The sequence below is a fragment of the Streptomyces sp. NPDC059740 genome, assembly GCF_042733155.1.
Lineage (GTDB): Bacteria > Actinomycetota > Actinomycetes > Streptomycetales > Streptomycetaceae > Streptomyces.
In genome coordinates, this window is record NZ_JBHWGP010000013.1 from 98,517 (window position 1) to 139,893 (window position 41,377).

The following is a 41,377-nucleotide window of genomic DNA, read 5'->3' on the forward strand; positions in this document are numbered from 1 at the left end:
GGCTGGAGGAGCTGCCGGGCATCGTGCGGGACCTCGTGGAACGCTGGGGACTGCGGCTGGAACCCCCGCTGCGCGGCGGTAGCTGTGCGTGGGTGGCGCCGGCCACCACGCCGGACGGGTCGCGGGTGGTGGTCAAGGTCGGCTGGCCGCATCGCGAGGCCGCCGGCGAGGGGATCGCGCTGCGGCAGTGGGGCGGCAGGCGCGCCGTGCGCCTGCTGGCCGAGGTGCCCGAGCACGCTGCGCTGCTCCTGGAACGGTGCGAGCCCGGCGTCCCCCTCCGCGAGGCCGCGCTGCCGCCCCGCCGGGCGCTGGCTGCGGGCGCCGCCGTGCTGACCGAGCTGTGGTCCGCGGCTGCGGTGGCCCAGGGCGCGCTGGAGCGGGTCGAGGACGTCTGCGGCGAGTGGGCAGACGGGGTGGAGGAACGTGCGGAACGCCTCCGGCCGCCCTACGACCGTGCTCTCGTGGCCCGCGGTGCGGCGCTGCTGCGGGAGTTGCCGCGCACGGCGGCACGCCGGGTGACGGTGCACGGCGACTTCAACCCCGGCAACCTGCTGGCGGCCCGGCGTGCGCCGTGGCTGGCCATCGACCCCAAGCCGATGGTGGGCGACCCGGGGTACGACCCGTGGCCGCTGCTGGCGCAGACCGACGATCCGTTCCGGGGGCCCGACCCTGCGGCGGAGTTGCGCGAGCGCCTCGCCGTGCTCGCGGACCTCTCGGGGGAGCCGGCCGAGCGCTTGGCGGCCTGGGCGTCGGCACGCGCCGTGGAGAGCGCCCTGTGGCACGCGGCCCACGGACGGGTGGCCGCGGGCGCACAGGACATGGCCAGGGCACACGTCATGTCCTCGCTCACCGACGCCTGACGGGCCCGGCCGCCTCGCCCGTCACAGCTGCTCCTTGTTGCCGGCCCCCGTGGCGTCCCGGTCGCGGGCGGCGACCCGTGCCGCGTGGGTGGGCGCCTCGGCGACGCCGGGGGCCCGCCGGGCCGCGAACTCGCGGCGCAGCACGGGGACGACCTCCTCGCCCAGGATGTCGAGCTGCTCCAGGACGGTCTTCAGCGGCAGGCCGGCGTGGTCCATCAGGAAGAGCTGGCGCTGGTAGTCGCCGAAGGACTCCCGGAAGGTCAGGGTCCGCTCGATGACCTCCTGGGGGCTGCCGACGGTCAGCGGCGTCTGCTCGGTGAACTCCTCCAGCGAGGGGCCGTGGCCGTACACCGGGGCGTTGTCGAAGTAGGGCCGGAACTCCCGCACCGCGTCCTGGGAGTTGCGTCGCATGAAGACCTGCCCGCCGAGGCCGACGACGGCCTGCTCGGGCGTGCCGTGGCCGTAGTGGGCGAAGCGGGTGCGGTACAGCTCGATCAGGCGCCGGAAGTGGTCCCGGGGCCAGAAGATGTTGTTGGCGAAGAAGCCGTCGCCGTAGTAGGCGGCCTGCTCGGCGATCTCCGGGCTGCGGATGGAGCCGTGCCAGACGAAGGGCGGTACGCCGTCCAGCGGCCGGGGCGTGGCGGTGAAGCCCTGGAGCGGCGTGCGGAACCTGCCCTCGAAGTCGACGACGTCCTGCCGCCACAGCCGGTGCAGGAGCGCGTAGTTCTCCACGGCCAGCGGGATGCCCTCGCGGATGTCCTTGCCGAACCAGGGGTAGACCGGGCCGGTGTTGCCGCGCCCCATCATGAGGTCCACCCGGCCGTCGGCCAGGTGCTGGAGCATGGCGAAGTCCTCGGCGATCTTCACCGGGTCGTTGGTGGTGATCAGCGTGGTGGAGGTGGAGAGGATCAGACGTTCGGTCCGGGCGGCGACGTAGCCGAGCATGGTCGTCGGTGAGGACGGGACGAACGGCGGGTTGTGGTGCTCACCGGTCGCGAAGACGTCGAGCCCCACCTCCTCGGCCTTGAGCGCGATGGCCACCATCGCCTTGATCCGCTCGTGCTCGGTGGGGACCGTTCCGTCGGTGGGGTCCGGCGTCACGTCACCCACGGTGAAGATTCCGAACTGCATGGCGCCCCTCCGAGAGGTAGTTGAATGACGAACGACCTCTGTAACCGTACAGGTCACTCGCGCATTCCGGCGAACGCGAGCGCCCACCGGCCCCGCCCTGCCTCTCCCCGGCCGCCCCCGATGGCGGGCACGGTCGCCGCCGGCCACCGGGTACCCCCGGTCCCCTTCTCACCCCGGACCGGCGGAGGACCTCCTCGCGGTCTCCGCCGTCCGGAGCGGGCTGGGCCTACCGGGCGAGCGCCGCGATCTGCGCACCGGCCATCAGGAAGGCGCCCACACCGAAGTCGGCGGTGGTGGTCCAGCCGACCGGCTGACTGGACTCCGGGCGGTCGCCGACCCCCTGGACGTAGCCGAGGAAGCCGTCGGGGTGGACGGCCGTGGCGACCATGCCGTTCCACGCCCGGGCGGCGACGGGCCGGTAGGTGCCGGCGGGCACCAGCCCACTGCGCACCGCCCAGGCGCTCGCATAGGCGAAGAAGGCGGTGCCGCTGGTCTCTGGCCCCGGCAGATGGGCCGGGTCGGCGAGGTTGACGTTCCAGAAGCCGTCCGCACGCTGGACCGACCGCAGCGCCCCCAGCTGCTGCACCAGCGTCGCCCGGTACTCGGCCAGCCCCGGGGCCCCGGGCGGCAGCACCGCGAGCACCTTGGCGTGGGCGCCCGCCACCCAGCCGTTCCCCCGCGACCACACCACCGGCAGGCCGTTCGGCGAGGTGATGCCGCCGGGCAGGAAGTTCTTGTCGCGGTACCACAGGCCGCTGCCGGGGATCCAGAGCCCGGGCCCGCCCTCGACGGATCGGGTGTGGGTGTAGAGGGCGTGCATCTTCTCCAGGTAGGAGGGGTCGCCCCGCAGGACGCCGAGCCGGGCGAACGGCGGCATCGCCATGTGGAGGGCGTCGTCCCACCACCAGTCGTCGTTCTTGTCGGGCTGGTCGGTGACCATGGTGTGCAGGCACTCCTCGATGGCCGTCAGGGCCGCCGGGTCCCCGTCGACCTCGTGGAGGTCGAGATAGGCCTGGCCCGCGCACTGGTTGTCGGCGTGCCGCGTGGTCACCCCGCCCAGCAGCCCGTAGTCGTGGCTCTCGGCCCAGTCCCTCGTGTAGTCGAGGTAGCGCCGTTCGCCGGTGAGGCGGTGGGCGGCCATCATGCCGCTGAAGAGGGTGGCGCGCGCCCAGCCGTTATCCCCCGGGTCACTGTGCGCGCCGATCCACTGGTCGGCGACGCGTCGTACGACCTCCAGCACCTCCGCGCGCGCCGGTATCCCGGGCGAGGGGGCGGCCGGCCGATCTCCCGCCGCGCCGGCCGCGCCCCGGGCGTACGCCGCGGCGGGGGCGAGGGCGGGGAGGACGGCGGCGAGCGCGGCGGCGGTGACGAACTGGCGACGTTCCACGGCAGGTACCCACTTCCGGTGCGGTCCCGGGCGGCCGGCCGGCGCGCTCCTCGTCCTCGGGGCGCAGCGGACCGCGCCACCGGGATTCATGGATGTGAACATCGTTCGGTGACGTGACGCGCGCCCATCGTGGCAGCCAACCGCCCGCACGGGAAGGGAGGTTCACGCATCCGTGCGACCGGCCCGCCGACGCCCCGGGCCCGGACACGGCCCCCGGGGCCCCGGCAGCACAGGACCCCACCCCGCGAGCGCCGACGGGGTGTCAGGCGGGCACGGGGTGAGGTCGGGTGAGGCGTCGGTCGCCCTCGCGGGCGGGGGGTTCAGTCGATGCCGCGGACGATGTGGGGTTCGGCGGGATCGTCCTCGTAGCCCGCCAGCCGCACCGGGGTGCAGCTCTCCCACACCTCGATGGTGCGCAGTTCGCGGACCCTGCCCTTGCGCTCGCTCTGCTGCCACCCGGTCTTCGGCCGCTGCGCGTCTTCCAGTGCCACCACGCACTCCTCACGAGGAAAAGGGACGACGTGCGGCGCGTCTCGGCGCCGCCCTCTCAGATCGGGACCTGGGCCAGGTGTACGGCTTCTCCCGCGACGGGCCGGGGTGTTGGCATCTCCCAGAACGGTCGTCCGTCGTCCCTCAGCCTAGCCACACCACGGCCTCCGCGCTCGCCGACGGCTCTCGCACATCCGTACCCGGGGGGCAGGGAGACGCGGGACGGGCGTCACTTCAGCAGCCGGGACATCCGCCGGTCGGCCAGCGGCCTGCCGCCGGTCTGGCAGGTGGGGCAGTACTGGAGCGAGGAGTCGCGGTAGGAGACCTCCCGGATGGTGTCGCCGCACACCGGGCAGGGCTCCCCCGTTCGGCCGTGCACCCGCAGCCCGCTCCGCTTCTGCGCCTTGAGGCCGGAGGCCAGCACGCCCTGCGAGCGCTCCACCGCCTCCCGCAGCGTGCTGTGCAGTGCCTGGTCCAGACGGTCGAACTCCTCGTCGGTGAGGTCCGCCGCCAGGCGGAACGGGGAGAGGCGGGCGGCGTGCAGGATCTCGTCGGAGTAGGCGTTCCCGATCCCCGCGACGACGCTCTGGTCACGCAGCACCCCCTTGATCCGGTTGCGCCGGCCCCGCAGCAGGGCGGCCAGCTCCTCCCGGCCGAAGTCCGCGGCGAGCGGGTCGGGGCCGAGCCGGGCGATGCCGGGGACCTCCCCGGCGTCACGCACGCAGTACACCGCCAGGCGCTTCTGGGTACCCGCCTCGGTGAGGTCGAACCCGCGCCTCTCCCCTCCGTCCAGCAGGACGCGCAGGGCCAGCGGGCCCTTGCTGGGGCGCGGCGCGGTGGTGGGCGGGTCGTCGTACCAGCGGATCCAGCCGGCCCGGGCGAGGTGGACGACCAGGTGCAGTTCCTCGTCCCCCGCCACCTGGAGGTCCAGGAACTTGCCGTGGCGTTCCACGGCGGTGATCCGGCCGCCCGTCAGGGCGCCCAGCGGCGGATCGTAGGTCTTGGTCACGTTCACGGCGACCGGCCACACGGCCGTCACCGTGTGGCCGACGGCGCGTGCGGCGAGGAAGTCGCGCAGCGCCTCCACCTCGGGCAGTTCGGGCATGCCTCCAGGGTGCCTCGCCCGGCGTCGTCCGCACCCGGTGGCGGGGGCCGTTCGGACGCGGGCGGTCCGCCGCCGGCGGCGCCTGCGCCCGGTGCCCCGCGACGGGTCGGCGTCCGCCGCCCGGTCGTGCTAGGCAGGGGGGATGGAATGGTTCTCGGCGTCGGGTTACTGGTGGGGACGGCTGGTGTTCCAGCGCGGGCTGGCGGTGATCTACCTGCTGGCCTTCCTGGGCACGGCGGCGCAGTTCCGGGCGCTGCTCGGGGAGCGGGGGATGCTGCCGATCCCCCGCTTCGTGGAACGGGTCCCGTTCCGGCGGGCCCCGTCCGTCTTCCACCTGCGGTACTCGGACCGCTTCTTCGCGCTGTGGGCCTGGGGCGGCGCGGCGCTCTCGGCCGCCGCGGCGGCGGGAGCGGCCGACGCGGTGCCGCTGTGGGCGGGCATGCTCTGGTGGGCCGTGCTGTGGGCGATGTACCTCTGCGTGGTCAACGTGGGGCAGACCTGGTACGGCTTCGGTTGGGAGTCACTGCTGCTGGAGGCCGGTGCGCTGGCCGTCTTCCTCGGCAACGACGAGGTGGCCCCGCCGGTGCTGACGCTGTGGCTGCTGCGCTGGCTGGTCTTCCGGCTGGAGTTCGGGGCGGGCCTGATCAAGATGCGGGGCGACGAGTGCTGGCGGAAGCTGACCTGCCTCTCCTACCACCACGAGACGCAGCCGATGCCGGGGCCGCTGAGCTGGTACTTCCACCGGCTTCCCGGCAGGCTGCACAAGGTGGAGACGGCCGCCAACCACGTGGCGCAGCTCCTCGTCCCCTTCCTGCTCCTCACCCCGCAGCCGGTGGCCACCTGGGCGGCGCTGGTCATCGTCGTCACCCAGCTCTGGCTGATCGCCTCGGGCAACTTCGCCTGGCTGAACTGGCTCACCGTCCTCCTGGCCGTCCCCGCCGTCGACGTCTCGGGGTGGGCCTCGGCCCCCCACCGCCTAGCCGCGCCCCTGTGGTTCGAGGTGCTCGTGATTGCCTACACGGTCGGGGTGCTCGCTCTCAGCTACCGCCCGGTGCGCAACCTGCTCTCCAGGCGGCAGGTGATGAACACCTCCTACGACACCCTGCACCTGGTCAACTCCTACGGTGCGTTCGGCAGCGTGACGCGGGTGCGGCGGGAGATCGTCGTGGAGGGGACGGACGAGGAGCGGGTGGGGCCGGACACGGTCTGGCGGGAGTACGGCTTCCGGGGCAAGCCGGGCGACGTCCACCGCATGCCCCGCCAGTTCGCCCCCTACCACCTGCGGCTGGACTGGCTGATGTGGTTCGCCGCCCTCTCCCCCGCCTACGCCCGCTCCTGGTTCACCGCGCTGCTGGAGCGGCTGCTGGAGGGGGACGCGGACACCCTGCGGCTGCTGCGCCACAACCCGTTCCCCGCCGCGCCGCCCACCCACGTCCGCGCCCGTCTCTACGTCTACCGCTTCACCACCTGGCCGGAGCGCCGGGAGACGGGCGCCTGGTGGCACCGGAGCGGGGTGCGGGAGTTCGTCGGCCCGGTGGCCCTGCGCGGCGGGGCCCGCAGCCCGGGCGGGTGAGCAGCCGGGGCGGGCCCCTTGTCATCGCGGGCCGCGGCACCCACCCTGAGATCCGGCGCCCGCCGCGCCCTTCACATCCGCACCCCACGTCTCAGAGGTGAACTGGTGAATCCGGAACCCGCACGGAACCCGCTCAGTCGTCGCCGGTTCGCCGGCTCCCTGGTGGCCGGCGCGGTGCTGACGGCGACCGCGGGCTCCTCCCCCGCGCAGGCGCACGGCAGGGCGCACCACCACCACGCGGAGCAGACCCGTCCGCTGTTCCTGGGGACCTACACCGACCAGGACGGCGGCGGCAAGGGCATCGGCCTGGGCTCCTACGACCCGGTCTCGGGCCGGATCACGGCCACCGGTGTGATCGAGGGCGTCCACAACCCCTCCTACCTCGCCTTCGGGCCCTCGGGGTCGGTGCTCTACGCGGTCAACGAGACGGTGACGGCCGGCGAGGACGGCGGGGTCACCGCGGTGGCGCTGCGGCCCGACGGCGGCCACGAGGTGCTCGGGCGGCGCTCCACCGGCGGCGCCGGCCCCTGCCACCTCTCCGTCCACCCCGGCGGCGCCTGGCTGCTGAGCGCCAACTACCTCTCGGGCAGCGTGGCCGTCCACCCCATCGGCGCGGACGGCGCCCTCGGCGAGCGCACCGACCTGAAGGTCCACTCCTCCCCCGCCCCCGGCCCCGGCCAGGACGGCCCGCACGCCCACCAGGTCCTCACCAGCCCCGACGGCGGACACGTCCTGGCGGTGGACCTCGGCACCGACACGGTGTACACCTACCGCCTGGACACCGGCTCGGGCACGCTGACCCAGGTCTCGACCGCCGCCCTGCGGCCGGGAGCCGGCCCCCGGCACCTGACCTTCCACCCCGGCGGCCGCATCGCCTATCTCGCCAACGAGGTCGACAACACGGTGGTGGTGTGCGCATACGACGTGGAGAGCGGCCGGCTGACGCCCGGTGAGCCGCTCTCCACCGGCACCCGGCCCGGCGTGACCAGCTACCCCGCGCAGTTCGCGGTCACCGCGGACGGGGCGTGGGCCTTCCTCGCCAACCGGGGCGACAACACGATCACCCGGTACGCGATCGAGGACGAGGGGCGGGAGCTGCGCCTGCTGGACACCGTGCCGGTCGGCGGCGACTTCCCGCGCCACCTCGCCCTCTCCCCCGACGACCGCCTGCTCTTCACCGCCAACCAGAAGTCCGGCGACGTCAGCGTGTTCACCGTCGGCCCCGGTGACGGCAGCCTGACCTCCGCGGGCCCGGCGTTCGACTCGCCCGTGGCGGTCTGCGTCCGGCCCCGGTGACGTGCGCGCGGCGCGCCGCGGCCACGCCGGTGGTGCGGCCCGCCGCGCTCACCCCGACACGCGGCGCCGCACCCCTTCAACCACGGCCCACCGGTCGGTACCGTCCAGTAACATGACGGACACACACGACGTGGTGAACCAGCCCCCGCCGCTCACCGACTTCCACACCGCCGACGAACCCGCCCTGCTGGCCGCGGTGCGGCGGGGCGGTGCGGGGTGGGGCGAGGCCCAGCTCCTGGAACTGGGGGCGCTCGCCGGCACCGAGGAGGTGCAGGAGCAGGCCCGCATGGTGGAGGAGCAGCCGCCGCGCCTGCGCACCCACGACCGCTTCGGCCACCGCGTCGACGAGGTCGAGTTCCACCCCGCCTGGCACCAGCTGATGGCCAGGGCCGTCGAGCACGGGCTGCACGCCGCGCCGTGGGCGGAGGACCGTCCCGGCGCCCACCTGCTGCGCGCCGCCAAGTTCTACGTGTGGTCGCAGGCGGAGGCGGGGCACGGCTGCCCGATCTCCATGACGTACGCCGCCGTCCCCGCCCTGCGCGCCGCGCCGGGGCTGGCCGTCGCCTACGAACCGCTGCTGACCTCCGGCACCTACGACTTCGGGCTCCGGCCGCCGCTGGAGAAGGCGGGCCTCATCGCCGGCATGTCGATGACGGAGAAGCAGGGCGGCTCCGACGTGCGCGCGGGCACCACCCGGGCCGTGCCCGCCGCCGACGGCTCGTACCGCCTGACGGGGCACAAGTGGTTCACCTCCGCGCCCATGAGCGACCTCTTCCTCGCCCTGGCGCAGACTCCCGAGGGACTGAGCTGCTTCCTGGTGCCGCGGGTGCTGCCCGACGGAACCCGCAACCGCATGCACCTGATGCGGCTGAAGGACAAGCTCGGCAACCACTCCAACGCCTCCTCGGAGATCGAGTACGACGGCGCGGTGGCCCACCTGGTGGGTGAGGCCGGGCGGGGCGTGCGCACCATCGTGGAGATGGTCAACATGACGCGGCTGGACTGCGTGCTGGGGTCGGCGGCGAACATGCGGGCGGGATTGCGCCAGGCCCTCCACCACACCGCCCACCGCGCGGCGTTCGGCCGGCAGCTGGCCGAACAGCCGCTGATGCGCTCGGTCCTGGCCGACCTGGCCCTGGAGTCGGAGGCCGCCACCGTGCTGGCGATGCGGCTGGCCACCGCCGTGGACCGCAGCAGGCAGGGTGACGCCCAGGAGGCGGCGCTGCGCCGGCTGGCGCTCGCGGCCGGCAAGTACTGGGTGTGCAAGCGCGGGGCGACGCACGCGGCGGAGGCCCTGGAGTGCCTGGGCGGCAACGGCTACGTCGAGGAGTCGGGCATGCCGCGGCTCTACCGGGAGGCGCCGCTGCTGTCGATCTGGGAGGGCTCCGGCAACGTCGCCGCGCTGGACGTGCTGCGCGCGCTGGGGAAGGAACCGGACTCTCTCGACGCCTACTTCGCCGAGGTCGAGGCCGCCTCCGGCGCCGACCGGCGGCTGGACGCCGCGGCGGCCGGGGTGCGCACGCTGCTCGGCGAGCTCGGCGACCCGGAGCGGGCGCAGCTCCTGGCGCGCACGCTGACCGAGCGGATGGCGCTGGTCCTCCAGGGCTCGCTGCTGGTGCGGTACTCCTCCCCCGCGGTGGCCGACGCGTTCTGCGCCTCGCGGCTGGACGGCGAGTGGGGCGGCGCGTTCGGCACCCTCCCGCCGCGCGCCGACCTGGCGGGCATCCTGGCCGGGGTCCGCGCCGACCCGGCACCGGCCCCCGCCTCGGCGGTGGCCGCCGGAGCGCTGGGGTGAGCGTCCGCGTCGAGCGGGCCGGGCCGGTCACCACCGTGGTCCTCTCCCGGCCCGAGGTGCGCAACGCCGTGGACGGCCCGACCGCGCGGCAGCTCGCCGACGCCTTCCGGGAGTTCGAGGCGGACGAGGACGCCTGCGTGGCCGTGCTGTGGGGGGAGGGCGGGACGTTCTGCGCGGGCGCCGACCTCAAGGCGGTGGGGACGCCGCGCGCCAACCGGGTGGCCCCCGACGGGGACGGGCCGATGGGCCCCACCCGCATGCGGCTGGGCAAACCGGTCATCGCGGCGGTGAGCGGGCACGCCGTCGCCGGCGGTCTGGAACTGGCGCTCTGGTGCGACCTGCGGGTCGCCGAGGCGGACGCCGTCTTCGGCGTGTACTGCCGGCGCTGGGGCGTGCCACTGGTCGACGGCGGGACGGTGCGGCTGCCACGGCTGGTCGGCGAGGGGCGGGCGCTGGACATGATCCTCACCGGCCGGGCTGTCCCCGCCGAGGAGGCCCACCGCATCGGTCTGGCCGACCGGCTGGTGGAGCGGGGGCGGGCCCGCGTCGCGGCCGAGGAACTGGCCGCCGCCCTCGCCCGGTTCCCCCAGGCGTGCCTGCGCGGCGACCGCGCCTCCGTCCTGGAGCAGGCGGGCCGGCCGCTCACCGAGGCCATGGCCGGTGAACTGCGGCACGGGACGGCCTCGTTGGCAGCGGAGGGGGTGGCCGGGGCCGCGCGGTTCGCGGCGGGGGCCGGACGGCACGGAACGTTCGAGGCCTGAGCGACCGCGACCGTTTGCCCGGGAGGTCCACACGGAACGATCAATTCGATCGTTTGGCGTGGACCTCTTGAGCGTTCGTGCGCGGCGGTGTTTCATCGGCACCGCCCCGCCCCGCGCCTCCCGCCCCGCAGACCGGCCCGTCCCGGGGCGGACGCCTCCCTGCCCGGCAGCCGGCCGCCCCACCCCGTGGGGTGCGCCGCCCACACCCCTGGAGTCCTCCATGCCGCGTTCCTGGTCGCGCAGGTCCCTGATCACCACGGCCTCGGGGGCGGTGCTCGCCACCGGGATCACGGCCGGCCCGGCGGCCGCCGCCCACCCCGCCGAGACGCCCGCCTCCCCCGCGCCGGCGGCGGGCGCCGCCGACTACGCGGCCCTGCGCACGCGTTGGCGGGAGCTGATGCTGGGCTCGGGCTTCACCCCCACGGGCGCGCCCTTCCGCGACCGGCTGGCGCAGCTCGGCTCCCAGGCCTCACAGCTGCGCGCGGCGATGGCGCCCGCGACGGGTTCGCTGTGGCCGGACGCGGTCTTCGGCGACCCCGACCCGGACACCGACACCGAGTCCTACGGCTACTCCGGGCAGATCCAGACCAGCTACCAGCGGCTGCACACCATGGCGGAGGCGTACGCGCAGCCCGGCACCGGCCTCACCGGCGACAAGGCCCTGGCCGACGCCGTCCTGGCGGGCCTGGCCCACCTGGAGCAGCAGGTCTACCGGGCCGGCGCGAAGCCCTACGGCAACTGGTACAGCTGGCAGATCGGCGCTCCGCAGGCACTGCTGGACGTCCTGGTCCTGCTGCACGACCTGGTGCCGGCCGAGGACCGCGCCCGTTACCTCGCGGCGGTCGACACCTTCGTGCCGGACTCGGCGGTGGCCGCGTACACCGGGACGTCCACCGGCGCCAACCGGGTGGACCTGTGCCGGGTGCTGGCGCTGCGCGGCGCCGTCGGTGAGGACGCGGCCAAGCTGGCGCTGGCCCGCGACGCCCTCTCGCCCGTCCTCCCCTACGTCACCAGCGGCGACGGCCTGTACGCCGACGGCTCGGTGGTGCAGCACACCTGGGTGCCCTACACCGGTTCCTACGGTGCGGTGCTCATCGACGGCCTCAGCCGGCTCTTCGCGCTGCTGGCCGGCTCGGCCTGGGAGGTCACCGACCCCCACCGGCAGGTCGTCCTGGACGCGGTGGAGCACGCCTACGCGCCCTTCCTCCTCGACGGGCTGGTGATGGACGGCGTCTCGGGCCGCGCGGTCAGCCGCGGTCTGTCGCCGGGCGCCGCCGGCCGGACGCAGCAGAGCGACCACACCCGCGGCCACCAGATCATCGCCTCGGTGCTGCTGCTGGCGGAGGGGGCGAGTGCCGGCGAGCGGGCCCGCTGGCGGGCCCTGGCCAAGGGGTGGCTGCGCCGGGAGGAGTTCCTGCCGGTGGAGCGGGACACCACGCTCGCCGTCGGCCCGCTGGCCCGCCTGACGGACGTCCTGGCCGACGAGGAGGTGCAGGCGCTTCCGGAGCCGCGCGAGCACCGCCAGTTCCCCGCCATGGACCGCCTCACCCACCGCACCGCCGGCTGGGCCGCCTTGCTGTCCATGTCCTCCCGCCGCATCACCTACTACGAGACCGGCAACGGCGAGAACGGCAGGGGCTGGAACTCCGGTTCGGGAATGCTCTACTGGTGGGGCGGCACCGGTGGCGACGGCCAGTACAGCGACGCCTTCTGGCCGACGGTGGACCCGATGCGGCTGCCCGGCACCACCGTCTCCCACAAGCCGCTGGCGGTGGCCGAGGGCGGCGACTGGGGCGCGGCCCGGCCCGACGTGGACTACGCCGGCGGCGCCACCGACGGCACCTGGGCCTCCGCCGGCCAGCACCTGAAGGGTTTGGACTCCACGCTGACCGCCCGGAAGTCCTTCTTCTTCCTGGACGACGCGGTGGTCTGTCTGGGCGCCGGGATCACTGCCTCGGACGGCCACCCGGTGGAGACCGTCATCGACAACCGGAACCTGGGTGCCGCGGGCAGCGCCCTGCTGACCCTCGACGGCGTGCCCCAGCCGATGCGCACCCCCTGGACGACCAGGCGCCGCGACGTGCGCTGGGCCCACCTGGCCGGACACGCGGGGTACGTCCTGCTGACGCAGACCGACCTGACCGTGGTGCGCGAGGAGCGCACCGGCGCCTGGCAGGACGTCAACACCGGTGGTTCTCCCGATCCGCTGACCCGCCGGTACGTGACGCTGCTGGCCGGCCACGGCCAGGACCCCTCGAACGCCGGTTACGCCTACCTGCTCATGCCGGGCGCCGACGCGGCGCGGACCGCGGCCCGGGCGGCGGACCGGCACTGGGTGCGCGTCCTGGCCAACACCGCCGGCGTCCAGGCGGTGCGGGTGCCCTCCCTCGGCTTCACGGGGGCGAACCTGTACGCGGCGGGCTCCGCCGGCGAGCTGGTCACCGACGGCCCGGCGAGCGTGACCGTCCGGGAGGCCCGGGGGCGCCGCGGCGAGCGGACCGCGGTGCTCTGCGTGAGTGACCCCACCCGCACCGCGGACCGGCTGCGGGTGACCTGGCGGCGGCCGGTGAGCGCCGTCCTCTCCCGGCCAGGCACGGTGACGTCCGTCACCACCGGCGCCGCGGTCACCCTCACCTTCGACGGGCTGGCCGCCACCGCCGGCGTCACCCAGCGGACCGTGGTGCGCCTGGCCTGACCTGCGGCGCAGCCTGCCTTCGCGGGCCCGTGCGGGGGCGGCCGACGGCTCTTGGGCGACCGCCCCCCGCCCGGCCGGGCCGCCGCTGCGGCGCGTTAGGGTTTCCGGCGGAGGGTCCGCCCTCCGGGTGCTTCGACCAGCAGGCACCGGCGCGGGAGCGCCGTGGAGCCCGATGCTGCCCTGACGCCCGTCGGCACCGCCCGTCTCCCGTCGCCTGGAGTGATCCGACCCATTCGCCTCGTGACGCCCGAGCGGCCGAGCGACGCGGGAGGTGAGAGAGGTGCCCGGCGCTGCCCCGGCGGAGACAACGCCCCCCACGGCCAGGCAGGAGGCCGCACGCCTGCGGTCCCTGCGCCGCTACGAGATACTCGACACGCCCTCGGACGGGACCTTCGACCGGGTGGCGAGCCTGGCGGCACGCCTGTTCGAGGTACCGGTCGCCACCGTGTCCTTCGTCGACTCCGACCGCGTGTGGTTCAAGGCCGTCCACGGCCTGGCGGGCCTGCGGCAGGTCCCCCGCGGCCCGGGACTGTGCGCCTCGGTCGTCCGCGAGGGCCGCCCGGTCGTCGTCCACGACACGCTGGCGGACCCGGAGACGGCCGCCCACCCGCTGGTCGCCGGCCCGCCGGGGGTGCGGTTCTACGCGGGCGCGCCCCTGACCACCCCCGACGGTCACCACCTGGGCACGGTCGCGCTGCTGGACACCCGGCCCCGGTCGTTCTCCGAGGAGGACGTGGCCACCCTCCGCGACCTCGCGCAGATCGTGGAGGACTCGCTGGAGCTGCGCCTGGCCGCGGCCCGGCAGGTCCGCTGGGAGCAGGCGCGCCGACGGGCGGAGCAGCAGGCGCGGCAGCGGGCCGAGCACGACAAGCAGAGCCTCGCGGTGATGGCGCGCGCCCTGCAGAGCACGCTGTCCCCTCCGTCGCTGCCCACCGTCCCCGGGCTGGAACTGGCCTGCCACTACCGGACCGCCTCACCCCAGGAGGTGGGCGGCGACTTCTACGACGTGTTCGGGCTCGGGGACGGCAGGTGGGCGTTCTTCCTGGGTGACGTGTGCGGCAAGGGCGCCGAGGCCGCCGCGGTGACCTCGCTCGCCCGCTACGCCCTGCGCGCGGCGGCCCAGGTCGACCCCGACCCGCAGACGGTGCTCGGCGCGCTCAACACCTCCCTGCTGCTGGACGCCCGGGCGGGCAGCAGGTTCTGCACGGCCGTCTACGGCACGCTCACGCCGCAGGCCGACGGCAGCGTGCGCGTCTCACTGGGTACCGGCGGGCACCCGCCGGCCTACCACCTGGTCCCCGGGGACGGCGGCACGGCGCGGGTGCACGCGGTGCGTCCGCCGGGCGGCATGCTGATCGGGGCGCTGCCGGAGGCGACGTTCGCCGCCACGGAGCTGCGGTTGGCGCCCGGCGAGAGCCTGCTGTTCTACACCGACGGGCTCACCGAGGCGCGCACCTGCGAGGGCGGGATGCTCGGGGACCGCGGCCTGGTGGACTTCCTCTCCCGCCGTACCGGTGCGCCGACCGCCGCCGCGGTGGTGGAGGACACCGTGGCGCTGCTGGAAGGCCTCCCCGACGACTGCGCCGACGACGTTGCCCTACTGGCCGTGAGCGTCCCGGTTGCCGCACCGGAGGCCAGGACCACGACGACTGCCCGCACCTGCGCCGGCGAGGAGACCGGCGCCCCTCTGGAGCGAGACGAGTGAGCGAGACACTTCACTGCACCGTCCGGGACGTCCACGGCACCGTCGCGGTGGCCGAGGTCGCCGGCGACATGGACATGGACACCGCGCCACGGTTGCGCAGCGCGGCCCTCGCCCTGCTGGAGGAGGGCCGCCACCACCTGGTGCTGGACCTCTCCGGGGTCGAGTTCTGCGACTCCTCCGGGCTGAACGTGATCATCGGGGTGTGGCGGTGCACCCGGCAGGCGGCGGGTTCCCTCTCGCTGGTAGCGGTCCCGGACCGGCTGCACCGCCTGCTGGACATCACCGGCATGGCCCCGCTGCTGCCCACGTACGCCACCGAGGAGGAGGCGCTCAGGGCCGCAGGCCAGGCGCGGCAGGGGCAGGACACCGGCTGACGCACGCCCAGGGCGGCCGCGCACCCGCTGCGCCGGACTTTGCCCGGGGGCTCCGCCCCCTCGCCGAAGCAGCCCCGGATCCGTCCGGGGGCCGTGCGGCGGGCTGACGGCGCTGCGCCGAACGCCGGGCACAACGCGCATCCGGGCGGAGCCGGCGGCACTATCGAAGGGGCCGTGACCGGCGCCACCGCGGTGTGCGGGCCGGGACCACGGGCCGTCGGAGGCCGTGCGCTGCCGCACGGCGTGGTCGGCACCGATCGGAGCGGGCGTGAGCGGAACGGAGGGTGCGGGGGCCGCTCGCGCCGGGGCGCGCGGCAGGTTCACCGCCGCGCGCGGACGCGTCCCCATCAACCTGCCGGAGCTGCTCTCCCTCAACCGGACCGGCACCTTCGACTACGACCTGGACGCGGGCACCATGGCGCTGGACGCCGGGGGCCTGGCGGTACTCGACCTGTCCCCGGGGGAGTTCGACGGCTCCCCCCGCGCCCTGTCCCTGCGCCTGCCGCCCTCGGAGGCGGGGCGGCTGGAGGCCGCGGTGTGGCGCGCCATGGAGACCGGGGCCCCGGACTTCGGGGTGTACTTCCGCATCCGCTGCCGGGACGGGACGCTGCGCTGGACGCACTCCCAGGGCCGCATCCTGCGGGACGGGGACGGCCGGGCGCACCGCGTCGTCGGGCTGGTGCGCGAGGCCACCACCGAACTCGCGGACGCGGCGCTGCTGCGGTCCCTGCGGGAGGGGCGTGAGCGCCGGACCGCAGTGGTGCAGCAGACCACGGCGGCGCTGGCGCGCGCCATGACGGTGCGGGACGTCACCCGGGTCCTGACCGACGCCGGCGGGCCCGAGCGCTTCGGTGCCGCGGCGCTGGTGCTGGGGCTGACCGAGGGCGGACGTCTCCACATCATCGCGGCGACCGGCCTGGCCGCGGAGGTACCGGCCGGGATCGCGCACGCCGCCCTCAGCCACGACCTGCCGCTCGCCGACGCCGTGCTCACCCGCCGCCCGCGGTTCTTCGCCTCCCTCGCCGAGGTCTTCGCCCGCTACCCGCACGCCGGCACCTACCTCGGCCGGGCCCCCACCGGCTCGGCCGCCTTCCTGCCGCTGATCGCGCAGGCGGAGGTCATCGGCGGGCTGGGCCTGTTGCAGTGGGAGGCCCGGCCGCAGTCCGCCGAGGACCGCGACCTCGCCCTGGCACTGGCCGGGGTGGTGGCCCAGTCCCTGCAGCGCGCCACCCTCCTGGACTCCGAGCGCGGCTTCGCCCGCGAACTGCAGCGCATCATGCTGCCGCGCGGGGTGCCGGCGGTGGACGGCGCCCGGGTCGCCGTGCGGTACCACGCCGCGCCCAGCGGCCGGGAGATCGGCGGCGACTGGTACGACGTCCTGCCGCTGCCGTCCGGCCGGGTGGGCCTGGTGGTGGGCGACGTACAGGGCCACGACACGCACGCGACCGCCGTCATGGGGCAGCTGAGGACCGCGCTGCGGGCCTTCGCCGGCGAGGGCCACTCACCGGACAGCGTGCTGGTGCGGACCTCGCGGTACCTGGCGGACATGGAGACCGAGCGCTTCGCCACCTGCACCTACGTCCAGATGGACCTGGAGACCGGCCTGCTGCGGCTGGCCCGCGCGGGGCACTGGGGCCCGCTGCTCAGCGACGGGCTGGGGGCGGTGGACCAGCCGGCGGTCGAAGGGGGGCTGCCGCTGGGCACGGCCACGCTCTTCGGCCGGGAGCAGTTTCCCGTCTCGGAGTTGTTCCTGGAGCCCGGCTCGACGCTCCTGCTGTACACCGACGGGCTGGTCGAGCAGCCGGGGCTCTCCATCGACGAGGGCCTGGACGCACTGGCGGCGGCGGTGCGGGAGGGCCCCACGGACCTGGAGACGTTGGCCGACCACCTCTCCCACCGGTTGTGGGAGCGGCCCGGGGCGCAGGACGACATGGTGGTCCTGTTGCTCCAGCGGCTGCGGACCTCGGTGGCCCGTCCGGCCCGGCGGCTGCGGCTGCACGTGCACCAGGCGGAGCCGGGCCGGACCTCGGAGGCGCGGGCCGCGGTCCGCAGGTGTCTCCAGCAGTGGGGGGTGTCCGCCCGCGCCCACGACGTCGAGGTCGTGGCGACGGAGATGGTCACCAACGCGCTGACCCACACCGATGCCGGCGCGCTGCTCTCGATGGTGCTGTGCACCGGGCCGCCCCGCGTGGTCCGGCTGGAGGTGGAGGACCGCTCCAGCCACCCGCCCCAGCTGCGCCGCCCCGGCGAGACCGGTACCGCGGGCCGCGGGCTGATGATGATCGACGCGCTCGCCGACCGGTGGGGGACGGAGTCCCGCGGCACGGGCAAGGCCGTGTGGTGCGAGTTCGCCGTCTGAAAGGGGCGGGGGCGGGGACGGCGGGACGGGGCGGAGCCGGGCGCGCCGGCTGAGGCGGCGGGGAACGCCGGCTGAGGCGGCACCGGGCTCCGGCCCGCGGCCCCGGACGTCCGTCGGGTGCACGTCCGTCGCGGGGGCGCGGGTCCGTCAGGGCCTCACTTGCCGAACCAGACGGTGGTGGCGTTGCAGAACTCGCGGATGCCGTGGCCGGCCAGCTCCCGGCCGTACCCGGAGCGCTTGACGCCGCCGAACGGGAGGGCGGGGTGGGAGGCGGTCATGCCGTTGAAGAAGACGCCGCCCGCCTGCAGGTCGCGCACCAGGCGCTCCTGTTCCGCGCTGTCGTTGGTCCACGCGTTGGAGCTGAGGCCGAAGGGCGTGTCGTTGGCGACGGCGATCGCCTCGTCGAGGTCGGCCACGCGGTGCAGGGTGGCGACGGGGCCGAAGGTCTCCTCCTGGTGGATGCGCATCTCGCGGGTGATGCCGCTGAGCACGGTGGGCTCGTAGAACCAGCCCTCGCTCAGGTGCGGCGGGCGCCTGCCGCCGCACAGCGCCCGGGCGCCGCGGTGCAGGGCGTCGTCGACCAGTTCCTCCAGGTCGGAGCGGCCCGCTTCGCTGGCGAGGGGGCCGACGTCGGTCTTCTCGTCCATGGGGTCGCCGACGGTGAGGGCCGCCATCCGCTCGGTGAAGCGCTCGGCGAAGGCCTCGTAGACGTCGGTGTGGACGATGAAGCGCTTGGCCGCTATGCAGGACTGGCCGTTGTTCTGGACCCGGGCGGTCACCGCGGTGCCGGCGGCGGCGTCGAGGTCGGCTGAGGGCAGGACGAGGAAGGGGTCGCTGCCACCCAGTTCGAGGACGGTGTGCTTGACCTCGTCCCCCGCGGTGGAGGCCACGGACCGGCCCGCCGGCTCGCTGCCGGTGAGGGTGGCGGCGACCACCCGCGGGTCGCGCAGCACGCCCTCCACGGCCCGGGAGCCGATCAGGAGGGTCTGGAAACAGCCCTCGGGGTAGCCGGCGCGGCGGAAGAGGTCCTCCAGGTACAGGGCGGTCTGCGGCACGTTGGAGGCGTGCTTGAGCAGCCCCACGTTGCCGGCCATGAGCGCGGGCGCGGCGAAGCGGACGACCTGCCAGAGCGGGAAGTTCCACGGCATCACGGCGAGGACCGGTCCGAGCGGGCGGTAGCGCACGTAGGCGGAGCGGGCCCCGGAGTCGGCGACGTCCGCCGGCTCGGGCCGTTCGTCGGCCAGCAGTTCCGCCGCGTGCTCGGCGTACCAGCGCATCGCCTTGACGCACTTGGCCGCCTCCGCGCGGGCGGCGGCCAGGGTCTTGCCCATCTCGGTCGTCATGGTGCGGGCGATGGCGTCCCCGTCGGCCTCCAGCAGGTCGGCGGCGCGGCGCAGCAGGGCGGCCCGTTCCTCGAAGGAGGTGGTGCGGTAGCGCGCGAAGGCGGCGTCCGCCAGGATGAGGCGTTCCTCGATCTCGCCGTCGTTGTGCGCCTCGAAGGTCTTGACGGTCTCGCCGGTGGCGGGGTTGACGGTGGCGATGGGCATGAAGCACCTCGCTTTCGCGGTGTGGCGGGGGCCGGGGTGTCGTCCGGGCCGGTCAGGTCAGCGGCCCGGGTGAGGGCGAGGGGTCGGGGACGGGGTCGGGGCCCGGCGGCCTGGGGACCGGTGACGGGTCGGGGCCGGGCGGTCCGGGGGCCGGCGGCTGCGGCGCCGGCGGGACGGGCGGGACCGGGTTGGGCTCGGGTTCCGGTGGTACGGGGCCCGGGCCGGGTGGTACCGGGTGGGGTTCGGGCGGGTCGGGCCGGGGTCCGGGGCGGCTCGGTTCCGGGCCGGGCGCCGTGGGGTCGGCGGGTCCGCCGGGCTCGGTCGACTCCGGTGGTGCCGGGGGCGTGACCGCCCGTGCCGGCGTGGCGTCGGCGGCTGCTGCTTGCCGGTTCACGCGTGCCTCCTGGGTCTTCCTTACCGAGGGTCCATTCGGTCGCGTACCCGGCCCGGCAGGTTTCATCGCTGCCGGCCGGCCGCGGGTACCGGCCGTCGCCCTCCGGTCGCCGCCCGCGATCGCCCTGGGGTGGGGGTGCCCCCGGAGCGGGCAGCGGGGAGCGGGACCCGGGGGTGTGCGGCCGTGCGTCCCGCGGGGCGTCCTCCCCGCCGGCCGGCGGGGAGGGGCTGATGGTGGTCAGACGGCGTACGCCGGGCCCTGGATGGCGGCGAACGGGCGGGGGCACGCCTACGGTGGGCCCGTGACCGACTCTTCCCGACCTGCCGAGGCGTCTCCCCGCGGCGCTGCCGCACGCCCGGGGCGGCGCCGGCCGCCCCGGGTGGCCTGGGCCCTGGGGCTCGCGTGGTGTCTGGCGGCGGGCGGGACGGTGGCGGCGACGCCCGCCGTTCCGGCCGCCGGGCTGCCGCGTGCCGTGACGCCGCAGCCGGGCGCCCTCACACCGCAGCGACTGGCCCGCACCGGCGGCGGACGGCAGCTCCTCGTCGCCCAGGCGCCCGGTGCCCGCTCGACCCGCGGCACCCTGTCCTGGTGGGAGCGGCGCGGGCCGGGCTGGCACCGGGTGGGCACCGCGCCCGCCCGGTTCGGCGCGGGCGGGCTGGTGGAGGGGCGCCGCCGGCGCCAGTCCACCTCGACCACGCCCACCGGTCTCTTCGACCTCCCCTACGCCTTCGGCTCCCGCCGGCCGCCGGCCGGCACCCGGATGCCCTACCGCGCGGTGACGCCCCGCTCGTGGTGGTGCGAGGATCCCGGTTCGCCCTCCTACAACCGCTGGGTGGAGCCGCTGCCGCGGGACTGCGCCGCCGCGGACGCGGAGCGGCTGGCCGGCTTCCCCACCCAGTACGCACGGGCGCTGGTCGTCGGCTTCAACTACCGCCGGCCGGTGCGCGGTCGGGGGGCCGGGATCTTCCTGCACGTGAACGGCCGCGGGGCGACGGCGGGTTGCGTCTCGGTACCGGGCGGGGCGCTGGCCCGCCTGCTGACCTGGCTGCGCCCCGCCGCCCGCCCGCACCTGGTGATCGGGACGGCGGCGGGCCCGCTGGCGCCCGCGCGGAGGACGGGACGGCGGTAGCCGGGGCGGTCACCGCCTTTCCGCGTCCCCCTCGAACAGCACCGCGAGCCCGTCGAGGCAGCGGTGGAGGCCGAACTCGAAGAGGGCGTCGAGGTCGAAGTCGTACCCCTCCGCGTCGAGCCGGGTCAGGTGGGGGAGTTCGCCGGTCGCCAGCAGCTGCGACCAGGTCCCGTTCTGGGTCTGCAACCAGCTCTCGCTGTCCATCCCGCTCCGGGCCTCCTCCTCCGCCTCGGACTCCAGGTTCAGGGCGGTGCCGCGGACGTGGTTGACGAGGGTGAGGTAGACGGTGAAGGCGGTGGAGCCGTCCAGGCCGAGCCCGTCGAGCGCGGGCGGCTCAGGCACAGGAGCTGCCGCCCGGTGGCGCCGCCGGGTACGCCCCCGCCGGCGCCCTCGCCATCCGGCTGCGGACCGCCTCGATGCGGGCGATGAACCGGTGGCCGGTGCGGCAGGTGATGTCCCGCCAGTTCGCCAAGGCCGGGAACATCGACCTGCCCGACTACGGCATGCCGGCCCTGGTGTGAGGCGGGTCGTGGCAGGTCCGCACGGGCGGCACCGCAGGGCCTCGCAGTCTCAGGCCGTCCCGTAGACCCGGCGGGCGTTGCCGGCCGCCACCATGGCCGCGACCCGCCGGGCATCTGCCGCCGACCAGGCGCCGTCGTCCACCCACTGCGTCAGCACCTGAGCCAGCGCCCGCCGGAACAGCCGGCTGCCCAGCAGGTAGTGCTCGGGCAGGGCGTAGGCGTCGGTGGAGAACAACAGCTTGCCGAACGGCGCGAGTTCGAGGAACTCGGCGAGCACCGCCGCAGCGCGCGGACCGGTGTGGGTCAGGGCCAGACCGACGTCGGCGTGGACGTGGGGGAAGACGGACGCCAGGTACGCCGCCTGCCGGTGGTACGGGTAGCAGTGCAGCAGCACCAACGGGGTGCCGGTGTCGGCGGTGGCCCGCGCGAAGTCGGTCAGGAGGGCCGGGTCGGCGTGGTCGATACGCAGGTCGGGGTCGCCGAGACCGGTGTGCAGCTGGAGGGGGCGGCCGGTGCGGACGGCCAGCCACAGCAGGTGGCGCAGCAGTACCGGGTCGGTGAGCCGTCCGCCGCCGGCCGCCAGCCAGGCCCGTGCTGCCCGCAGCGTGCGGGCGCTTTCCGGGGGCGTTGCCGCAAGCGCCAAGCCGTGGCGGTAGGCCGCGACCGACTTGAAACCGGCTGCCGCGCCCGCTGCCTCGGTGACCGCCCGTCCGATCCGCTCCAGCAGCTCCGCCGGGTCGGTGGCCCGGGCGGTGAGCCGCTCCGCCAGCGTCTCCAGCCTGACGATCTCCCGCCCGACCGCCGCCTCCTGCCCGCCGGGCCCCGGGTCCGCCGAGTGGACCGGGCCGCCCGAGGAGGCCGTCTCCTGCGGGCCGGTGAGGTCCCCGGGCAGCCCGGTGTCCACCAGGAAGGTGGCGATGCCGGTGGCGGCGAGCAGGCGCCGCCGCACCTCGCCGGGGCCCAGCTCGGCGCGGCGCGCCAGGTACTCCTCGGGTGCGCAGTGCGCCGGCAGGTCCAGCTCCGGCGCGCACCAGCGGCGTACCGCGAACCCGGCCTGGGTGTCGAAGTAGGTGGTGCCGGGCCCGGCAGGCCGGGCCGCCTCCGTCAGGTGGGCCTCGAAGGCCGCCCGGTCCAGGGGGCCGCGCAGCAGTCCGTGGCAGTGGTGGTCCACCAGCGGCGGCAGCGAGAGGTCCAGTGGTTCCGGGGCGGCGGGCACGGCGGGCTCAGTAGCGCCAGCGGGTGGCGGCCACGAGCTCCTCGGGGCCGTGGTCGGCGAGTTGGGACGCCTCCGCCCGGCGTACGGCGATCACGGCGCCGTGCAGCACGTCACCGAGCGCCTCGCGCAGGACAGCGTCCGTCTCCAGCCGTCCGGTCGCCTCCGAGAGGGTCGCGGGCAGCCGGGAGATGCCGCGGGCGGCGCGCTCCTGACGGCCCAGTTCCTCGGGGTCCCCGACGACGGGCGGCGGCAGCTGGACCTTCCCCTCGATGCCGGAGAGACCGGCGGCGATCACCGTGCCGACGACCAGGTAGGGGTTGGCCGCCGCGTCGAAGCACTTGATCTCGGCGTGCCCCCCGTCGGGGTCGTCCGGAGCGCCGGGCACCAGGCGCAGCGCCGCCTCGCGGTTCTCCACTCCCCAGCAGCGGTAGACGCCGGCCCAGCGGGAGGGCGCCAGACGCAGGTAGCTGGCGGGTGAGGGGCAGCCGATCGCGAGCAGTGCGGGCAGGGACTCCAGGATGCCGCCGAGGAACCGCATGGCGTCCTGCGCCAGGCCGAACTCCGCGTCGGCGGCGCGGTGCAGGCTCACTCCCTCCCGCGCCAGGCTCAGGTGCAGGTGCGCGCCGTTGCCGACCTGGCCGGCGACCACGGAGGGCGCGAAGCTGGCCCGCAGGCCGTGGCGGAGGGAGACGGCGCGGATGGTCTCGCGCACCAGGAGCACCTCGTCGGCGGCGGCCACCGGGTCGGAGGCCGCGGTGGAGACCTCGAACTGGCCGGGGGCGTTCTCCGGGTGGATCTGGAGGACGTCGACCCCTTGGGCGAGCAGCGCCTCGGTGACGTCGCGCAGGTAGTCGGAGAGCTCGACCAGCCGCGTCATGCCGTAGGCGGGGCCCCGGCAGGCGTAGCCCTGGAGGTCGGGGTCGGGGGCGTCCTCACGGACGACCACCCACTCCGTCTCGAACCCCATGCGCAGGGTGAGTCCGGCCTCGGCCGCCCGGGCGGCCATTCGGCGGGCGAACTGGCGCTGGCAGGCCGGGTGGGGCGTGCCCTGCTGGTCGTAGCGGTCCACCGGCGCCCAGGCCCAGCCGCTTTGGGCGGACAGGACCGTCAGCCGCTCCAGGCCGGGGAAGAGCCGCAGGTCGCCGTCGGGGCCGCCGAGGTGCGGGGAGAGGGTGATGGCGTCGTCGGAGGTGAAGACGTCGAAGACGGGGGACATGCCGACCCCGCGTGCGGCCGTGTCGGGGAGCCTGCCGACCGGGATCGCCTTCACCCTGCTGATGCCGGCGTTGTCGACCCAGCCCAGCGCCACGACTGTGACGCCGTCGTCCGCCAGCTTCCGCGCCAGCGCCTGCGCCGGGTCCTTCGTCATGTCCACTGGCCGCGGTCCCATCGCCTCGCCGTCCCTCACCCGTTGCCCCCGAGACTGCCACACCTGTGGGGTGAGACTGCCACACCCGTCGGACCGGCGTCACGGCGGACCGGTGCGGGGTCAGGCGCAGTCGAACTCGCACCACACGCACTTCCCCCCGCCCCGGGGGTCCACCCCCCAGACGTCCGCCAGTCTGTCGACCAGCAGCATGCCGCGTCCCGAGACCCCCGACTCGCCGGCCTCCCGTCGCCGGGGCAGCGCGCTGGACTGGTCCACCACGTCGACGCGCAGCCGCGGCCGGTCCGCGGTGATCCTGCCGACGGTGACGCGGGCCGGGCCCTCGGTGTGCAGCAGTGCGTTGGTGATCAGTTCGTCGGCGACGAGTTCGATCTCCTCCGCGCGGCCTCCCGCACCCCAGGCCCTGACCGCCTCCCGGATCATGTGCCGGGCCGCGGTCAGCCCCTCGGGGTCGCCGGCGGCGATGGTCTGCTCCAGGGTGCCGCCGCTGCGGTGGCGCGGGGTGCCGCTGCGGCGGAGCAGCAGCAGGGCGAGGTCGTCCTCGTCGGGCCGTCCCGCAGAGGCCTCCACCAGGCTCTCGGCGAGTTGTTCCACCTCCAGGGAGCCGTGGCGGACGTCCTGGCAGAGCCGGTGCAGGGACTCCTCCATGTCCTCGCCCGGGCGCTCCACCAGACCGTCGGTGAAGAGCAGCAGGGTCTCGCCGGCGGCGAGCCGCAGGGTGGTGACCGGGTAGTCGAACCTGCCCAGTTCCCGGGAGAGGCCGAGCGGCACACCGCCCGCGGTGGGCAGCGGGCGGCAGATGCCGTCGGCGTGGCGCAGCAGCGGTTCGACGTGGCCGGCGCGGACGATCTGCATGACGCCGGAGGCGAGGTCGGCCTCGACGTAGGAACAGGTGGCGAAGAGGTCGGTGTCCAGCTCCTCCAGGAAGGTGGAGGCCCGGGTCATGACGGTGGCCGCCGAGTGGCCCTCGGTGGCGTAGGCGCGCAGGACGATCCGCAACTGCCCCATGACGGCGGCGGCCTGGGTGTCGTGGCCCTGGACGTCGCCGATCACTGCGGCGACCCGGCCGCCCGGCAGCGGGATCACGTCGTACCAGTCGCCGCCGATGTCGCGCCCCAGCCGGGCGGAGCGGTAGCGGACCGCGATCTCCGCGCCGGGGACCCTGGGGATGCGGCGCGGCAGCATGGCCTTCTGGAGCTGCTCGGCCAGGTCGTGCTCCTGGTCGTAGAGCGTGGCGCGGGCCAGGCTCTGGGCGATGCTGCTGCCCAGGGCCAGCATGACGTTGCGGTCGGCGGCGGTGAAGAGCTGCTCCTCGCGGTAGAACAGGCCCATCACGCCGATGGCACGGCCCTGGACGACCAGCGGCAGGTAGACGGCGGACCCGATGTCCAGGGGTTCGATGTGCGGCCAGAAGCGGGGGTAGCCGCGGGCGAACTCGCCGCGGGTCCCGATGAAGCGCGGGGTGAGGGTGCGGACGACCTCGGCCATGGGGTAGGCGTCGCCGATGTGGGCGAGCTGGCCGCCCTGGAGGAAGAGGCCCTCCTCCGTCTCTGCCAGGAGCTTGATACGCCCGGCCTCGACCAGCCCCAGGACCAGGTTCTGCACCCCGAGTCTGCTCAGCCCCTCGGTCTCGGTCAGCACCTCGACCAGTTCCCGGACGGTGCCCGCGTGGGCGAGCGCCTGCGTGGTGCGCTCGACGACGCTGGTGTGGCGGCGGCGCTGCTCGTCGACGCGGACCCGCTGGACGGCGTCGTCGTACTCCTGCCCGGCGTCGCGGATGACGCCGATGACGCGCCGGGGCCGGCCCTCCTCGTCGCGGCGGATACTGCCCTGGGTGTGGGCCCAGCCCTCGGTTCCGTCGCTGCGCTCGACGCGGAAGTAGGCACCGTAGGCGTCGCTGCCGCCCTCCAGGGCCGCGGCGACGAGGTCGTTGATGCGTTTCTGCTCGCGTTGTGGCATGCGGGCGCCGAGGGATTCGGGCCGGCCGTCGAAGTCGTCGGGCGAGAGGTCCATGACGCTCAGCGCCGTGGCGTCCACGTGCAGCAGTCCGCTGTCCAGGTCCCAGTCGAACCCGCCCATGCCGTTGAGCGCCAGCGTCAGGTCCGGGTGTGCGGGCCAGTCCTCCGGCAGGGAGAGAGTGGGCGACTTCGCTCTCCGGTCGGCCATGGTGTCACTCTCCCACATATATCCGTTTTCTACCTGTATGGGAGTAGGGCGGAGTGACTGTCCGGCCGGCCCGGAGCAGCCTCGGCCGTGACACCCGCCACGCTCACGGAACGTTTCCGCCGCGATCCGGCCCGCAGTCGCGGCAGCGCGTCCGAATTGTCCTGACTGATGGGTCAGTCGAATCACAACGCCCCTGTTGTTCTGCGGAAAGTACCCTCCGTGACGTTGTGGTCATCTCAACGCCCCTGCTACGGTCACCGGCCATGGAGGAACATCCCGGAGCCCGGGTGCACGACGACGCAGGCGTCGTGACCGAGCGGGTGAGAAAAGTGATCGACGGCCTCGGCTGGACCCGTCGCGAGTTCGCCCGCCGAATCGTGATGGACCCCTCGAAGCTCTCCCGCTCCCTCAGCGGCACGCGGCGGTTCACCGTCGCCGAGATCGTGCGCATCGCGCACGTCGGCGAGGTGGACGCCGGCTGGCTGCTGGGCTCGGACACCGCCCCGCCGCACGTCGCCGTGGAACGGGAACCGGCGGCCCTCCCCGAGGGGGGACGGCCGCTGCAGATCGTGCGCGAGACGGTGCGGCTCATCGCCGAGCAGGGCTTCGGGGCCGTCAGGGTGACGGACATCGCCACGGCCTGCGGCACCAGCACCGCCACCATCCACTACCACTTCCCCGGCCGCGACGAACTGCTCGAGGCCGCCGTGCGGTGGTGCATGGACGAGGACACCGCGCAGCGTGCCGCCGCACCGGACGAGGCGGCCGACGCCCGCGAGGAGCTGATGCGGCTCATCGCCCTCCAGACGCCCCGCACCGAGCAGCAGCGCCGGCAGTGGCTGGTCTGGCTCGACCTGTGGGGTCAGGCCGCCCGCTCCACCGCGGTCGGCCGCCTGCACGAGCACTACTACCGGCAGTGGCGGGCCACCGTCGCCGACGTGATCCGCCGCGGTGCCGAGCACGGGGTCTTCCCCCGGGTCGACCCCGAGTTCACGGCGCTGCGCCTGACCGCCCTCATCGACGGCCTCGCCACCCAGGTGCTGGCCACCGCCCCCGACAGCACCACCCCGGACCGCATGCACGAGGCCCTGCTGGCCTTCGTCGAGCGGGAACTGCCGATCCCGTGAGCCGCCCGGGGCCCAGCGCCCCGGGCCCCGGCCGTCCACTCCCCCACCCGTCCGTCGTCCGCCACCGCCGGACGGTACTTCGCCCTGGCGCCGGACGGGCGCCTGCCCTGCCGTCCCGCCGGCCGTCCCCGCGACCGCCGGCGCCCCGGCGGCATGTCCCCAACCCCAGCAACTCCCGTGAAAGGGGCTCGCCTTGAACGACGAGGTCATCATCACCTGTGCGCTCACCGGCGCCGGCGACACCGTCTCCCGCTCCCCGCACGTACCCGTCACCCCCGAGCAGATCGCCGCCTCCGCCGTGGAGGCGGCCGGCGCCGGCGCCGCCGTGGTCCACATCCACGTCCGCGATCCCGAGACCGGCGCCCCCTCCCGCGACCCCCGCCTCTACGCCGAGGTGGTCGAGCGGATCAAGGAGACCGGCACCGACGTCGTCATCAACCTGACCGCGGGGATGGGCGGCGACCTGGTCGTCGACCCGGACGAGCCGCTGAAGGTCCTGCCGGGCACCGATCTCGTCGGCGGCCTGGAGCGCCTGCCGCACGTCGAGGAACTGCTGCCCGACATCTGCACCCTGGACTGCGGCTCGCTCAACTTCGGCGACGGCTCCAACCTCTACGTCTCCACCCCCGACATGCTCCGCGCGGGCGCCCGCCGCATCCAGGAGCTCGGTGTGCGGCCCGAGTTGGAGATCTTCGACACCGGCCAGCTCTGGTTCGCCAAGCAGCTCCTGGCCGAGGGTCTGCTGGACGACCCCACCGTCTTCCAGCTCTGCATGGGCATCCCGTGGGGCGCGCCCGCCGATCCGGGTGTGCTGCAGTCGATGGTCAACATGCTGCCGCCCGGCGCCCAGTGGGCCAGCTTCGCCCTCGGCCGCATGCAGATGCCGTGGGTCGCCCAGTCGATCCTGCTCGGCGGCAACGTCCGCGTCGGCCTGGAGGACAACCTCTACCTCAGCCGCGGGGTCAAGGCCACCAACGGCCAGTTGGTGGAGCGCGCCGTCACCCTCACCGAGTCCCTCGGCGCCCGGGTCGCCACCCCCGACGAGGCACGCGTCCGGCTGGGCCTGAAGCCGCGCAGCTGACCGCCCCGCCCCGTCCCACCATCCCCGAGGAGGGCGAGGTCCCGGCGCGGGACACCCGCCGAGACCCCGCCCGTCCCCGCAACGACCGCGAGGAGAACGCCATGTCCCCCACCTCCCGCACCACCCCCGCCGTCCCCTGCCCGCCCGAGGAGGTGCGGCGCGTGGCCTGCGTCGGCGCCGGTGTCATCGGCGGCGGCTGGGTCGCCCACTTCCTGGCCCGCGGCTACGAGGTGACCGCCTTCGACCCCGGCCCCGACGCCGAGGTACGGCTGCGCCGGCTGGTCGACGCCGCCTGGCCCGCGCTGACCGAACTCGGCCTCGCGCCGGGCGCCGACCGCGACCGCCTCACCGTCACCGCCACCCTCGCCGAGGCCGTCGCAGACGCCCAGTTCGTCCAGGAGAGCGCGCCGGAGAGCCTGGAGCTCAAGCGCGACCTGCTGGCGCAGCTCGACGCCGCGACCCCGCCCGGCGTCGTCGTGGCCTCCTCCACCTCCGGCTACCCCATGACGGACATGCAGACCACGGCCGCCGACCCGGGCCGCCTCGTCGTCGGCCACCCCTTCAACCCGCCCTACCTCATCCCCCTGGTCGAGGTCGTGGGCGGCGAGGACACCCGCGCGGAGGCGGTGGCGTGGACCTCCCGCTTCTACGAGGTGGCGGGCAAGTCCGTGATCACCATGGACCGCGAAGTGCCCGGCTTCATAGCCAACCGCCTCCAGGAGGCCCTGTGGCGGGAGGCGCTGCACATGGTCGCCGCGGGCGAGGCGAGCGTGGAGGACATCGACGCCTCGATCACCGAGGGTCCGGGCCTGCGGTGGGCCTTCATGGGGCCGTGCCTGACCTTCGCGCTCGCCGGCGGTGAGGGGGGCATGGCGCACATGCTCGACCACTTCGGCCCGTCCCTGAAGTCTCCGTGGACGCGGCTGGAGGCGCCCGAACTGGACGAGGCGCTGCGGGACGCCATGGTCGACGGCTGTGAGCGGGAGGCCGGGGCACGCGACCACGCCGCCCTCGTCGCCGAGCGCGACCGCGGCGTCATCGCCGTGCTGCGCGCCACCGGCCGCCTCCCGGGCGGCCAGTCGTGACGGGCGAGGCCGTGCCCGCCTCGCTCCCGCTGTTCCGGCAGCGGGTGCGCGAGGAGTGGATCGACTACAACGGTCACCTGAGCGAGGCGTACTACGTCCTGGTCTTCGGGTTCGCCACCGACGCGCTCATGGACCACGCCGGCCTGGACGCCGCGTACCGCGAGCGCACCGGTTGTTCGCTGTACACCGTGGAGGCGCACGTGCGTTACCTGCGCGAGGTGGGGCCCCGGGCCGACCTCGCGGTGCGCACGACGGTGCTGGGGGTGGACGGCAAGAAGGTCCGCCTCCTCCACGAAATGCTGCTCCCGCAGGAGGAGTCGGCGGACGGTACCGTGCCCGTGGTGGCCACCGAGGAACTGATGGCCCTCCATGTGGACGGCGGCACCGGGCGGACCTCGCCCTTCCCGGAACGGGCCGCCGGGCGCCTGGCCGCCCTGCACCGCGACGCACCCGAATGGGCGGGCCGGGGAATCACGCCGGTACCGGCGGTGCTGCACTGAGGAGAACCTGCGTCCGGGGCGTCCTCCGGGCGCCCCGGACGAGGTGAAGGAGAGTGGCCATGACCCCGCACGGACACACCATCGAGGTGACCCAGGGCACCGAGCACGTCCGGGTGGTGCACCACGGTCAGGTCATCGCGGAGAGCAGCCGCCCCCTGCTGCTCTCCGAGACCGGTTACCCGGTCCGCTACTACCTGCCGCCGGAGGACGTCCGCACCGAGTTGCTGACGCCCTCGCCCACCCACACCGTCTGCCCCTTCAAGGGCACCGCCTCCTACTGGTCCCTGCCGGACGGGCCGCACGACGCGGTGTGGGCCTACCCCGACCCCAAGCCCGCCGTCGCCGCCGTGAAGGACCACTTCTGCTTCTACGACACCGAGGTGGTCTGAGGTGACCGCGGCCCGGGACGGCGACGCGGTGGACCCTGCCGCGACGGGCGGGCGGGACGGCGGCCGCGACCGTGACAGTGAGGGCCGGGCCCGCAACGCCCGCCCCCGCGACGGCCTGGGCCGCCCCCTGCCCTACGGCTCACCCGGAGTCGCCCGGGCCCCGGAGGGCGTGCGGCGCACCCCGCAGGAGACGCTGACCGAGGCGCAGCGCCTGCTGGACGCGGGGATGCCCTTCCACGCCCACGAGGTGCTGGAGGACGCCTGGAAGACGGGACCGGCCGCCGAGCGCGAGCTGTGGCGCGGCATGGCCCAACTCGCCGTCGGACTCACCCACGCCGCACGGGGAAACCTTCGCGGCGGTGCCCGGCTGCTGCGCCGCGGCGCAGTGGTGGTGGCCGCGCAGGCGCAGGACGGCGAGGACGGTGGCCCGGGGCCCCGGACCACGCCCGTCGCCGCACGGCCGGGCGGAGGCGGACCGCACGGCATCGACGTGACCGGTCTGGCGCGCTGGGCGGTGGACCTCGCCGACCACCTCACCGGACCGGTGGACGCGGCAGCGCACGCCCCGCGGCTGCGCGCCGGCGGCTGACCCTCCGCCGGGCCGCCCCGGGAAGGCCGGCCCCCCGGGGGGCCTCCGCGCGGCGCACCGCCGCGGCTAACCGATGCGGCGTCCGCCTCCGGAGAGGGTGCCGGTGTCCTCGTCCGGTCCGCTCCGGTCCGGGTCGACCGGGCGAGCGGGGTCCGGGGCCCACCGGTGGTCGAGGGAGCGCGGCCGGATGTGCAGCCGCCGCCAGGCGATCCCTGCCGCTCCCACCAGGACGAGGGCGGAGCCCCCGATCCACAGCGCGGTACCGGCCGGGGACGTCGAATCCGCCGCCTGGCTGCCGGTGGCCGTGCCGCCCTGCGCCGGCCGGTGGTGCGCCAGGCCGCCCGTGGCGCGGTGGGGCCCGCTGGCGCTGCCCAGCGCGCCGACCGGCCTGGCGTGCCCGGCGGCGGCGAAACCCCAGTCCAGCAGCCTCTCCGCTTCCTTGTACACGCCGTTGCGTTCGCCGGAGCGGGGGTTCATGACGGTGACCAGCAGGGTGCGTCCCCCTCGGCGGGCCGCGACCACGACCGTGTTGCCGGCGTGGGTGGTGTAACCGTTCTTGACGCCGATGACGCCCTGGTAGCGGTTCAGCCCGTCGGCGCCGGTCAGCAGCCGGTTGGTGTTCTGGATGCGGGTGGTCCCGTGCTCGTCCTTGCCGGGGAAGTCCGCCGCCGCGGTGCCGCAGTACCGGGCGAAGTCGGGGTTGTTCAGGCCGGCCCGGGCGAAGATGCTGAGGTCGAAGGCCGAGGAGACCTGCCCCGGCTGGTCGTAGCCGTCCGGCGACTTCACCTGGGTGTCCCGCGCTCCCAGTTCGCGTGCCTTCGCCTGCATCTCACGGGCCGTGGTCAGCCAGCCGCCGTTCATGTGGGCCAGCACGTGGACCGCGTCGTTGCCGGAGCGCAGGAAGACCCCGCGCCACAGGTCGGCGACGCGGTAGCGCCGGCCCGCCTGGACGCCGACCAGCGAGCTGCCGTCACCGATGCCGGCGAGGTCGGCGGCGGTCACCTTCCGCACCCGGTCCTGGGGGAACTTCGGCAGCACGGTGACGGCGAACAGTGTCTTGAGGGTGCTGGCGGGGGCGAGCCGCCGGTGCGCGTTCTGGGCGGCCAGGACGTCCCCGGTGGTCGCGTCGCTCACCGTCCAGGACAGGGCCGACAGTTGCTGCGGCAGCTGTGGGACGCCGCGGGCGAGCGCGACCTGCACGCCCGGGCGGTCCAGCGGGACCTGCTGGTCGGCCTGCCCCTGCGCGAGGGCCGCGGGCGCGGGCACACAGGCCACGGCGGTGGCGACGCCCAGACCGGCGACCGCTGTGAGCCTCCTGGAGACAGCAGCTGTGATTCCCATGCCGCCACGTTAGGAACGGCTGCGGGCCGCCCGCAGGTCTCCGTGCGCCAGACGGTCGAAGAGGAGGGGCCGATGGGGCGACGGTCCAGGGCCAGGTGGCGCAGCACGGGGAGGTGACGCCGGGGCAGGCGGCAGCTCGCTCACACAGATGCCCGCCCGGTGCGACGGGGGATGCACACCGGGCGGGCTGAGTCCTTTCTACCTCATCAGAGCCAAGTTATGCGTGAAAGATGTTCGAACTTCGTCAGCTCGCGCGAAACGAGGAGCGATTTCGGGCCAGATCTCCGTTATGTCAACTCGCGGTGTGTCTCTGGAACCACTCGCCTCGCACCCGTACCGCCGCACCCCTGGGCGGCGCCCCGTCCCCTCCCGAGGCCCGCGGCAGCGCGACCGGAGAGGTGAGTACCCGTACTCATGCCCGGGGCCGGGTCCGCCCGGCACGCTGTCCGTCATGACCACACCCTCCATCCAGAGACCGACCACGACGGCGTTCTTCGTCCAGTCGGCCGTCTCCTTCGGGCTCTCGCTCGTGGCACTGCTGATCGGCATCCTGCGGCTGCCGGCGGGCCCGTGGGAGCGCGGCTTCCTCGCGCTCGGCCTGGTCTTCGTCGTCTCCTCGTCCTTCACCCTCGCCAAGTGCGTGCGGGACCGGCAGGAGGTGCTGGAGGTGACCAACCGTGTCGACAAGGCGCGCATCGACAAGCTCCTGATCGACCAGGACGTCTTCCGGCAGGACCAGCTCTGAGGCGGTCCCCTCCACCCGGCCCCCGCCCCGGCCGTGCGGACGAAGGACACGGCACAGCGGGTCAGCAGCGGCAGTCGGCCGGCGGCCGGGGGTCAGCGGCGGGGACCGGTCGGCGGCGCGGCGGCAGGGGCAGCCCCGCGGCCGTCCGCGCCCGGGCCCGGCGGGGCGGTGAGCGCCGTGAGCGCAGCGTGCAGGGTGAGGTGGTCGTGACCGCGGGCCGCGTCCAGGCCGGTGAGAGCCGCCACCTTCCGCAGCCGGTAGTCGACGGTGTTGGGGTGCACCTGGAGGAGGGCGGCGGCCCGCCGGCGGTCGAGCCCGCCGACCGTGAACGCCCGTAGCGTGTCGAGGAGTTCCGGGTGCGCCGCCAGCGGGTCCAGCAGGGCGGCCAGCTGGTCCCTGGCGGGGCCCGGCCGGGTGAGCTGGTACTCCACGAGGACGTCGGCCAGCCGGTACACCCCGGGCCCCAGCCCCGCGGCCTGCGCCACCGCCCGCACCTCGGCGGCGGTCCGCGCGGCCTGCGGCACCTCCGCCACGGCGGCCCGCACCGCACCGGTGGTGAGCTCGACCCCGCAGATCCGGCCGAGTTGGAGGAGGTCGGCGACGATCCGCTCCCACTGCCCGTCCCCGCACTGCCGAACCGGCTCGCCGATGGGCAGCAGGGCGACTCCGCCGTCGCCGGAGAGTGCGGTCAGGGCCCCGTCCCCGGCCCGCCGTTCCAGTTCCAGCCGGAGCCGCCGCAGCTTGCGGCGGGCGGCCACCGAACTCTCCACCCCGGCGGCCGACTCGTCGGGGTGCGGGCCGACGACGACGTCCAGCACCAGGTAGCCGGCGGGCAGGTCCAGGCCGGCGCGGTCCGCCGCCGCCTCCGCCGGCTCCCCTGCCAGCAGGGCCGCGGTCAGCGCCTGGCGGGCGGCGTGCTCCTCGCCGAGGGCGGCACGCCGCCCCTGGAGGTAACCGGCCGTCACGGTGGCGGTCACCAGGCGCAGGTAGTCCAGGAGCAGTTGTTCCGAGGTGAGTACGGCAGCCAGGTCCGCCGGTTCCGCCAGCGGCGTCACGCGGTCCAGGCACGCGCGGGCGCCGAGGAAGTACGCCCCGACCACCGCCTCGGCCGGCAGGCCCTCCTCGGCACGCCGGACCGCCGACTCGCGCACCAGCTCCTGGTACTGCGGCCCCGGCGGGGCACCGGTGCGCAGCACCTCGAGGAAGGCCCGGATGGCGCGCTCCACGATGCGCGCGATGTCGCCCGCCAGTTCCTCCCGCGGCAGCCTCGCGTACACCGGGATCTCCTCCACCAGCCGTTCCACCACGGCGGCGGTGAGGCTCGGCACCTGGGGCGCCAGGCGTTCGTGGAGGGGGACACCGCCGAAGCGGACCTCGGCCCGTTTGTCACGCGTCACAATCACCGGCTCCCAACTCTGTGCGCCGTCCCGGGTCCACCTCCCCGACGGGCACCGCACCATGGATACCAGCTCGCTTACCGGCCGGTAACCCCTGCGGCGACTGTCGCCGTGCGACACCCGACCACCTCCCCAGCGAGAGCGGTGATCCCCGTGAGACTGACCTCCTCCCACCCTGCTCCCGGCGACCGGCCCCTACCGGGACGCAGCCGGACCTCCCGCGGCCGGTCCGGCAGACCCCGGCGTTCCGGCCGGCCCACGGCACTGCGGGCGGCGGCCCTCGCCGCCGCGACGCTGGCCCTGACGGCCGCCGGGCTCGCACCGGCCACCTCGGCCGCCGCCTCGCCGGCCTACCCCGTCGGCGGCCTCGGCACGGCGGTGAACAACTTCCTCTTCAGCCCGGACAGGGTGGCCGGCGCCAACGTCAGCGGCTGCGAGCCGAGCGCGGCGCACCCGACCCCGGTGGTGCTGGTCCACGCCACGTTCGTGGACCTCGGAGCCAACTGGGCGACGCTGTCCCCGAAACTGGCGAACGCCGGCTACTGCGTCTACGCCTTCAACTACGGCATGACCGCCCTCTCGGCGGGCCGGGTCGGCGGCCTGGGGGACATCTCCCGCTCCGCGCGGACCCTGAGCGACTTCGTCGACGACGTCCTGCGCCGCACCGGCGCCTCCCGGGTGGACCTGGTCGGCCACTCCCAGGGCGGCATGATGCCCCACTACTACCTCAAGCGGCTGGGCGGTGCGGCGAAGGTGCGGCGCTTCGTCGCCCTGGCCCCGAGCAACCACGGCACCACCCTGGACGGCCTGGTGACGCTCGGGCGGGACCTCGACGCGCTGGGCTTCGTCAACGACTTCCTCAGCCTGGTGCAGGCCCCGGGGCTGGCGCAGCAGGAGGCGGGCTCGGACTTCCAGAAGGCGCTGTTCGCCGACGGCGACACCGTGCCGGGACCCGAGTACACCGTGATCGAGACCGACCGGGACTCGGTCGTCACGCCGTACGGCAACGCCTTCCTGAACGGTTCCGGGGTGCACAACGTCCTGGTCCAGGACCAGTGCGCCGACGATCCGGTGGGCCACGTCGGGATGTTCGCGGACGGCCCGGCCCTGCAGGACGTCATGAACGCCCTCGGCGCCGACGACCCGGACTTCCGGCCCTCCTGCACCGACTACGGCCTGCCGCTCTGAGTTCCCGGCAGGCCGCCGGGCCGCACGGCGTTCCGGCGGTGGGCGGGCGGGGCTTCCGTCGGCGGGACGGCACCCGCCGGCGGGGCTGCGGGACGGGGACACGGCGGGTTATCGTTGCCGTATGCATCGTGCCGCGTACCTGAGCTGGTGGCGCTCCTCGTAGGAGCGGCCACCCTCAGGCACGACCGGGCCGTTCGGATGGACGGCCCGTTCGCGTTCCCTGGACTGGGGTGCACCTGCCGTCCGGCCGACGGCATCACCCACCAGGAGAACCCGTGAAACCCATGCCGTACGACGACGAGAGCACCCTCCCCACGGACACCGCTCCGGCCGACGCCCTCGCAGCCACCGCCGCGCAGGCCCGCAGCGCGGTACTGGAGAGACTGGTCAGTGAGGACCCGGGCCGGTTCCGCGTGCTGACCGGGGACCGCCCCACCGGCCGGCTGCACCTGGGCCACTACTTCGGCACGCTGCACAACCGGGTCCGGCTGCAGGAGCTGGGCGTCGAGATGTTCGTGCTGGTCGCGGACTACCAGGTCCTGACCGACCGGGACGTGGCCGAGGACCCGGCCGGCTTCGTCGAGGAACTCGTGCTGGACCAGCTCGCCGCCGGTGTCGACCCGGCCCGGGCGGTGATCTTCACCCACAGCGCGGTGCCCGCGCTGAACCAGCTCCTGCTGCCGTTCCTCAGCCTGGTCTCGGTGGCCGAGCTGAACCGCAACCCCACCGTGAAGGAGGAGATCGCCCACTCACGGCAGTCCTCCGTCAGCGGCCTGATGTTCACCTACCCCGTCCACCAGGCCGCCGACATCCTGTTCTGCAAGGGCAACCTCGTCCCCGTCGGCCAGGACCAGCTACCCCATCTGGAGGTCACCCGCACCGTCGCGCGCCGCTTCAACGACCGCTACGGCAACGGGACGGCGGTCTTCCCCGAGCCGGAGGCGCTGCTGTCCAAGGCGCCGCTGCTGCTCGGCACGGACGGCACGAAGATGAGCAAGAGCCGGGGGAACGCCATCGCGCTGGCCGCCGACGCCGACGAGACCGCCCGGCTGATCCGGGGTGCGCGCACCGACGCCGAGCGCCACATCACCTACGACCCGGCCCGCCGCCCCGAGGTCTCCTCGCTCGTCCTGCTGGCCGCCCTCTGCCAGGGCCGGCCCCCGCAGCAGGTGGCCGAGGAGATCGGCGCCGCGGGCGCGAGCGGGCTGAAGAAGTGCGTCACTGAGGCGGTCAACGACCACTTCGCGCCGATCCGCGCCCGCCGGGCCCGGTACGCCCAGGACCGTTCCTACCTGCGCGAGATCCTCCGCGAGGGCAACGAACGCGCCAACGCCGTCGCCGAGACCACCCTCGACGAAGTGCGCCGGGCCATGAACAGCCGCTGCTGACCGGGCGCGGACTCCGCCCCGGGCACCCGGGTGTGCTCGGGGCGGCCCGTCCTTCCGGTGCGCGGGCCGGAAGACGCGTCCGACCAGGTCGCGCCCGGGAGCCGGGCGGTCGGTCCGGGTGTCCGGCGGGCGGCTCCCGCTCGGCCCGGGCCCGCCGACCGCGGACTACTCCCGGGCCCCGATGACGTCTGCCGGCTTGCCGGCGAGGGAGACCCGGGCCGAGACCGTCGTGGCGACGAGGGCCAGGCACGCGGCGGCCGCGACGACTCCCGTGTAGACGGTCACGGAGAGGTGGGGGGCAGCTCCTCCTGTCATGCCGACCGCGAACGCGGTGAGTGTCGCCACCGCGATCGCCGTTCCGACGACCACGGCGAGCAGCACCACTGCGAGCGACTCCAGCCGCAGCATCCGCAGGACCTGCCGCCGGGTGGTACCGACCAGCCTCAGCAGCGCGAACTCCCGTGCGCGGCCGGTGATGGCCATGGCCAGGGCGTTGACCGCCGCGATGGCGGTGAAGGCGATGACCAGGCCCATCGCGAGGAAGGCGACTGCCGCACCGGAGTGCTGCCGGTCGGCCTGCGGCGTCCCGGCCCGGCCGCCGTCCAGCACCCGCACACCGGGACAGTCGCGCACCGCCCGGGTCAGCTCCCGCTTCGGGCGGTCCGTCCTGACCAGCACCTCCGAGCTGAGGGGGTCGTCCACGTGCGCGGCCACCACGTCGTGGGCCATGGTGAGATCGCCGAACCCCAGGCCGCGGGCGTACACCGAGACCACGGTGAGCGGCACCCGGGTGCCGTCCCCCATGGTCACCTCGACCCTGGTGCCGACGCCGCCGACGCTGCCCGCCGCCACCTCGCTGACCGCCAGGCCGTCGCTGTCCAGGTCGCGCAGTGAGCCCGAGACGACCTCGGGATCCATGGTCTGCTCCAGGCCCTCAGGGGTGACGCCCTGCACCTGGAACTCCGCCAGGCCCACCCGTACCGCACTGCGCACGACCTCGGTGACGCCGGTGACACCGGGCAGGGCCCGTACCGCGTCCGCCGCCGGCCCGGGGACACCGGGCCCGGACGAGGCGAGGGTGTAGTCCGCGAGGTTCCCGCCCCGGGCCTGACTCCGGGCCGCGTGCCCCAGCGTCGACTGGACGAAGACGACGGTGCAGGTCAAGCCCACCAAGAGGGTCAGCGGAGTGAGGACAGCGGAGACCTGCCGCAGATGGGTCCGGGTGTTGGCCGTCGCGAGGTAGCCGCTGACCCGGGACAGCCGCAGCGGGACGCCGAGCGCTGCGAGACCGGCCCGTGCGATGACCGGCCCCAGCAGTGCCACGGCTGCGGAGAGTGTGATCACACAGAGGTAGGTGACGGGCGTCGACGCCGGCTCCGTGTGCAGGATGCTCAGCACGAACAGCAGCGCGATCCCGGCGGCCAGCAGGACCGAGCCCGCGACCAGCGGCTTGGTCAAGGAGGCCTGCGTCTGTGTTGCGGCCTCCGACAGCGCTTGGACCGGACGGATCCGTGCGACCTGCCGCGCGGACACCCGCGCTGCCGCCCAGGCACCCGTCACGGTGAACAGCAGCGCGGCGAGCATCGGGTACGGGCTGAGGGTCAGCCCCAGCGTGTCGGGGACGGTGCCGATACGGACGAACTCGCCGTGCAGCCAACCGGCGACCGGCAGTCCGGCGGCCGCGCCGAGGGCACCTGCGAGGAGGCCGATGACGACGGCCTCGCACCCGATCAGCCTGCGGATCTGCCGGGGCGTGGCCGCGACGGCACGCAGCAGAGCCAGTTCCCGGTACCGCTGCTGGACGGAGAGCGCGAAGGTGCCGGCCACCACGAGGACGGCCACCAGCAGGGAGACAGCCGCGATGGCACCACCCATGCTGATCAGTCGTACGCGGGCCCTGCCCGCCCCGAGGAACTCCACGGCTCCGCGGTCGCCGGCTCCGTGCACCTGGGCGGTGGTGCCGTCGAGCGCGCGGGAGAGCGCGCCGGTGAGTGCCTTACGGTCGGTGCTCCGGTCGGGGAACACCCCGATGACGGACACCTGGCCCGCGTGTCCGCTAAGCCGCTCGGCCTCCCGGTCGGAGAAGAACAGCGTCGACTGCTCCCGCAGGTCGCCGGCAGCAGGGGCCGCGACACCCGAGACCCGGTAGACGGCCGGTGCCCCGGTGGACTGCACGGTGACCCGGTCGCCCACGCCGAGGCCGGTCCGCGAGGCGAGTTCCCTGTCGAGCACGACCTGGTCCCTCGCTCTGGGTGCCGTACCCGATTCCAGCGCGAAGGGCGTGAGTGCCGCCGACGCCCAGGAGTGGCCAAGAGACGGCCCGTCGCCCGGCCCGGCGACGACTTCCCCTCTGCCGCGGACGACGTAGGCGGGAAACTCCACCTCGGGTACGGCGGACCCGACCCCGGGAACAGCGGCGACCCTGGAGGTGAGGCCGGCCGGCAGCCACACCCGCTCGTCCAGGGGCTTGGCCTTGCGTTTGACCTTTCTCTTGCCGTTCTTCTCCGTCACCTGGACCGAGTGGACGTTCTGGTCACCCGCCACCACGAGCGGCGCAGCCGCGTAGCGTTCCGTCCCGATCCTGCCGGTCAGTCCCGTCATCAGCAGCATGCCGCAGGCGGTGACGAGAGCCGCGGCGCACGACAGTGCGAGAAAGGCCCCGAGGAAGCTCCCCTTGCGGAACGTCAGAGTGCTCAGGACGTAACGGAGCATCAGGACCACGCTCCCGCACGCGTCATGCGTGCGGCGATCTGTTCAGCCGTCGGGCTGTCCGCATGGTCGACGATGCTGCCGTCGGCGAGGAACAGCACACGGTCCGCACAGGAGGCCGCTACCGCGTCATGGGTGACGAGGACGACCGTCTGCCCGCCGGTATCGACACACCCCCGCAGCAGCACGAGGATCTCCCTGGCGGTGACGGTGTCCAGCGCACCGGTCGGCTCGTCGCCGAAGATGACGTCCGGTCGCGTGACGAGGGCCCGGGCGATCGCGACCCGCTGCTGCTGACCGCCGGAGAGTTGGGACGGCCGGTGGTCGACCCGCCCCGTCAGACCCACACGGTGGACGATCTCGTCGAGCCACCTCCGGTCGGTGCGCTGTCCGGCCAGCCGCAGCGGCAGGGTGATGTTCTGCCGGACGGTGAGCGCGGGCACGAGGTTGAAGCCCTGGAAGACGAAACCCACCCGGCGTCGGCGCAGATACGTCAACTCGGTCTCGTCCATGCCCGTCAGTTCCTCGCCTGCGATCCTGACGGAGCCGGAGCTGGGCCGGTCCAGGCCGGCGGCACAGTGCAGGAAGGTGCTCTTCCCGGAGCCGGACGGACCCATGACCGCGGTGAAGGTCCCGCGCCGGATCCCGACCGTGACGTCCTTCAGTGCGGCGACCGAACGGCTCCCGCGACCGTAGGTCTTGGTCACCCCTTCGAGCCGCACGGCCTGGCTGGTCATGTTCTCCCCCGTCCCCGGCCTGCTCCCCGCTCCCACCTTCACGGTCCCCCGTTCTCCATCGGAACTTCCCCGGATGCGTCCTGCGGTGTTTCGGCGGACTCGGTGTCCCCGGGCACTGCCTGCGCCGGGTCGGGTCCGGGAAAGGCGAAGAAGCGAGTCAGCACGGTCCTCGCCCCGGTCGGCAGTTCGTCACCGGTCCGCTTGTAGCGGTTGATCAGGGAGATGAACTCCTCGAAGAAGGAACGCAGTTCGTCCTGGGTCAGCTGCATCGAGCCCCGCGAGTAGAGGAAGGCGTCGGCCCACTCCCCGAGATCGTCGCTCTGCCGCTGAAGCTGCTCGAACAGCTCGATGTCCGCTGCGTAGGCCCGGCGGTTCATCTCGTCGATGACGGGCCGGATCTCCGCGCTCTGCCTGCTGCGCGCGGGGAAACGCAGGTCCGCGGGGACGACCCGCCACCACCGTTCACGCCCGTGGGCTTCCGCGCCCTTCTCCGCCTCCTCGATGAAGCCGTACCGCGCCAGTTCCCGAAGGTGGTAGCTGGTCGCGCCGGTGTTGAGGTCGAGTTCCCGCGCGAGCATCGCCGAGGTGGCCGAGCCGAGTAGCGAGAGCCGCTGGAAGACCTGGTACCGCCTCGGGTGACTGAGGGCCTTCAGAGCCGCCAGATCGTTGATCTCTCTCAGCCTGCGTTCTCCTGGCACGAGTGCACAATCCCATGTGCACAGGACTTTGTGCAATGGTGCGGTGCGTGCCTGCCCGCGCGACTCGGCCTTGCGCGGCCACTGGCGGCAGGCGGTCGCTGCGGTACGCCGACGAGAGGGTGCGTGCGGGGTGGTGGGGCGGCGTCCAGCCGCGGACGCCAGCCACGGTGGGCGGCCGAGCGGTTTCGGGGGACGGCCACGGCGGCTGGCCTGCGGCCGGGCGACGGAACGGCACCACCCGGGTGAGGCCGGCCGCGACGGTCCGGGCCGTCTGCGCGGCCTCGACGTGGAGCGCGGGCCGGCCGTCCCGGTGTCCGCGTACCGGTGCGGGGCGTCCGCGTACCGGTACGGGAAAAGGGGCTGGTCTTCGCCTGGCCCTGACATGCAGAGGGGCGGGGCCGCGGGCAGACCCGGACCCGCCCCGAAGGGGCACGCAACACGACGGGCGGCCCGGGGTTTAACAAGCACCCCCAGAACCCCCGGGGGAATAAAAAAAAAAACGAAGCCCACCCA

Annotated in this window: 33 protein-coding genes (1 of these 33 running past the window's edge); 19 read left to right on the forward strand and 14 right to left on the reverse strand. The window is 74.5% G+C overall.

Features of this window, described 5'->3' with window-relative positions; genetic code table 11:
* Positions 1–860, forward strand: the 3' portion of a protein-coding gene (locus tag ACFV3R_RS17880) for an aminoglycoside phosphotransferase family protein (protein ID WP_385583124.1). Its footprint begins 187 nt before the window's first position; only the last 860 of its 1,047 coding nucleotides appear in the window; the start codon falls outside the window, past its left edge; its stop codon occupies positions 858–860.
* A gap of 21 nt (positions 861–881) precedes the next feature.
* On the opposite strand, the gene ACFV3R_RS17885 is transcribed toward ACFV3R_RS17880, so the two are convergent.
* The 4 genes from ACFV3R_RS17885 to ACFV3R_RS17900 all read right to left on the reverse strand — a co-directional run bounded on the left by ACFV3R_RS17885 (position 882) and on the right by ACFV3R_RS17900 (position 4,972).
* Entirely contained in the window at positions 882–1,991 is a 1,110-nt protein-coding gene (locus ACFV3R_RS17885) for an LLM class flavin-dependent oxidoreductase (RefSeq protein ID WP_385583127.1), read from the reverse strand.
* Positions 1,992–2,217: 226 nt separating this feature from the next.
* Complete coding sequence (locus ACFV3R_RS17890) at positions 2,218–3,378, reverse strand: glycoside hydrolase family 88 protein (protein ID WP_385583129.1); 1,161 nt, start codon at positions 3,376–3,378, stop codon at positions 2,218–2,220.
* Between the two features lie 320 nt (positions 3,379–3,698).
* Positions 3,699–3,869 (reverse strand): hypothetical protein, encoded by a 171-nt coding sequence (locus ACFV3R_RS17895; RefSeq protein WP_385583411.1) that lies wholly within the window; start codon positions 3,867–3,869, stop codon positions 3,699–3,701.
* Between the two features lie 227 nt (positions 3,870–4,096).
* Positions 4,097–4,972, reverse strand: a complete 876-nt coding sequence (locus tag ACFV3R_RS17900; RefSeq protein WP_385583132.1) for an Fpg/Nei family DNA glycosylase — start codon at positions 4,970–4,972, stop codon at positions 4,097–4,099.
* Positions 4,973–5,114: 142 nt separating this feature from the next.
* On the opposite strand from ACFV3R_RS17900, the gene ACFV3R_RS17905 reads away from it, so the two are divergent.
* The 8 genes from ACFV3R_RS17905 to ACFV3R_RS17940 all read left to right on the forward strand — a co-directional run bounded on the left by ACFV3R_RS17905 (position 5,115) and on the right by ACFV3R_RS17940 (position 17,530).
* The gene (locus ACFV3R_RS17905) at positions 5,115–6,545 is read left to right on the forward strand and encodes a lipase maturation factor family protein (protein WP_385583135.1); all 1,431 of its coding nucleotides are present in this window, start codon (positions 5,115–5,117) and stop codon (positions 6,543–6,545) included.
* 102 nt (positions 6,546–6,647) lie between these two features.
* The gene (locus tag ACFV3R_RS17910) at positions 6,648–7,841 is read left to right on the forward strand and encodes a lactonase family protein (protein WP_385583375.1); all 1,194 of its coding nucleotides are present in this window, start codon (positions 6,648–6,650) and stop codon (positions 7,839–7,841) included.
* A gap of 112 nt (positions 7,842–7,953) precedes the next feature.
* Positions 7,954–9,636: an acyl-CoA dehydrogenase family protein gene (locus ACFV3R_RS17915; protein WP_385583138.1), complete on the forward strand. Its 1,683-nt coding sequence runs from the start codon at positions 7,954–7,956 to the stop codon at positions 9,634–9,636.
* Entirely contained in the window at positions 9,633–10,397 is a 765-nt protein-coding gene (locus ACFV3R_RS17920; RefSeq protein ID WP_385583142.1) for a crotonase/enoyl-CoA hydratase family protein, read from the forward strand. Before ACFV3R_RS17915 ends, ACFV3R_RS17920 begins: the two co-directional genes overlap by 4 nt.
* Positions 10,398–10,617: 220 nt before the next feature.
* Positions 10,618–13,092, forward strand: a complete 2,475-nt coding sequence (locus tag ACFV3R_RS17925; RefSeq protein WP_385583145.1) for a polysaccharide lyase 8 family protein — start codon at positions 10,618–10,620, stop codon at positions 13,090–13,092.
* Between the two features lie 280 nt (positions 13,093–13,372).
* Positions 13,373–14,797: a PP2C family protein-serine/threonine phosphatase gene (locus tag ACFV3R_RS17930; protein ID WP_385583148.1), complete on the forward strand. Its 1,425-nt coding sequence runs from the start codon at positions 13,373–13,375 to the stop codon at positions 14,795–14,797.
* The gene (locus tag ACFV3R_RS17935) at positions 14,794–15,171 is read left to right on the forward strand and encodes an STAS domain-containing protein (RefSeq protein WP_385583151.1); all 378 of its coding nucleotides are present in this window, start codon (positions 14,794–14,796) and stop codon (positions 15,169–15,171) included. The genes ACFV3R_RS17930 and ACFV3R_RS17935 overlap by 4 nt, the downstream gene beginning before the upstream one ends.
* A gap of 268 nt (positions 15,172–15,439) precedes the next feature.
* On the forward strand, positions 15,440–17,530 hold the full coding sequence (locus ACFV3R_RS17940) for a SpoIIE family protein phosphatase (RefSeq protein ID WP_385583154.1): 2,091 nt from the start codon (positions 15,440–15,442) through the stop codon (positions 17,528–17,530).
* Between the two features lie 155 nt (positions 17,531–17,685).
* Here ACFV3R_RS17940 and ACFV3R_RS17945 read toward each other — a convergent pair whose 3' ends face one another.
* Positions 17,686–19,077, reverse strand: a complete 1,392-nt coding sequence (locus ACFV3R_RS17945; protein ID WP_385583156.1) for an NADP-dependent succinic semialdehyde dehydrogenase — start codon at positions 19,075–19,077, stop codon at positions 17,686–17,688.
* An 854-nt stretch (positions 19,078–19,931) separates the two neighbouring features.
* On the opposite strand from ACFV3R_RS17945, the gene ACFV3R_RS17950 reads away from it, so the two are divergent.
* Complete coding sequence (locus ACFV3R_RS17950; RefSeq protein ID WP_385583378.1) at positions 19,932–20,600, forward strand: L,D-transpeptidase; 669 nt, start codon at positions 19,932–19,934, stop codon at positions 20,598–20,600.
* Between the two features lie 9 nt (positions 20,601–20,609).
* Here the strand turns inward: ACFV3R_RS17950 and ACFV3R_RS17955 are convergent, their stop codons facing one another.
* The 4 genes from ACFV3R_RS17955 to ACFV3R_RS17970 form a co-directional block, all read right to left on the reverse strand.
* Complete coding sequence (locus ACFV3R_RS17955; protein ID WP_385583159.1) at positions 20,610–20,942, reverse strand: TetR/AcrR family transcriptional regulator C-terminal domain-containing protein; 333 nt, start codon at positions 20,940–20,942, stop codon at positions 20,610–20,612.
* A gap of 228 nt (positions 20,943–21,170) precedes the next feature.
* Complete coding sequence (locus tag ACFV3R_RS17960; RefSeq protein ID WP_385583162.1) at positions 21,171–22,337, reverse strand: amidohydrolase family protein; 1,167 nt, start codon at positions 22,335–22,337, stop codon at positions 21,171–21,173.
* Positions 22,338–22,344: 7 nt separating this feature from the next.
* On the reverse strand, positions 22,345–23,727 hold the full coding sequence (locus ACFV3R_RS17965; protein WP_385583164.1) for a glutamine synthetase family protein: 1,383 nt from the start codon (positions 23,725–23,727) through the stop codon (positions 22,345–22,347).
* Between the two features lie 99 nt (positions 23,728–23,826).
* Positions 23,827–25,890, reverse strand: coding sequence for a SpoIIE family protein phosphatase (locus tag ACFV3R_RS17970; RefSeq protein WP_385583166.1), 2,064 nt, complete (start codon positions 25,888–25,890; stop codon positions 23,827–23,829).
* Between the two features lie 263 nt (positions 25,891–26,153).
* Between ACFV3R_RS17970 and ACFV3R_RS17975 the strand changes: the two genes are divergently transcribed.
* The 6 genes from ACFV3R_RS17975 to ACFV3R_RS18000 all read left to right on the forward strand — a co-directional run bounded on the left by ACFV3R_RS17975 (position 26,154) and on the right by ACFV3R_RS18000 (position 30,661).
* Positions 26,154–27,017, forward strand: coding sequence for a TetR/AcrR family transcriptional regulator (locus tag ACFV3R_RS17975; protein WP_385583170.1), 864 nt, complete (start codon positions 26,154–26,156; stop codon positions 27,015–27,017).
* 193 nt (positions 27,018–27,210) lie between these two features.
* Positions 27,211–28,098 (forward strand): 3-keto-5-aminohexanoate cleavage protein, encoded by an 888-nt coding sequence (locus tag ACFV3R_RS17980; RefSeq protein WP_385583172.1) that lies wholly within the window; start codon positions 27,211–27,213, stop codon positions 28,096–28,098.
* A gap of 101 nt (positions 28,099–28,199) precedes the next feature.
* Positions 28,200–29,183 (forward strand): 3-hydroxyacyl-CoA dehydrogenase NAD-binding domain-containing protein, encoded by a 984-nt coding sequence (locus ACFV3R_RS17985; protein WP_385583175.1) that lies wholly within the window; start codon positions 28,200–28,202, stop codon positions 29,181–29,183.
* Positions 29,180–29,683, forward strand: coding sequence for a thioesterase family protein (locus ACFV3R_RS17990; protein WP_385583177.1), 504 nt, complete (start codon positions 29,180–29,182; stop codon positions 29,681–29,683). Before ACFV3R_RS17985 ends, ACFV3R_RS17990 begins: the two co-directional genes overlap by 4 nt.
* Before the next feature lie 59 nt (positions 29,684–29,742).
* Complete coding sequence (locus tag ACFV3R_RS17995) at positions 29,743–30,072, forward strand: DUF427 domain-containing protein (protein WP_385583180.1); 330 nt, start codon at positions 29,743–29,745, stop codon at positions 30,070–30,072.
* 28 nt (positions 30,073–30,100) lie between these two features.
* The gene (locus ACFV3R_RS18000) at positions 30,101–30,661 is read left to right on the forward strand and encodes a DUF309 domain-containing protein (RefSeq protein WP_385583381.1); all 561 of its coding nucleotides are present in this window, start codon (positions 30,101–30,103) and stop codon (positions 30,659–30,661) included.
* Positions 30,662–30,727: 66 nt separating this feature from the next.
* Here the strand turns inward: ACFV3R_RS18000 and ACFV3R_RS18005 are convergent, their stop codons facing one another.
* Positions 30,728–32,002 (reverse strand): D-alanyl-D-alanine carboxypeptidase family protein, encoded by a 1,275-nt coding sequence (locus ACFV3R_RS18005; RefSeq protein WP_385583183.1) that lies wholly within the window; start codon positions 32,000–32,002, stop codon positions 30,728–30,730.
* Positions 32,003–32,453: 451 nt separating this feature from the next.
* On the opposite strand from ACFV3R_RS18005, the gene ACFV3R_RS18010 reads away from it, so the two are divergent.
* Positions 32,454–32,747 carry a YiaA/YiaB family inner membrane protein gene (locus ACFV3R_RS18010; RefSeq protein WP_385583186.1) on the forward strand — a complete coding sequence of 98 codons (294 nt, stop codon included), beginning with the start codon at positions 32,454–32,456 and terminating at the stop codon, positions 32,745–32,747.
* Between the two features lie 92 nt (positions 32,748–32,839).
* Here ACFV3R_RS18010 and ACFV3R_RS18015 read toward each other — a convergent pair whose 3' ends face one another.
* The gene (locus ACFV3R_RS18015) at positions 32,840–34,144 is read right to left on the reverse strand and encodes a PucR family transcriptional regulator (protein WP_385583188.1); all 1,305 of its coding nucleotides are present in this window, start codon (positions 34,142–34,144) and stop codon (positions 32,840–32,842) included.
* Between the two features lie 264 nt (positions 34,145–34,408).
* Here ACFV3R_RS18015 and ACFV3R_RS18020 point away from each other — a divergent pair, with 264 nt between their 5' ends.
* Positions 34,409–35,332, forward strand: a complete 924-nt coding sequence (locus ACFV3R_RS18020; RefSeq protein WP_385583385.1) for an esterase/lipase family protein — start codon at positions 34,409–34,411, stop codon at positions 35,330–35,332.
* Positions 35,333–35,616: 284 nt separating this feature from the next.
* Positions 35,617–36,720, forward strand: a complete 1,104-nt coding sequence (gene trpS, locus ACFV3R_RS18025; RefSeq protein WP_385583388.1) for a tryptophan--tRNA ligase — start codon at positions 35,617–35,619, stop codon at positions 36,718–36,720.
* A 165-nt stretch (positions 36,721–36,885) separates the two neighbouring features.
* Here the strand turns inward: trpS and ACFV3R_RS18030 are convergent, their stop codons facing one another.
* From ACFV3R_RS18030 to ACFV3R_RS18040, 3 genes are read right to left on the reverse strand one after another with little or no spacing between them, the layout of a single operon-like run.
* Positions 36,886–39,432 (reverse strand): FtsX-like permease family protein, encoded by a 2,547-nt coding sequence (locus ACFV3R_RS18030; protein WP_385583190.1) that lies wholly within the window; start codon positions 39,430–39,432, stop codon positions 36,886–36,888.
* Complete coding sequence (locus ACFV3R_RS18035) at positions 39,432–40,166, reverse strand: ABC transporter ATP-binding protein (RefSeq protein WP_385583193.1); 735 nt, start codon at positions 40,164–40,166, stop codon at positions 39,432–39,434. Before ACFV3R_RS18035 ends, ACFV3R_RS18030 begins: the two co-directional genes overlap by 1 nt.
* 38 nt (positions 40,167–40,204) lie before the next feature.
* Positions 40,205–40,864: an ArsR/SmtB family transcription factor gene (locus tag ACFV3R_RS18040; protein ID WP_385583196.1), complete on the reverse strand. Its 660-nt coding sequence runs from the start codon at positions 40,862–40,864 to the stop codon at positions 40,205–40,207.
* Positions 40,865–41,377: the final 513 nt, after the last annotated feature.

Coding starts and splice junctions, on each gene's coding strand:
- ACFV3R_RS17915 (WP_385583138.1), top strand. CDS start 7,954: ATGACGGACACACACGACGTGGTGAACCAGCCCCCGCCGCTCACCGAC.
- ACFV3R_RS18005 (WP_385583183.1), bottom strand. CDS start 32,002: ATGGGAATCACAGCTGCTGTCTCCAGGAGGCTCACAGCGGTCGCCGGT.
- ACFV3R_RS17900 (WP_385583132.1), bottom strand. CDS start 4,972: ATGCCCGAACTGCCCGAGGTGGAGGCGCTGCGCGACTTCCTCGCCGCA.
- ACFV3R_RS18035 (WP_385583193.1), bottom strand. CDS start 40,166: ATGACCAGCCAGGCCGTGCGGCTCGAAGGGGTGACCAAGACCTACGGT.
- ACFV3R_RS17905 (WP_385583135.1), top strand. CDS start 5,115: ATGGAATGGTTCTCGGCGTCGGGTTACTGGTGGGGACGGCTGGTGTTC.
- ACFV3R_RS17975 (WP_385583170.1), top strand. CDS start 26,154: ATGGAGGAACATCCCGGAGCCCGGGTGCACGACGACGCAGGCGTCGTG.
- ACFV3R_RS17925 (WP_385583145.1), top strand. CDS start 10,618: ATGCCGCGTTCCTGGTCGCGCAGGTCCCTGATCACCACGGCCTCGGGG.
- ACFV3R_RS17965 (WP_385583164.1), bottom strand. CDS start 23,727: ATGGGACCGCGGCCAGTGGACATGACGAAGGACCCGGCGCAGGCGCTG.
- trpS (WP_385583388.1), top strand. CDS start 35,617: ATGCCGTACGACGACGAGAGCACCCTCCCCACGGACACCGCTCCGGCC.
- ACFV3R_RS17885 (WP_385583127.1), bottom strand. CDS start 1,991: ATGCAGTTCGGAATCTTCACCGTGGGTGACGTGACGCCGGACCCCACC.
- ACFV3R_RS18010 (WP_385583186.1), top strand. CDS start 32,454: ATGACCACACCCTCCATCCAGAGACCGACCACGACGGCGTTCTTCGTC.
- ACFV3R_RS17985 (WP_385583175.1), top strand. CDS start 28,200: ATGTCCCCCACCTCCCGCACCACCCCCGCCGTCCCCTGCCCGCCCGAG.
- ACFV3R_RS17995 (WP_385583180.1), top strand. CDS start 29,743: ATGACCCCGCACGGACACACCATCGAGGTGACCCAGGGCACCGAGCAC.
- ACFV3R_RS17945 (WP_385583156.1), bottom strand. CDS start 19,077: ATGCCCATCGCCACCGTCAACCCCGCCACCGGCGAGACCGTCAAGACC.
- ACFV3R_RS18030 (WP_385583190.1), bottom strand. CDS start 39,432: ATGCTCCGTTACGTCCTGAGCACTCTGACGTTCCGCAAGGGGAGCTTC.
- ACFV3R_RS17970 (WP_385583166.1), bottom strand. CDS start 25,890: ATGGCCGACCGGAGAGCGAAGTCGCCCACTCTCTCCCTGCCGGAGGAC.